We start from the raw sequence: 42322 nt of genomic DNA, 5'->3' as shown, positions 1-42322 counted from the left end.
AAAAATTCGTTTTCCCGGGTTTAGTAGATATTCATGTCCACTTCAGGGAACCGGGGCGTGAGGATGCCGAGACCATCAAATCTGGCTCTCTTGCAGCAGTCCGTGGAGGAATTACCTCTGTTTGCTGTATGCCTAACACAAATCCTCCTTTAGACAACGCAGCGCTGGTCAAATTTGTTTATGATCGTGGAAGGGATGCATATTGTTGGGTTTATCCGATTGCGACAATTAGCAAAAAACTCGAGGGGATCGAGCTTTCTGAGATGTATGATCTTGCTATGGCAGGCGCGGCAGGTTTCTCCGACGATGGAAAACCAGTGATGAACTCTCAGCTTTTACGCAACGCGCTTTCTTATTCAAAGATGTTCGAGCTTCCTCTACTTCTGCACGAAGAAGACCTCGACCTTTCGCGAGGAGGACACATGCACGAGGGAATAGCAAGCGGAATCGTGGGGATGCAAGCCATTCCTTCGGTTGCTGAAGCTGGCATGATCGCTCGAGATGTCCTCTTAGCCGAGTTCCTTGAGGCTAGAATCCATATTTGTCATGTAAGTTCAAAGGAAAGTGTCGAAATAATCAAAACTGCTAAGGCTAAGGGAGTCGCAGTTTCGGCAGAAGCTGCTGTGCATCATCTTATTTTAACCGATGAAGATGTTGTGAATTCGGATTTCGATAGCAATTTTAAGATGAACCCACCACTTCGCACTAAGGAAGACGTGGAGTCACTTCGCGAGGCGTTGATAGATGGCACTTTAGACTGCATTGTCACCGATCATGCGCCTCACCCACCTGAGGATAAAGACTGTGAGTTTGCAATTGCGCCATTCGGAATTATTGGTCTAGAAACCTCCGCAAGCCTGATTTACACCAAATTGGTTAATACCGGCGTTATCGATATCGTAAAAATGGTCGAGCTTATGAGCACAAATCCTGCGCGTCTTGTCGATATTTCCGCCGGAACCCTTTCTCAGGGCGCAAACGCCGATGTTTGCATTTTTGATCCCACAAAAAAATGGACGGTCGATTCTTCTAAATTTGCCAGCAAATCGAAGAACACTCCTTTCGAAGGGTGGGAGCTTACCGGCAAAGCGGTATGGACCATGGTTGCCGGCGAGATAATATTCAACGAGATGTAGTTATTGTTTTATCTTATTCCTACTTTTTATTTTTGGTTAATTCTGGGATTCAAGGCTTGCCAATTTAAATCCATGAGTTATCTTATACTATAATAATAGATACAATTGATCTAAGGCTTATGTATAAAAATCTCAATGCCAAAATACTGGAATTTCTTCTCGAAAATAAATATGTAGATAAAAAGGCCTATACTAAAGCTATCGGATCAGAAAAAATCAAATCCAACGGTTTCTACTTTTTTGGGAATCTAGTTTCAGAAAAACTGATCGACGAGAAAAAGTTATATGAGGCTTATTCCGCATATTTTAAGATACCTCTTGCCAATATCAATGAGTTGGAACCCTCAGTAGAGTTATCCAATATTATTCCACCAAAAGACGCACAAATTTTTAACCTAGTGCCGCTTAAAATGGCTAAAGACGAAAGCCTTCTTGTTGCTATCGCCAATCCATTCGATACCGCCGGTAAAGACACGGTCAATTTTATAGCTAATAGGCCAGCGACCTATAAACTTGCCACTCTTAGTGATGTCAAGAAGGCTATCGAGTTTCTTTACAACACCGATAATTATATTCAAGGTCTTGTGCAAAGAACCAGCAATAAACATAGTAATATCAAATATGAAAATTTTGATAGAGGGAAGATCATCGAATCGGTCGCCGAAGAAAAAACTCTTCAAGCGCCAATAGTTAAACTTTTAAATATTATAATCATAGATGCCTTTGCACACAGAGCATCGGACATACATATCGAACCACAAGATAACAAGGTTCTTATTAGATACCGCATCGATGGTGAACTCATCGCGAAAATGGATTTTCCCGAACTCATCGGCCCCCCTCTTATTAGCCGTATCAAGGTGCTTTCGGAATTGGACCTAGCAAATCATTTTTCACCTCAGGATGGCAAGATACATGTCAAAATCGACGGTAAACCCCTCGATTTACGGATTTCAGTATTACCTATGATATGGGGAGAGAAGGTCGTTATTCGCCTTTTAGATGGAAAAACGATGTTCTCATCTCTTGAAAACCTTGGATTTACTGGCGAAACACTAGAGCGTTTCCTAAATACGATAAGACGCCCGCAAGGAATAATACTCGTCACTGGCCCTACCGGCTCTGGCAAATCGACCACGCTTTATGGCGCAATCGAATATCTCAAAAGCGAAGACAAGAATATTAATATCACAACTATCGAAGACCCTGTCGAATATGAAATAGAAGGAGTGAATCAGGTTCAAGTAAACCCAAAACGCGGAATTACTTTCGCTTCAAGTTTGAGATCGGTTCTTAGGCAAGACCCAGACGTTATACTTGTTGGTGAAATTAGAGATCCAGAAACAGCCAAAATAGCCGTTCAGGCAGCACAAACCGGTCATCTTGTGTTTTCTACCTTGCACACAAACGATTCTGTCGGCGCGATCTCGCGCCTTAAAGAGCTTGGAACTGATGTATCTGTTATCAAAGAAGTTACACTATGTATTCTAGCACAAAGACTAATTAAAAAAATATGTCCATATTGCAAACGCGATGCGAAAAAAAGCGAGCTACCAGAGTATCTTGTGAAAACCGCAAGAAAATACAATCCAAATATCCGGTTCTCTATCGGCGAAGGTTGTTCTCACTGCGACTGGACTGGTTTTCTTGGTAGGACTGCTGCGATAGAACTACTTGTTTTAAATACTCGTGTAAAAGACACTATGGCTACAGGATCGGAAAATAAGGTTCGTGCCGAGGCAATCGATAGCGGAATGCAACCCATGAACCTCACAGCTCTCGAATTGATAGATAAAGGCATCACAGAATTGAAATCGACGGCACGATCCGTGTATCTGCTCAATGAAAAACACCAAGACAATAGCGAATCTAACGAAGTCAGTCATGGTATAACATCCACTAATAAAAAACAATCCGAAAAACAACTTGAAAGCCGCGATAACCTCGTCTCAGATGAAAACGACCAAGAGAATAAACCTATAAACAGGGATACCAGTGTTGACGATTTATTGCCATTTCTCGATGTGCTTCTCTGTGGCCTCGAAGAAAAAATTGTAAATAAAGTCGAAAAACACTTAATCAAAAAGCGCTTAAATACTATCGCCCTTTCAAACCCAAATAGCATAATCGAGTTTCTACATAAACAAAAACCAGCACTTATCGTTATCGATAAAACAGTTGATAGTAATGCTGTCGATTTTCTCGAGGAAATCCGTTCGCACCTTTGCTTTATAGACCTTCCATTGCTTTTAATTACCGACAAAACCCCACAAGAAACAGACGAGATTCCATTCTGCCTCGGCGCAGATGATTATTTAATCCCCCCCTACGATTTCGATGTCCTAATTCAACGAATAGATTCTCTTGCAAGAAAAAATATAAATCAAGCCTAAAGTGCATTTATACGAATCATCATACCCACTCTATCCAAAAGACGATAGCCCCCCATGAAAATCAAAATCTGGCTTTCACGCTAAATCACTTGGATTAATTCCCACACCAACCTTATCTCTATTTAATTAAACACCCAAATTTATCCTATTCCAAAACAAAAACCAATATGTGTGAACAACAAGCATATGGCTCAAATATTCAAAGGTTGAAATTCCATGCAGGTGCGCTGGCGCGGGAAGGGAAGAAAATGGGGCTATGGGATTTTTGCGCGCGAAAATAACTGGCTATACTCCTGAGTTTGAGAAATAGCAAAAATCGTGACAGCGCTGGGCGGGAAAGTGTTTCTCATCCACCGATAAGGCAAATCCTTGTGAAACCCAAAATCAATAAAGGAAAAGTTCATAGCTAATTTCTAATAAAAAACCTTGTTTGTTCTTGCAAAAAAAAAATGTTTTCGTAAAATAAATTTTGTAAGATTGAACTCTGAGTCATTAAATATACTGTATTGTTTGGTGCACTTAACTATTTAAAGAGGAAACATTGAGACAAAGGGAAAAAGATAGGATAAGAAATAAGGATTTATTCCTTAAATCCGCTGAGGTTCTTTTTGAAGAAAAAGGCTATTTCAACACATCCATGGAAGAAATCGCCGATAAGGCCGGATTTTCTAAAGGGACTATTTACAACTACTTCGATGGTAAAGACCACCTCCTTGTAGAATCAGTCGATGTTGTTTTTTCAAATCTGAATTCATCTATCGATGAGATTTTTCCCGCAAGTAAAAGCCTCTCTGAAGGAATTAAAAAATATATTCATCTATCTTTTGAAATTTTAGAAAATAAACGGAACTTCTATCTTGCAATGATGTCCGAGGCTTTTAAGCAAGAATGTCTCCCTAAAGAACAGATTCATCGCAAAGTTTTTGAAGGAATGGGTGTATTTTTGGAAAAATTAAAAATGCATATCGAACAATTCGAGGATGAACTCAATCCTAAAATCTCTTCAAATGATCTTGCCTTAATGATTATTTCAATAACAACCGGAAGCGTTGGCCAGTGGATTGCAGCAGGAGGAGAATTCAACCTACTAGATAAAGAAAAAGTAATTTTTGAACTTATTCTTAATGGGTCTTTGAAAAAAATGTGACATGGGATTCATAGTATTACGCTTGGGCTTCAAATAAATATAAAGGAAAATTCATGAAATTGATAATTCGAGTATCTCTCGTTTTGGTTGTAACTTTTAGCCTCGGAGCTATAACACTCCAAGAGGCAATTTCCCGTGGTCTCGAAGCAAATTCTCAAGTTCTTACGGCCGGTTATAAAAGAGATAGCGCAAAAGAGGACGCAAAAATTGCATTTACAGGCCTGCTTCCGCATGCATCGGCGGACGGTTCATATACTCGCCTCGATGAAGTCCCTGTTATGACCATGCCGCTTGAGTTCGGTGGGATGAGTATAGAAATGGGCAAACAGAATAACTATAACTTAACCCTCGGAGTTCAACAGCCAATTTTCACTGGTGGTAAGATAATTAATGGCTACCGCGCCGCACGAAATGGCGCAAAGATTCAACAAGAAAACCTTAGAAATCAAAAAAGTTCGACCGCTGTTAGCATTTCAGAGGCTTATTATGGGGTTGTTAAAGCTGATTTGTTTGGAAATACGATGCAACAAGCTCGCAAACGGATGAATGGGCATCTTAAAGTAATCGAAGGTATGTTTACACAAGGCCTTATCAGCCGAAACAACCTCCTTCAGACGCGGGTTGCAAGTTCTGAAATCGATTTGATGATCATCCAATCGAGAAATGCAGTTAAAGCCTCGAGACTCGTCTTGAACTTCCTTCTCGATTTTCCGGCTGACACAACTCTTGAACTCGATCCCGATACAGCACAAATCGAGGTTTCGTGGGCTTCCTTGGAATGGGGGCTCGATTATGGGCTTAAATACAGGCCTGATATAAAAATGCTCGAATATGGCCTCGATGCGGCAAAAGCCGGAAAACTAATCGCTTTGGGCGCTTTTTCACCTGATGTTGTCGGTGTTTTTAATTGGTCGTATAAGCGTCCAAATCAAGCTCTCGAAGAAGAATTCTACGATTCATGGAATGTGACTCTCGCAGCAAGCTGGTCTCTGATTTCCTTCGGAGAGAGGATTTTTGGTGTGCGCAAAGCAAATTCTCAGAGGCGTGAGGCAGAGGAAACGCTCGATATGGTGCATCGCGCGGCGGAGATGGAGATTAGAATTTTTTACAATAACCTCGAGGAAAAAACTCAATCCCTCGATGTATCCCGAATTAAGCTCGAACAGGCTAACGAAGGTTATCGTGTGGCGGAAGCCGAGTTCAGCACAGGCATGGCGGTTAACACCGATGTTCTCGATGCAAATAGTACACTTATTCAAGCTCAAGCGGAATATATCTCTGCTGTAGTAAATTTAAAACTCGCCGTCGTTCAATACGAAGCGGCAATTAGTTCGCTCTTAAAGGAGTAAAAATTATGAGGACGAGGATTATCTGGATAATATTCGTGATTTTTATCGCTTCTATTGCAGGATGCGGGAAAAGCGATGATATTAAAAATATCGCGCAGGAAAAAGCATCCGTTAAAATCAAGCCAGTGGAAATAACCACCTTGGAAAAAATGGTTAAGTTTTCGGGGCGTCTCGAAGGACGCAAAGATATAATGGTCTTTCCGCAAATCCCTGGAACAATTGAGAAGATTCACGTCGGCGTAGGTGATAAGGTTAAATTCAATCAACTATTAGTGAGAATGAATGGTGAAACGCTCGACCAAACTAAGGCGCAATATGATGCCGCCAAAACGACTTATTCGAGAACTAAAGCGCTGTATGAAGACAGTCTAATAGCCCCGCAAAGCTACGACCAAGCAGAAGCAGGTTATAAGGCAGCTAAGGCGGGTTACAAACAGGTTCTGGATAACACTGACCTTCGGGCCCCTTTCTCAGGGACAATTGTAGGAAAATATTACAACGAACACGATGTCTACGCCCCTGGCCTTAGAGGGATTCTTCGTCTCGCTAAAACCGATAAACTCAAACTTCCCATAGAGATTGCTGCCAAGGATTTCCCAAATCTTAAAAAAGGTATGACGGCACGTATTTTTTCGGATGTTTATCCGGATAAAATGTTCGAAGGCACATTGGGGAATATCTCTCCAGGAGCAGACCCATATACCGGTCTTTTCAGCGGTGAAATTACTCTCGATAATAAGAACAATAATCTTCCAGTCGGAGTGTTCGTTGAAGTGGGTGTTATTACATCGACTAAAGACAATGCAATGATTATACCCCGATCTTCGGTGGTCAACGATAGTATAGTATTTGTTGTGGACAAAGGGAAAGCAAGCAGACGGATTATTGAAATCGGAATTATTACAAGCGATATAATCGAGGTTATTTCTGGTCTCGAAATAACGGATACTGTTGTATCTAAAGGGGCGGTCGGTCTTAAAGATGGACTTGAAGTTTACGTCGTTCAGGAGGTTGAAGAGTGACAATACCCGATTTTTCAGTTAAGCGACGTGTAACCATTGCCATGTTCGCGCTTATCCTTGTTGTTATGGGGATTTGGTCTCTATGGACTCTCGGACTCGATCTTCTCCCGGATATAGAATTTCCGATGGTTACAGTCACAACAGTCTACGCTGGCGCCGCAGGAGAGGAAATAGAAAAAACTGTTACAGAACCTCTCGAAGGCTATGTCGGCACGGTTAGCAATCTTAAAAAAGTGCATTCTGTTTCTCGAGAGAATATCTCAATTCTTATGCTCGAATTCGAATGGGGCACGAATATCGATTTTGCCGCACAGGATGTTCGAGCTTCGCTCGACGAGGCAATAGGTCTTCTACCCGAAGACGTTCGAAGACCTTACGTATCGAAATTTGACATCGGACAAATGCCAATTATGTCAATCCATTTCGTCGGAATGGAGGATACAAAAGCTCTTCGAGAATTAATAGAAGACAAATTAGCCGCTCCCCTTAAACGACTCGAGGGAGTTGCTAGTGTTCTTGTTATGGGTGGAGATGAAAGAGAAGTTCATGTCTATCTCGATGCTTTGAAAATGCACGAGTTGCACATTTCACCTTCAGATATCAGTTCGGCATTGGCCGCACACAACATGAATATGCCGGCCGGAAATATCGATATAGGGCAAAAAGAATATTTGCTTCGCACAATAGGAGAATTTAAAAGCGTTGAAGAGGTAGAAGATATTGTCATTGGTGCGACACCGTTCGGACAACCGATTCATCTTCGTGAAATAGCCGAAGTCGAGGACGGTCTAGTCGAGAAAAATTCATACATACGCGGGAACGGCGAAGAAGGCGTCTTGATGATGATATTCAAGCAGTCGCGTTCGAATAGCGTTTCCGTCGGTGGAGATGTCAAAAGGGCTATCGAAGAGCTTATGGTCAACATACCGGATAATATTAGCTATGGATTCGGCATGGATATGCATGACTGGATTATTCGCACCTCGGTTGCTACAGGATCTACTGCAATTATCGGCGGTTTATTGGCGATATTGATGATTTGGATATTCCTGCGCAACTGGCGCCCGACTTTTGCGATTTCGATTGCTATTCCACTCTCTGTTATCGCAACGTTTATACCGCTTAAATTAGCTGGATACACACTTAACATAATGACTATTGGAGGAATGGCCTTGGGAGTAGGTATGCTCGTTGACAACGCGGTTGTTGTTATCGAGAATATATACAGAAATATCGAGATGGGTAAGATTAGGAGCGAAGCCGCTAAGGACGGTGCCAATCAGGTTGCTATGGCCATTACTGCAAGCACGCTCACGACAATTGTCGTATTTTTGCCGATGGTATTCTCATCGGGACTCGCGGGTCAGCTTACGCGCGGATTAGCTCTTACTGTTTCGTTTGCACTGATTTGTAGTCTTATCGTAGCACTTTCAATTGTTCCAATGATAGCCTCGATCCTTTTCAAGAAACAGGGCAAACATAATAAGCATAAAGAGGGTTTCTTCTCGAAGTTACGTTTGAAATATAGATCGGTTTTACGCTGGAGCGTCAATCACAAGGGTTTGATGACGCTGTTCCTATTGGCTGGGCTTGTGATTACGGCTTTGACTTTCAAATTCATTGGAACGGAGTTCTTCCCGAAATCCGATGACGATATGTTGATTGTCAGGATGAAACTTCCAGTTGGAACAAAACTATCAGTTACCGATGAAAAGATTCAGATTCTGGAAAATATCCTATTCGATATACCCGAAGTCAACCAAGCTATGACAATGGTCGGTTCGAATTCACAGATGACTTTTGGACCAGAGAACTCGAACGAATCAATGGTGATGATTGTTCTCGACGCAAATCGCAAAAAGACACAGGCTGAAATAACTAAGGAAATCAAATCTCGTTTTCCTGATTATGAAGGAATCAAGCTTCAATTCAGCCAGATAAACATGATGAGTTCCGGTAAAGGCGATATAGATATTAAGGTTTTCGGCGACGATCTGGATAAACTTAGGGATTACTCTCTTGAAATAGTCGAATTAACAAAGGATATCCCCGGTCTTGAAGATGTTCGATCAAGTGTGGAACAAGGTAAACCGGAAATCGAGATCAGAATTAACAAAGAAAAGGCATCGCGACTTGGTGTTCCGACTTACCTTCTTGCAAGTCAAATTACTACCCTTACACTAGGCAGTGTATCGACACGACTACGCGATAAGGCTGGTGAGGAGACGGATATCCGCGTTAGGCTTAGGGAAGATCAGCGGGATGAAATAGAAAAGATAAAAAATCTACCGATTTCCACACCGATGGGCATAGTCCCGCTTAAAGAGGTTGCGGATTTCGTCGAGTGTAAAGGCCCCTTACAAATCGAGCACGAGAGTCAGACAAGACTTGTTCATGTTTATGGTAACCGTCGGGGCAGGGATGTCGGCGGTATCGTAAAGGACATCAAGGCGCAAATCGCTCCGTTGGTTAAGAACTTTGAACCCGGATATGATTTCAATATTTCCGGTGAACAGGAGGATATGCAGGACGCCTTCAAGGACCTTGCGATTGCACTCCTTCTTGCCATTGTGCTTGTATATGCGATTATGGCCGCGCTTTTCGAATCGCTCATTCAGCCTTTAGTGATTATGATTACGCTTCCGCTTGCGGCAATTGGTGTTGTATGGATTTTCCTTCTTTCCGGTTCGGCACTTTCCGTTGTTTCTTTCGTAGGTGTTATTATTCTTGCGGGTATTGTGGTGAATAACGGGATCGTGCTTGTCGATCATATAAATAAGCTTAGGGTTTCCGGTCTCCGCATGAAGGATGCTATAATTCAAGGTGGATTTGACAGGATGAGACCGGTTCTTATCACGGCGTTGACAACGATATTCGGTATGATCCCGATGGCGTTTTCCTCCGGCGATGGCGCCGAGATGCGCGCGCCGATAGCGCTTACGGTTATCGGTGGGCTGATCACGGCTACGGTTTTTACATTGCTATACGTCCCAATTTTCTATTCTGTTGCGGATAAATTCTCTAGGAAAGCACAGAAAAATTTGGTTTCTGTAGTTCATGGTGAAGATGAAGCAACCAAAATAGCTATCGATACCGATAGCTGTGATATTTAATAGCAATAAACGGTAATACGTTTTTTACGAAAAAAGGCCGAGCTAAAGCTCGGCCTTTTTGTCAACGTGGTGGAGGCGCCGGGAATCGAACCCGGGTCCGATAAACGCTTTCCGTAACCATCTACGAGTGTAGCAGGGCTATTAAATTCGCCTTTAGTTCGCCGCCATGCAGGGCTTACCAAATGCTATTTCGCGATAATAGCTGTTACAGTCGGCGCGAAAGTCCTTCTATAACGCGCTCCTTTTTACGGCGTTCACTAGAAGGCGTTTGGAGCGTCACTCCCCCCGGAACGTGGCTGCTAATTAAGCTGCCAGTGCGTAATCATATTCCGCATTTATTGCGGTTCCGGATTATTTACGAGCTTCCGGAACTCGACTCGCAGGTTACAGCTCGCTGGATACCGTCGAATCCATTTCGCCCCCTCTTGAAAAGAGGTGTCAAAATATGGTCGGTCCATCGAGTATTCGATGTTTAATTTTCAAATAGCAAATATTTTTAGGCTAATATTATTATGCATATCATAACAATATTATCAACATTCTGTTTGTTAATCAATAAAAAATACCCCATAGAGGATTCGAACCTCCGACCCACTGATTAAGAGTCAGTTGCTCTGCCAACTGAGCTAATGGGGCATTTAAATAAAATTCTTCGGCTTAATCAACCGAGTATGCGTAAATTTATGCCTGAGGCGAATGAAATGCAAGTTCTTTATCAAATAAAAATACCATTAATTGCGTTAAAGTAAATGGTAGGCATGCTCGGTGCCTATTTTTTGTATAGTTCCTTGATTAATATTCGTTGCACAGCAAGTATATATTTCAATTATAAAGTTCTCCTCGAAAACTTACTTATGGGATTTTAACTTGAATCATATGTTTCAAGAAATTTCCCATTTCAACTTATAGAACTTGCGAAAGCATGTATTTCTCACTATTTTGTTTCAAACATCATCGATGGAGAAAAAAATGGAACCAGTAATTCTTGAAAACGAACCCTCAGTCGCCCATCTTTTATCCATTCTTCGGGATCGCACAACAACAACCTCTGAGTATGTTGCTCGAACCGATACATTGGCGAGTTTGGTCGTAGCCACCGCGCTACGCTCCGCACCATTTAAGGAAATAGAAATAGAGACCCCCCTCGAAACAGCTAAAGTTCGTCGCATTTCCGAAAAGGAAGTAATAGCCGTGCCGATTTTAAGGGCCGGTCTCGGTATGGAAAGAGCTTTTCTCAGGCTTCTTCCCGGCGCTTCAATATATCATATTGGCATGCGCAGAGATGAAACGACTTTCAGACCCCATTACTATTATGATTCCTTTCCAGTGGACCTTTCTGATAAAACTGTTTTTATGCTCGATCCTATGCTTGCGACCGGCGGAAGTGCAGTATCCGCTGCCAAAAAGCTTATAGAGCTTAAACCTAATAAGGTCGTTTATTGCGGTATAATTGGTGCACCCGATGGCATGAATAAGCTCAGAACCACGTTCCCTCAAATTGATATCTATCTTGCCGCACTCGATAAGCGACTCGATGAAAATGCGTATATTCGTCCAGGGTTGGGCGATGCAGGCGACCGCTATTATGGCACTCTATAACCAGAGCGCAGATCAAATCACCAAACTTCAAATATAAGTTTTTTTGGGGGGCGTCGAATTTATTTGCCGAAAGGAAAGAAATCTTTCCATCGGTAAATAAATCGGCTGGAAGCCGAAATTCAATATAGATATAAAACTCAGTTTTCTGCCAGCTTCCAGCCTGCCTTCGAGGCATAAAGCCTCGAAGAACGACGCCCTCCAAAAAGTGCCATCGAGCCTCTAATTGCTTTCTTAATACAAATGAATAAACCAATAAGGATATTCATTATAACTTTTTACTTGATTATCGGCGGTGTAGCTCTATCTTATTGTCAAAATGACAAATGATTATAACATAACTCTATTAATATTTCAGATACTCGGTGGTGTCACCCTTTTCCTCTATGGAATTCGCAAAGTGACTAAATCGCTGGAGGATTTTGCCGGCGCTAGCCTCAAGCTTGTTGTTACACGTATGACTAATAGAAGGTTACGCGGATTCTTGCTTGGTTTAATGGTCGCGCTATCGCTTCAATCCTCAGCTGCTGTTATGCTTATGATTGTGGCGTTGTCTAACAACGGCCTTCTGTTGTTGATGAATGCTGTGGGCATAATTCTGGGTGCTGGAGTCGGCTCGACACTCACTGTTCAGCTACTAGCTTTCAAGATTCATCCATGGGCACCGGCCATGCTGCTTTTTGGTTTCATTTTAATGAAGATCACTCGCTCCGATAGGATGCGCGATATAGGTGGTGCGATATTTTCTTTCGGTCTGGTCTTCCTAGGAATGCACCTCATCACCGAGGGCACAACTCCATTGGTTAAAGAGGCCTTTTTCTCCGAAGCCATAGGCTTTTTCTCGCGAACCCCGTTTTTCGCCGCTGTTCTCGCTGCAGGTATAACACTTCTTTTTCAATCAAGCGCTGCAACACTCGGACTTCTTCTAACGCTTGGGTTCAGTGGAATTATAGATGTAGAGACTGCCTTGCCATTTATAGTAGGTGCTAATATCGGAAGTTGTGGAATCGCATTTATCGGTGCAGCAAGCGGCGGTTCAAAAGGCAAGCGTGTCGCATGGACGGAGCTGATAATCCGATCATGCGCAGGTATTATAGTCTTTGTGCTTTCGAAATATTACATCGAACTTGCTAATTATCTCAGCGACAACCCGGCGAGAGCTATCGCCCATCTTCATACGATGTTTGCCCTCAGCGCCGCAATAGTGTTCTTGCCATTCAATAAACCTCTCTCAAAAATTGTCGAGAAAATAGTGCCGGCTTCTGACGATGATGATAGTTTTAAACCCATCTATTTAGAACCGAATGCCATGAATAACCCCTCACTGGCGCTCGGGAGCGCTGCAAGAGAGATACTAAGACAAGGGGATATCGTTCTCTCCATGCTCGAGGATATTATGATTGCGCTCGAAGAGTATGACCGCGAGCTTTTAATTGAAATAGTCGAACGCGATGACCGGGTGGACATAGAACAGGAAGCCATCACGGATTACCTCACACGGCTAACCGAATCAGAACTTTCAGCTAAGGAATCTCGCACCGAACTCGAGCTTCTAACTATCACGCTGGAGCTCGAGCATATAGCAGATGTTGTCAGTAAAAACCTCTCACAGCATGTCGTTAAAAGATTGGATATGGGTTATTATTTTTCCAAAGAAGGCCTTGTTGAAATCAGAGAATTCCATAACGAAGTTAAGGCGCTTTTGAAAGAATCCCTGGATCTTATTGCCTTAAGGGACACTTCAATTGCTAAAGACATCATCGAAAAAACAAAAGAGATAATTAAAAAGCAAAGACAGCTCAACAGAAACCATATCGAACGACTTCATGCGGGAGTTAAATATTCATCCGAGACAAGCACAATCCACCTCGACTTGATCTCCGACTTAAGCCGAATAGCAATCCATGTTTCATATATTGCTTACGCTATTTTAGGCAAGGTATGATGAGAACTGAGGAGAGAAAAAAGGCTATTAAAATCGCCATGCGTGCAGCGCTAGTATTCGTAGCAGTTGTCTTAGGTGCCTATGCCATTAGCCGGTTTTATCTCGCCGATTTCTCTGAGACACTATTGGAAGCAACACTTTCAGACGCTCTCACCGACACCAGAGAGTTAAGCGGATTCATATCTGATAGGCTCGAAGAGGGTTTTATTTCACCCAACGACAGAGCTCGAATTAGGGAAATTAAAGAAAAATATGGCTTTGTTTATATAGTTGCAGCCGACTCCGATGGAGGAGTTGTTTTCAATATGGGAATCGCGGAAGCTCTCAATCTTGGAAAAGAACAGAATATTGGGATATTGCCACTCGTTTTAACCGGCCCGGGAGTAAGAATACCAGTTTACGATATAGCCGTTACTATGCCGGGAAGTAGGATGTTGCATGCGGGGATACCCCAAGAGGGCCTCACTCCTGAGCTTGCCAAGGTTACTGACATGGCAGGGAATCTACTTCGAGTGCTTTTCGCTCTTGCGCTTGGAGGAATATCCGCTGCGATTGCCTACGGTGGTTTCATGGTTAGAAGAGTCAAGAGACTTCGGCAGGAAATAGAAAGACAAAGCAGATTAGCCTATTTGGGGGAGATCGCCGGAAGCCTCGCGCACGAAATCCGTAATCCCTTGAATACTATTAATATGAATATTCAGCTTCTCGATGAGAAGCTTTCAAATGGCGATGATAAAACTAAAACTAAACTCACTCGAATACGCTCCGAGATTATTCGCTTGGATGGCATTCTTACGAGTTTCCTGCGTTTCGCAAGACCACCAAAGCTCAATCTCGTGAAGATTAACATTGTCGAGGTGCTTACTAGATTAGTCGAGTTCTTCGGGCCCGAACTTGAAAACTCTGGTCTGAGGCTTCGCCTCGATTTATTAGAGGAAATTCCCGAAATCCGTGGTGATGCCGAACAATTACGCCAACTTTTCTTGAATCTAATACTCAACGCGCGTGATGCTTCCGATAAGGGCGACGAAATCACTATCACTATTAGTAAAACTCCGCGACGAGTTCATATAACTGTATTGGATCAGGGATGTGGTATAGAGAAAAACCGTATCGAACGTATTTTTAAACCATATACAACCACAAAGGAAAACGGCACAGGCGTAGGCCTGGCTATCGTGCGAAGGGTTGCGATGGACCATGGCGGAAGCGTTCGTGTTGAAAGCAAAGCCGGCGAAGGAACGAGCTTCACTGTTTCGCTCCCACGCTAATACAAAAGTGATATATAATGATGAAAAATAAAAAAGATCACCTTCTTTTAGTCGATGACGAAATTGGACAACTTGAAGCATTGAAAGAGGTCCTCGAAGCCGACAATAGAATAATACACACCGCTCAAACCGGCGAACAAGCCAAGAAGCTTTTCGAGAAGCTTAATATTGATCTTCTTATTGCAGATTTAATGCTTCCGGGAGAGATCGGCGGAATCGAGCTTTTGGAAATAGCTCGGAGTGAGGATTCCTCCGCTGAAGTGATACTTGTAACCGGCCACGGCACTGTCGATACGGCTATCGAGGCCATGAAAAAGGGCGCCTACGATTATCTCACGAAACCGGTAGATATAAAGCGTCTTAAAGCGGTTACCAATAAGGCGTTGGAGGTTTCGCACATGTTAAGCCGCCAAAAAGAGCTTGAAAGTGCGCTTCTAGGTGAGGTTGGTTTTATGGGAATAATCGGGGAATCTCCCGCAATAACTAAGGTCTTCGAGCGGATAAAGGCCGCTGCGCCGATAAACTCGACTGTCCTAATCACTGGCGAAAGCGGCACTGGGAAGGAGCTCGTGGCAGACGCAATACATAGAGTCTCTAAACGCGCCGAGGGACCGCTGGTAAAGGTTAATTGCTCCGCTATACCGGAATCGCTTATGGAAAGCGAACTTTTTGGCCACGAAAAGGGCGCATTTACCGGAGCAATCGACAGTAGAGCCGGTAAATTCGAACAATCCTCCGGTGGTACTATCGTGCTCGACGAAATAGGAGACGTTCCCCTCAAACTCCAACCAAAGCTGCTTCGCGTTCTCGAAAACTCGACAGTCGAGAGGCTCGGGGGAAGAGGAACAAAACAACTCAATCTTCGAGTAATCTCCTCTACAAATCGCGATTTAGATGAGGTAGTTCGGCAGGGCCAATTCCGTCAAGACTTGCTTTATCGCCTTCGCGTCGTGACTATCGACCTACCACCTCTTCGCAAAAGGAAAGAGGATATTCCACGCCTTATAGACTATTTCCTTAATAAGCTCTCAATTCAACTGGAACGCGAGCTTACCGGATTATCCGAAGAAGCAATGGATATATTCATGGAATACGATTGGCCGGGTAATATCCGCGAGCTTAAACATGCGCTCGAACAGATGGCTATCTTCAGTCCAGAACCAATGCTTTCAAATGTTCCAGAGACCATACATGTCAAAAAATCATTCGCTAATAACAACCTGGGCGGCATCCCAATCCGCGATCTAGAAAAACAAGCCATTCTGGAAACCCTCAAAGAATGTGACGGAGACAAAAAACACGCTGCCGAGATACTAGGCATAGGCCTAAGAACCCTTTACCGTAAACTCGAGGAATACGGCGAGGTTTAAATCAAGCGATCATGAGCGCGCAAATCGACGAAAAATCTCCAAAATTACCCTGTCATTGCGACCCAAAGAGAATAAATCTCCTTCGTATCGGACGAGATTCCTCGCTGTACTCAAAATGACAGAGATTCGTAAAAACCCTCTTCGCCGTCGGTTTCAACCGACGGGAATGAAGGATGGCGCGCATTAAAGCCTTCGAAAAAATAATTGACCGGTCGCTGGCGCGGGCAGGGACGATGGCGCAGAATTTGCCCCTCTGCAAATTCCGTGACAGAGTGGTGGAAGGGGGAGGATTTTTGCGGTCGAAAATCATGTAAAATTATTCCTTATCGACCGTAGCAAAAATCGTGACAGCGACCGAGGAGGGTAAGAAGATCAATAAATCGAAATATTTAATGGCGATTGGCATCTACCCTAAATCACAGTGAAATACCAAAAAAATAATCCTCTATTCCGGCAAGAGCAAGTGATGCCTCTTATCAAAATAAAGGCGACGGACAAACAAAACTGACATGAGTGAGGATAAGGCGGTGGTGGTCAGAAGAATATACATAATCACAAGCTGATAATGAACAGCTTCACTCGGTTCAACTCCACTAACTATCTGGCCTGTCATCATCCCAGGAATATGAACTAACCCAACCACCATAGTGGTGCTAATAATATGCATCATGCCGGTCTTCACCGAGGCACGCACCGCCGGAAGACAAGCATTGTGGACATCAGAGCCGAGTGAAAGTGCCGCCTCTATCTCACCAGAACGATTTTTCATCTCAGAGAATAAACGATTAACAGAAAGCGCCGCCGAAGACATAGCGTTGCCAATAATCATACCACCTATAGGAATTAAATATTGAGGCCCCCAAAAAGGCGTTGGTTTGATAATAAAGCATACTCCAAGAACTATAGATATCGCACTTGAAGCAAAAATAGATACGAAAAACCTACCGGTGAGACCGGATAAGCCTTTGCCCTGTCTGCGCATAGCGTTATATGCCGCAATACCCACCATTAATAGAAGCCATGATGTAACAAGATACCAACGGTTGAGGACAAACACCCAATCCAAAATGTAACCGACAACCATCAATTGAAGAAAAGAGCGTAAAACGCCTACAAAAAGATCCTTTTCGAGCTTCAGTTTGAGAATAATACTAACAACTGCAGCGATAGATACCATGGCAGCAGCAGCAATTAGCGAGTATGTCGAGAGATGAAGCATGTCATTCATGGCAATCATCGCCGCTTTTTAGCATGCCAATTTGCTCGATAAACTCGGGTGGAGGATTAATAAAAAAATCCTTAGCCTCAGAGACTTCAATTAATGTTCCGTTTGCAATAAAAGCCACATCGAGAGCAAAACCCCGGACAAGAGCAAGATCATGAAGAATCATAACCACCGTAAGATCCAATTCGATAGCAAGTCTTTTAACTAAATTAGCGATCTTCTTTGCAGTTTTAATGTCGAGTGCCGATGTAGGTTCATCCATCATAAGGATATTCGGACCTGTGGAAAGCGCCCGTGCAATGGCGACTCGCTGTATCTGACCGATAGAAAGCGAATCGGACTTCGAGGATATTATGCTCGAAGCAAGTCCTACTAAATCGAGAAGATGCTCTACCTTATCATCAGTAATATTCTCGCCGGCAAGCGCTGGCCCATAACGAATATTATCGGCGACCGAGCCCTCGAATAGTGAAGGCGCTTGTTGAACAAAGCCAATATTTTTTCGATACTCCGTAGGCTCTATCTCAATTAAATTTTTCCCATTAAAAAAAATTTCACCTTCATTATATGGCTCGAGGTCGGCCATCATGCGAAGAAGTGTTGTTTTGCCTGAACCGGATGGACCTATTATCGCCAACCGGTCACCCGAGGGAACCTTAAGATTAACATCGCGAAGTATCCACTCATATTCATCCTTCAGAGAGCGCCGTTTCTTACGCCCTAAACCTCTGAGCTCGACAATTATTTCACGCTCGTTCATAAATTAAAACAGAAGCGTAAAAAATCTGTCCGGACGAATTTCCTTCGGGTGGAACCAACTCTTGAATATTATCAGTATATTATCGAAGATAGTCGGTGTCTTACCCGGGGCTGGTGGCTGAACTTCCACCGAATAATAAATCATCGATGGGCGACCCTTGACATTGTCGAGAGGAACCGGTCCCCAAAAACGCGAATCGTAACTTTGGTCACGATTATCCCCTATACACATAAGATAACCCTCAGGGATAGTAACCTTCTGGAAGTTATCGGAGATCGAAAAATAAATAAGCTGCTGCATATTATAGGTAAGTGCTTTATTGATTATCGGAATGACCTCTTCACTGGAAAAATCAGTGTCAAGATAGGCTTCAAAGCCTTCGATTAAAGCGATCCTGAGATATTCGTCCCACCTGTTGCTCTTAGGAGTGATGTTGGTTATTGCTGTTCTAAGGCTATCATATTCAATTTCCATTCCTGCGCTATTTGCCTCGTAAGTAGCCACAAAAGCATAAAGCGATTTCACAATGCCAGGTTTCTGGGAGACAAGCTTCATCACCTGACCAAAAAGGTCTCGCGATTCCCATGCTTTCTGCCAGTCGGAGTCGGAAATGCCGAGGATATTTGGAACGGGTGGTAAAGTATTCTCGAAATGGGCGTGACTATCCGGAACTTCAAGGCCGTCGATAATGGGCTTACGGTCTTTTATTTCGAAGGTCTGGCCACCAACCGCCAGACAGCGTTTCACATAATCCACTTTAGGTTCGACCGGGTATTTAAACACCACAACATCGCCACCTTGAGGGTCGCCAAAGCGATATGAAAGCTTCTCAGCAAGGAGATATTCTCCCGGAAGTATAGTAGGTATCATACTTCCGGTGGGCACGGCGTGAGCCTCGACAACAAATGCCCTTAAAAGAAGAACCACCACCACTGTCTCCACAATGGCCCTTAGCCCTCCTAGAAATATTTTCGTGTTTTTTTTCTTGTCCTTAATTTCGCTTTTTCGTTTTATAAATTTCATAATTATAGAATGTATATTCACACAAGGTTTTTCACAAGTTAATTCTTTTAAGTGCTTTGCACTTGACATGCCATAAACTAAAAGTAATTTGTAAAATAAAAGGAGCTATAATGAAAAAATTTATTCTGATGATTTTAGTGGTTTTGCTAGCATCTGTTGCATTTAGCGCAGATAAAGGTCATATATCGCTGACCGCTAAAGTCGAAATTTACGATCCACCAGGTTCTGCAAAAATTGCGCCCATGTTCACGATTAAAGGAAAATATCGCTTTAACGCCTTCCTCGCTGCTACTGGTAGCGGTTCTTGGACTCAATACAACTACAACGATGCAGAAATAACCTATATCCCTATCGCTGTAGATGGTGAGGTGCATCCTTTTGGCATCGGAGTATTTGACCCTTATACCGGTGTCGGTCTAGGTGTTAATTTTCGCCAATATGATTATACAGCAGAACAGGATGACAAAACCGAACTCACAATCGGGGCGGAATTGCTTGGTGGAGTGACATACAAACCCAAAAACCAATTCGGTTTCGAGTTCGATTTTAAATATCGCGTAGAGGATATCGCAAATGCGAACGAAACCGGTTCATGGTCGCTTGGAGGCGGTGTCACTGGAAGTTGGGAAAAAGACCTTTAAACTGGGTAATATCCAAAAATATGAAAACCAAAAGAGGGAATTTCTGTTTCAGAATCCATCGGAAGAGACATTCGGTAGTCGATTTGATGTAACATTCTGATTATTGATTTAATGTCTGATGTCTGCTTTGCTAAAAAGAATATTTCCCCTAATAATATTCGTAATAACGCTTTACGCTTATAAAGCCGATTTTTACCTCTTTTCCGCTGCAGGTTGCGTGGATACGATTCGTGTTAAGTATGAAAATTTTGACTGGGAAGATTACCCAGATTTTGATTTTGCCTTTATAGAACCCGATTCGAAATCCGATTCCTCTTTCTTTCTGATAAAGGGTGTTCCGAAGGGCCAGAAACCCGACTCTTTCCTGTGTTCTTATAGAGCTGATTGGAAAGAAATAATCTCTGGAAACTCTCGGAAAATAATGCTGGGTAAAGAAGATTCTATCGGTATGAATCTTATAACCGCTGATCTGCTTTTTATGGAAGTCCCCGAAGATTCTTTACCTTTCAGGTTTTTTAAACCGGACTTACGTGTGATGGGCGAGCAATGCGAGGTCGATTATATAGACTCGATCAACCGCTCGCCGATATTAGTTTTCAGTGATAAGCACTATCCCACGATCACATGGCTTAGTTACAATGAGGACCCCGAAGAAGTTCGCCTCGAACCGTTGAAATTCGGTTATTTTCGAGCATCATATCGCTATCATTATATCAGGCGTATAAGGGCGATTAGGGCGAAGCCTTGTTGCCGCAAATTGGCGACTTCTAAGACTTGGTGCAAAGTTCCCTTGCTTTTGGACGACGAGTTCAACCAATTCAAGGTGAAAAAATTCGGTTTTTGGAGCAAAAAAATATCATTATACTCTGGAGAAAAAGAATCGCTTCAACTTAAAAAATGGCTTTATTTCAATCCATCGATAGTCTGGGTTGTCGATGATCAGGATGCTTACGGACCTTATCCCTCAGATGTGGTGCTCGGTGTTGATATATCGGGTGCTATTCCGGGGCTTCAAAAAAAAGCAATTTCAGCGGGATTCGATTACGAGATTGTCCTTTCACCATTCCCAACCGCGCTAAAAACCGGAATTACATGGTTTTATGGAGATTTGTGGTCCTCCGAATTATATTACATCTTTGTTCTTGATTCCAATCCATTTCGCCCCACAGCCCATGGATGGATAACTGAACATGAGCTCAGCGGAAAGGTCTTCCTTGGCCGAAATGTATGGAAATACTTCCCTTTTATAATCAAAGCTGGTTTTGGGCAAGGAAAAACATCTGAACCTTCCATTTATAAGATGCGCTTCCTTGAAAACCCGGAGGCAAAATATGCCGAGGGATACGGTCTATATCTTTCGGGAGGTTTTGAATTCTGGTTTTTGAAATCTGCACTTTTAAGACCTACAATCGAGGTTGGAGTAGCATGGGGTAATGGCAAGACTATTTCCAAAAACGGTTTAATTATTTCCAAATCAGATTCCACCGATGACAGAACCTATCCATTTGTGAGATTGAATTTCAAGCATTAAAACAAACAGGGATTGGATTTCACGTATTGGATATTATTATTGAATAGGTGGTTCTTTTACCCCCTTTTCTTGTTAATTCACCTTCATCATTTTTATAAAAGCGCGAACACAGTGAGAAAGTGCCATCAATGTCGATACTTGAATGAATATTTGGTCAGCGTCATCCATTTAGTCACAGGCTTGTGGGCTTTCAATTGCGCTTTAGATTTTATGTATTATAAGCGAGCGAGCCTCATGTCCGCCACTATTCAATAATCGAATTTTATCGCATTTGTGCCTGAGAGGATATTACAAATAGAAAGAATAGCGATAAACAGTTTGATTTTAGGGTCTCGATTGGTTAAATTTAGTAACTTGTATAAATTAAATATGGAGGTTATTTATGTCAGAAAAAGTGTTATTATCGGGGAATGAGGCGGTAGCCCGTGGCGCATACGAGGCCGGAATTAAGGTTGCGACCGCATATCCCGGAACGCCATCGACAGAAATTCTCGAAAATGTGGTTAAATATAAGGATGATATTTATTGCGAATGGGCGCCGAATGAAAAAGTCGCAGTCGAGGTAGGCGTAGGAGCTTCGTATGGAGGTGCAAGGACTATAACCACCATGAAACATGTCGGAGTGAATGTTGCGGCCGATCCTCTGTTCAGCTTCGCATATACCGGTGTCAATGGCGGCTTTATACTTGTCTCGGCCGATGACCCCGGAATGCACTCCTCGCAAAACGAACAGGATAACCGCCGTTATGCCGAATTCATGAAGATAGCCCTTCTGGAGCCTTCGGATAGCCAAGAGGCGAAGGAAATGGTCGCAATCGGTATGGATATGTCTGAGCGGTTTAATACGCCTGTTCTTCTCAGGATGAGCACTCGTCTATGCCACAGTCTCGGCTTGGTCGATCTTAAGGACAGGGTCGAGGTGCCAGTGAAGGATTACAAGCCGGATTTCAAACAGAGGGTTGTTATTCCTGCACACGCGAGAGTTCTCCATGTTGCGCTTGAAAAACGCCTCGCAGAACTCAAGAAATATGCTGAAACAACACCCATTAACTTCGTTGTTGAAGGCGATTATAAATTTGATGGTAAAAAAATAGGTATCATTTCAAGTGGTATTTCTTATCAATACGCTCGTGAAGCTTTTCCGACAGCACGCTTCCTGAAAATGGGCATGTGTTATCCCTTCCCGATTGAACTTTGCAGAGATTTTGCATCCGAGGTTGATGAATTATGGGTTATCGAGGAAAACGAACCTTTTATCGAAGAGAAGCTTAAAGCGGCAGGTATAACCTCTATAGGTAAAGAACGCATTCCAATTACGAATGAGCTTTCGCAAAGAATAGTCCGTGAAAGTATGATCAACCAGAAACAACCCGACAGAATCGATGTTTCCAATCTGCCTCCGCGCCCACCTGTTCTGTGTCCCGGCTGTCCCCATCGCGGTATTTTTTATGTTGCCCATAAGCTCAAGTTCACCGGAACAACCGACATCGGTTGTTATACACTGGGTATGATGCCCCCGTTAGAAATGGGAGAAACCTGCATTTGCATGGGAGCCTCGATTGGAATAGCCCAGGGTCTGGAAAAATCACGAGGTAAAGAATTTGGCAAGAACACTCTAGCATTTATTGGCGATTCGACTTTCATTCATAGCGGTATGACAGGCCTTGCCGAGATAGTTTACAATAAGAGCAACATCACGGTGGTCATACTCGACAATTCGATAACGGCTATGACCGGCCATCAGCAACACCCAGGGACAGGTATCACACTCATGGGAGAGGAATCCCCCAAACTCAATTATCGCAAGTTAGCTGAAGCTATAGGCATCGAGCATATTTTCGATACAGACGCTTTTGATATCGAGAACATAACCGAAATTTTAAAGAAGGTAAAAACCCTCGATGGACCAAAGGTTATTATCAACCGCGGAAGGTGCATTCTTCTGGACATTAAACGCATGAAGATAGTGCCTTTCAAAGTCGATCCTGATAAGTGTATTGCTTGTGGCCAGTGTTTCAAACTCGGGTGTCCTGCAATAAATACCGGCGAGGTCAACGAAAAGGGGAAAAAGCGCGCGGAAATAAATCCGCTTTTCTGTGTTGGCGAGGCATGTGGCTTGTGTTATCAAGTTTGCCCGACAGGTGCGATCGAGCTCAGCGATTAGAAAAAGGCGGGGTATCCCGCCTTTTTCGTTTTCCTAATAATTCCCGTGGGTTGACAAACGGAATGATAAGGAATATACTATTAAAATTAAGCTAAATATCAAGTAAGGAAAAAATGAAGAGATTTATTGTTTTTGCAATCTTTGTAGCTACTGTTTTAATGGCTATCATATCTTGTGCGACAATACCATCCGCTGAACAGATCGAGGCTCAAGAAGTTGCCCGCGCCGAGGCCGAAAAACAACGCAGCGATTCTCTTGAACAGGAGATTAAAATAGCCTTATCTCTTGGTTTGGAATACTATAAAAATAGCCAATATGTTGATGCAATACCACATTTTAAGAGAATAATTAATGACCTCAATCCCGAGGAAAACCGTGCATGGAAATACCTTGCAGACAGCTATTTCCGTATGGATCAACCGGATAGCGCTTTTGCTGTTTATAAAGAGGGAATCTCCAAGTTCCCGGAGATAGGCTATCTCCACCGCGGGATTGCCACATTATTCCAGAGAAAAGCCTCCGAGAATCATGAATATCTCGACAGTGCCATCACAGAATACGCTATGGCCTATAAATTAGACTCCACAGAGTCCTATTCAGCAACTCAGATCGGTCTTATTCTTCTTTCTCGTGGTATGCTCGATTCGTCGGTTGTCTGGTTTAATTATTCAGTTAAGGCAGACGCGGACCAAATCGACACATGGCTAAAACTGGCAGATCTCTATCTTGTGCGTGGTAATTGGGTGGGAGTACGCGAGGCCTATCAAAATCTCACAAGAATCGATCCCTCCAACACTGAGTATATTCTTAACTTAGGGAGGGCGCAGGCAAATACCGGCGAGTATGAAAACGCTGTAGCGACGCTTGATGCATATATCGAAGCGAACCCCGAGGACTCTAAAGGTTATCAATATATGGGTCTTGTTCACACAGCTAAGGGCAAATATGATCTCGCTCAACAGGCTTTTAGAGAAGCCGAAAAACTAGCTCCGAACAATATTAAGCTCCTTTTGGACATAGCAGATACGTATGTCGATATGAACAGTTATTCCTCGGCGAATCAATATCTCAGAAAAGCTAGAAGCTGTGATCCTAAATCATGTCAGGCAATAATTATCGAGGGGAATATTTGTGTTGGCAAGGCTCGCGCCGATGTTCCACCCGAAGGACTTGGCATAAAAGAGAAACTTCGTTTCGAATGCTGCTATGAAATATATAAAAACGCTATTTGCGCTGATTGTGAGCGTGTTGCCGATATCGCACGCATGAAACTACGCTATCTCGAACAGTTCATGCCGACACCCCAAGAGAAGAAGGAGTTCTTCTTTATTCATCCCGAACTCGATGGCAAGATTTGCGATTAGGGTTCATTAAACGGCGGGTTTCACATATGCACTTGTATAAAACACTGTTCTTAACGCTTTTAATTACTGTTCTGCTTTCCGGTTGTTGGACAAGCAAATCGGAGAAACAGTATCTTCTTGCTAGATCCAATTATGAGGCCAGTCTTGCATACAACAGAGAGGGAAAAACTTCTCAAGCGAAAGAAGAGGTCCTTCTTGCTCTCGATAAATACCCCGAGTTTACCGAGGCACACATTCAGTATCAACTCATTCGTGCTCGAGAAGTCGAACCGAAAGTGCTTCTCGAGGAATATGACAGACTCCTTAAACAGAATCAGGGGGAGGCGAAGTTCCATTTTCTTTATGGCAGACTGCTTGCGGAGCTTGAAAAGCAAGAAGCCGTTTATGAAAGGGCACTTCAGCTCGATGACCAAAGTTCATGGGCATATTTTGGTCTCGGATGGGTGGCCTTTAAGCGTAGCGACTATGAAAAATCAGTGGATTATTTTACAAAGGCCATCGAAATCGATCCCGAAAACGCTCTATTCCATAACGACCTTGGTGGTGTATATTATTTTATGGGAATGTTCGAAGAAGCTATCGCTGAATTATCTCTCGCGCGGGAGGTAAATCCTCTGTATCCTTCGGCCTACGCCAATCTAGCTACTGCATATTATCAGCGTGGAGATTTCGATATGGCAGTCAATATGCTCGACGAATATTTGAGGCTTTCGCCATCCGCAGTCGATGCCCCCGAAATTGAGCGGAAGCTGGTTCAGCTCAGGGGAAAATAGATTCTTATGTCCAAAAAAGAGAGCCGATTTCCCGGTAGCACTCTCGGGCTTCTCACCCGTTGGACGGCTATCGCTATTGCTGTTGTGTTTATCGGTTTCAATCTAATTAATCTGTTGCAATATCGAAAAATAGAACCTGCCCTCTCCGGGGGTATGGCGCAAAGACAGATTTTTGAGACTCAGGTTATGGCCTCGGCCATCCGACCGGCGCGTATTCGATCATATAATGTTGATTCCACTGGTCTTTACGCTTCGCTTTTAGTTGAGCAGATCGGAAATTTTTATACGCAGGGTCTTTTCAATTCTATAAGCATACTCGACACACTCGGTAATGTAGTTTTATCGTCTCAATCCGCTTATAAAAAGGGCGATTTCTATCCATTTGTTGAGAGCGATAGGCTTTCTTTTAATAGCGCGCTTTCAGGTATGGCCTCGACCACAGAGTTATATAAGGGTGAGGGCCGGCTTATTAGGGGCTCCTATGCACCTATCGAGGATGAAATTGGCAGAATAAACTGGGTATTAAGTGTTGAGGCCGGCGCCGAATACTATAAGCTTCTGGCAGATCTTCGCCGAAATCTATTATTATTTGGCATTTTTTCCATGTTTGTGGTTGTTGCTGGAATTATAATACTCCTTTCAACTTCTCATATGATGAGGAAGATGGAGCGGAGGTTAATTGATGCTTCGAAACTGGCTTCCATGGGCCAAATGGCTGCGGGAGTGGCTCACGATATAAGAAATCCGCTGGCAATAATCAAAGCATCGACAGAGAGGCTTTCCAAATCATCGACATATGCTCAAAAAGAAATGATCGATTACATTAATGAAGAGATCGCGAGGATAGATAGGACGATAAGCGAATATCTTTCGCTGGCTCGCCCATCGGCTGGAGTTATTTCTCCGGTTGAACTCGGCAGTTTAGTAGAAGAGATTGTTTCAAAATTTGAACCGAGAGCGAGATTAAATTCGGTTGCTTTCAATATGAAACTTAAAGATAAGGTGATGATATTAATTCCTGTCGATGGTGTGAGAAGAGCTGTTTTGAATATAATCAACAATGCAATCGAGGCTATGCCCGATGGCGGAACGATTACAATAAACCTCTTCGTTGAGGAGAACATTGCTAAACTAGTTATATCTGACGAAGGCCGAGGCATCGATTCTCAAATAGCCTCGAAGATATTCGATCCACTTTTCACCACTAAAACTACAGGCACAGGAATAGGTCTCACTATCGCTAAGAAATTTATTAATTCTGCAGGTGGTAAACTCGAGCTTATTGGAAGTAACGAAAACGGTAGCACCTTTGAGATAACATTTCCCTTTCAAAAATAATTTAGCTATTATAAGCCGATATTGGATTAACATATATTTTGCTCAGAGTAACACTGCTCGGGGCGTCGTATCTTTTTATTTTTCGGTTGATTAGAAGAAATGGGGTGTTTACGATAAAAGGCTTGAACTTGGCGCAAAACTTGCCAGTATATCGAATAAGATTAATTATTGATTGGATATTTAAATGAAAAACTCAGTTATATTGATTTTTCTATGTTTAGCTGGAATCCTTTATTCGGACTCGACCGGGATTACACCAGATACCTTGGGTAAAAGGCCGGGGAAAACTAATATTCTTGCTGATTTAGCATCGCCTACAAATATGACGACCGCGAATTCTGTTTTTTCGGATTTTGCACCCTATGTTTCGGCTTCTGGGAAGGAACTATATTACTCGAGTAACCGTCAGGATGAACAAGAGGATTTTTATCTTTCAGAATTTCGCGATAATAGGTGGCACACTCCCGTCTCACTTGGTTCACCTATTAACACTACGGCCAATGAAGGTAGTATGGCCATTTCCGCAGATGGCAACACAATAATCTTTACTGCTTGTGGTAGAAAGGATAGTTACGGGAGTTGTGACCTATATATTTCCGAGCGCGTGGTTGATGGTTGGAGTGAACCTCGCAACCTTGGCAACAATGTCAACAGTAAGGGTTGGGATGGTCATCCTTCTATTTCTGCCGATGGAAATTGTCTGTATTATTCTAGTAACCGCTACGGTGGTTTTGGCAATAGAGATATTTGGTTTTCCGCCAAAAAGGAAAGGGGTTGGGATAAAGCGAAGAACATAGGTTATCCCATCAATAATGCCCGTGATCAAGCCAGCCCTTTCATTCATCCCGATGGCAAAACCATATACTTTTCGAGTGCCGGCCACGGTGGTTTGGGGCTTTTGGACGTTTTTAAGTCAGAGGTTGATTCAAGCGGTAAATGGTCTGAACCTTTGAATCTTGGGCCGCCAGTCAACACTCCAGGTTCGGATTACTTTTTCAGTGTGCCCGCCAAAGGCGACCTTATCTATTTTTCGAGTGACAGGCAAGGTGGCTATGGCGGCTTTGATATTTACAGGCTTCCGCTTTCCGATGCCTTGCGCCCGAAGGTAGTTGCTACACTATCCGGTTCAGTGAGAGATAAAGACACCAAAATGCCCCTTTTTGCGGAAATAACCGTTGAGCGTATTGCCACCGGCGAGGTCCTTGCAACTCCAAAGACAAACCCCGAAACTGGAGAGTTCTTCATTGTTCTTCCGGCTGGGGAAACCTATGGTATTAGTGTTACAGCAGATGGTTACGCCTTCTCCAGCGAACGCTACGATATTCCAGTCGAAGAGGGCTATCAAGAACTAAAGATGGATTTCATGCTTTCTAGGCTTGTGGTCGGTGAAAGTTTCGAAATTCGCAACATTTTCTTCGATTTCAATTCAGACTCTCTAAGGCCAGAATCCGAACCGGAGCTCAAGCGAGCTGTTAAACTCCTCCTAGATAATCCAAAGCTCCGCATCGAGATACAGGGATATGCCGACGCAATCGGAAGCGACGAATATAACCTCTTACTTTCAGAAAGAAGGGCTTTTATTGTCCTTAAATACTTGGTTGATCATGGGATTGAAACCAAGCGACTTCGTGCCGAAGGATACGGCGAATCGATGCCGGTTGCGGATAACGTATCCGAGGAAGGTCGCCAGCTTAATAGACGAACTGAGTTCCACATTATAGGAGACTAAATTGACCGATCGAGCCGAAAGGAATATTATTTACGCCCTTTCGGCGATTACACTTTTATCCGCTTTTGGGACGCGATTCGCATTTTGGGGTGATGAGGCGGGGACTGTTGAAATAATCACCGAAAAATGGAGCGGCTTTTTGGGATGGTTTGTCTCCGGCGAGCCACACCCACCGCTGTATTTTGCGCTCTTGAAGCTATGGGGCGGAATATTTGGTTTTTCTGAATTTAGCTTGAGAGCTCCATCCATTCTGTTTTTTCCTATTGTAGTTATTTTAACCTGGAAACTTGCAGGCCAGCTTGGACTCGGCCGTGTAGGTAGAATCATTTCATCTCTGATAGTGGCCCTACATCCATCGATGTGGATATTTGCGCGAATGGCCAGATATTATCTTTTCACTGAGGCTCTTTTTCTTGCTTCAACCATTTTTCTTCTACGTGCTATAGATAGAGACGGAAAGCTATGGATCATCTATGGAGTTTTCATTGCTCTTGCATTATGGTCGAATTTCACAGTGTATTTGCTTATTCCGATTCATCTCTCGATTATTTTTTTAAAGAATAAAACCAGGATAAAAAACTGGATAATCGTGACTGTCGGCGCCATTGCCCTTTCCCTACCATCGATTTATTTTTTCGCTAGATCGGCGATTAGTTATGCTGAAGATTCGGTTCCATCGCTAAAAAGCGTTGTGATAGGCGTCGGTTTCACAATTTATGATTTTCTTATTGGCGAGGTAAGATATCCTTGGCAAATCTTGACCGCGCTGGCCTTGCTCTCTGCAATTTTTCTTTTTGCTATAGCCCTTAAGAGAAAAACGGCTTTAACCATACTCGTAGCTGGAGCACCACTTCTCTTGGGCGCATTGGTTCTTGCTGTGCTATTTCAAAAACTACCATTCACATATTATCCAGCGCGTGTATTGTTCCTGCTTCCTTGCGTTGCAATAGCCATGGGAATTGGGGCAGAATCTCTAAAGCCTAGGGCTGCTTTTATTACAATACTATTGTTATTCAGTGGTTATATTTGGGGTATCTTTGGGGTGCTATCCGGTAAAGACTACATAAACACAGTCTATGTTTTGCCCTGGCGCGATGTTACATCGAGATTGAAAGAAAGAGAGGTCGAATCTGCGATCTCGCGCGATTGGGGTGCTGTTCATTATTTGAGGCAAGAGATGACAGGTATCCTACTTCGAGATGGACTCGATACCGAGCTTCCCGATGGAAAAGCCGCGCACGTATGGCGTTCAGGAGCTTTCAAACTACTCGAGCTCGATTCGATGGTTCAAGAACGGCTACTATCTGAACGCGGCGCACCTATCGATAGTTTTTCCATTGTTCCCGAAAACGAAAAAATAAAATACTTGAAGAAAATAATTTTGGGATTAGATTCCCCTGATAATATAATAAGTGTTTATATATTCGATGAGAAGGAGAATCCATGTGCCTCGCATATCCCGGGAAAATAGTTTCTATCGACGGCGAAAATGGAGAGGTCGATTTTGGCGGGTTTACAAAAAAGGTGAATCTTATGCTTATGTCCGAGTCTAAAATAGGTGATTTCGTCCTCGTTCATGCTGGGTTTGCAATAGGCACCACGACCGAAGGGGACGCCATCGATACTCTCGACGCTCTACATAAGGTCGATAATGCCTTGAATATCGGCAATCCTAAATAGGTGACCAATAAGTGAATTCTTATGTAAAAAAAGATGAACTTTATATGCGAATAGCCATCGGGCTCGGGGCACGTGGTAAAGGTTCTACCTTTCCAAATCCGCCTGTTGGAGCGATTTTGGTCAAGGACAGTCGGATTATCGGCAAAGGATGGCATAGATATAGAGGCGAGCCGCATGCCGAGATAAATGCTATCGAGGATGCACGCTCTAATAAGAATAATACTGAAGGTGCAACTCTTTATGTAACGCTTGAACCATGTTGTCATTATGGAACAACTCCTCCATGCACAGAGGCAATCTTGAAGGCCGGTATTACCCGTGTTGTCGTTTCTTGCAGAGACGATTTCGACGAACGGGTGTGCGGTATGGGGATTGCCATACTTCGTGAAGAGGGTATTTCGGTCGATGAGGGTGTTCTTGCAGATGAGGGTATGGAGCTTATCGATCATTATCGCGTTCAACGGACCGAAAGACGAGCTTTTCTCACCTTGAAATGGGCTCAAAGTATCGATGGCATGATAGCTACGGCAACAGGTCATTCTCAATGGATATCGGGTGCTAAGGCTTTGAAATTTGGGCATATTCTGCGGACGCATCATGGATCGGTGGCGGTGGGCGCGAATACAGTTACAATGGACAATCCACATCTAAATATTAGATCGGTGGAATCTCATCATAAACCCGCAAGGATAATACTTGTTGGTGGAAGAGAGTTAGCGAGTTCGTTAAATGTCTTTTCCAATGATAGCACTAGGGTATTAGTTATTAGGGATGGAGAATATGTTGGCGATGAGATTCTTCCAGAATTTGTAGAAACACTCTTTGTCCCTCGTGGAAAGTTTTTTTGGAAGAATCTGCTGACTAGCTTGTATGAAAGAGGTGTCGGTTCAGTTTTGCTTGAAGGCGGCGGAAAAGTAATCACGTCAGCACTTAAGGCAAAGGCAGCCGATAAGATATTTATTGCTATTGCTCCGATCTTCATCGGAGCTGGTATCAGTGCAATCGGAGATATTGGAACAAAAGACCTAAATGAAGCTTTGAAACTCGGAAAAGTGAAATACAGAAATCTCGATGATGATATTATAATTTCTGGGTACTCCAAGCGGGATTGATTAATTATTATACACTTAGTTGTAATTCTCGTGAACACAGCCACTAAAAACTGACATTCCAGTTTAATCCATTAATTCACAGAAGGATATAGCTTAAAGAATTAATCTTCATCGATAACCGAATTTTCGTCAAAAGATAGTTCGCCTATGTCTTCAAGTTGTTTAATGATCTCTCTTGCATGCTTGGCTTGTTCTGTAGGCACGACTACCCTCCAACCAACACCATCGGGTTTGATCAAACCAGCATCGCAAAGGTAAGCGGTGCTGAGGAAACTTGTTCCAATAAGATGAGCCTCAATGCCCTCATTTTGAAGTATCTCTTTTATCATTTCACCAAGCGAGCGTAAGGTAACATCGAGTATAACCGTTTCAGGTTCCATATTATTCATTATCCTCCGATTGTTTTGGGATATCCTGTGAAAAAGGGATAGCGGGAGAAGTTGAAATATAAGGTTCGTGGGGCATATCACATGGAGAGGGAATCGAAGGATTAGAACTCCATATAATTTCCTTTAAGGTGTCTGAATTTGAAGGTATTGTTTTCATTGTTTTAATCAATGTAAATTTATTTACATATTGATACAATGTCAATATGCAATTAACAGATTGCATTTGCGTTAGAGTTTGCGATGGATATAATATTTACATGTCGAATGAAAGAGGACATCTTTGGAGGAGAATAAAGCCCTATGTTATGGGTTTTATATTGTTATGGTGGGGCACAATGGTTTTTTTCCTTGTAAAACGTAACATTGTTCCCAGGGTCTCCGATTTGCCGGATTTTAATGTAGTCGAGATGGGAGAATTAATTTCCGAAGATTACTATTCTGTAACTTTCAAGGGCAAGAAAATTGGTTATAATAGTGTTATTAAGCGGAAGCTTCCCAGCGGACTTCTTTATCAGGAGACAAGTTATTATAACCTCACTATCGGGGGGATTTCTCAAGAGATCACAACCGAGGGGCTAATAACTGTAGATGATAGTTTGCGCGCGAAGGTTTTGACATTTCATTTTAGTGGTGGTGGTTACGAAACTAATATTAATGCAATTGTTCGGGAAGACCAACTTCTCGTTGAGATCAACACGCCTTCTGGAAGCCGCAACATTAAACTACCTTTTGATGGTGAAATATATACATCGTCAGTGATACCGGAATTAATAAAGAGACGTGGATTTGAGAGCGGGAGATTTGAGTTGCCTAGCTTCGATCCTATAACCGCCAATTCAAGATCATATAAAGTCGATGTAATAGGCAGGGACCGTTTAAGGCGTTTTGGCGACCGGGATGTCTGGGAGGTTCGCTTATTCTATGGCCCTTTAACCACAGGTTTATGGATTGACTCGACAGGGGTGCTTCTTATGGAGAAGACTGCGGAGGGCTTCATGTCGGTCAGGGAGAACAAAGAAAAGGCGCTCAAGTTCGACCTTCGTCAATCGGCCGATATCGATTTTCTTTCTGAGTTTGCGGTATCTCTTGGAGGTTCGGTCATTGAAAGACCGCGCGATGCTGTGCGTCTGGTTATAAAAATAAAAAATCTTCAAACCGAACTTTTTAACCTAAATGATTTTAACCAGAGATGGGATCCTGACAGCCAGACACTTGTCATCGATTCACGCGGATTCGATGATTCACTTTCCTTTGTTGTGTTAAGTGAAGATACATTGGCCTCGCTGGATATCCAATGTAATGATCGAAGGATAATTTCAGCAGCAGAGAAAATAACGAGGGATTCGAAAACGGATTTTGATAAAGTCAAGGCGATCAACACATATCTTTTTAAAAAGATTGATAAGAACCTCACTGCTTCTATCCCAAACGCCGTGGAAGTTTTACAAAAAATGCGTGGAGATTGCAACGAACACACTATTTTATTTGTCGCTTTAGCAAGAGCGATAGGTATTCCAGCTCGTATGAATGTCGGGCTTCTCTATCTCGATGGATATTTTTATTATCATGCATGGCCGCAGGCTTATATCGACAGCGCATGGCACACATTCGATCCAACCCTTGGACAGAGCCCCACCGATGCTGCTCATATTAAGCTTACTTCTGGGAATCTCGACCAGATGCTTGCCCTTCTCAGGTTTGGTGATGCACGCCTTTCTTTTATCGATGTCGAATATGAAGGAGAAGAAATTGAACAACGATAATCCCATGATCAAAATCATTGGTGTTTCTAAAAAGTATATTAAAACACTGGCGGTTGATAAGCTCGATCTAACCATAAATAGAGGCGAGTTTTTCGGTTTTCTTGGCCCTAATGGTGCCGGCAAAACGACTACTATCAAGATGATCACCGGTCTTTCAAAGCCCACTGATGGTAGTGTTTTTATTAAAGAAATTAACATCCAGGAGAGACCCGAAGAAGCAAAAAAGAATATGGGTTATGTCCCCGACTCTCCATATATCTATGATAAACTTACCGGCCATGAGTTTCTCAATCTTGTTGGGGGTTTATACGATATGCCTAAAGAGCTTGTTGAAAGCCGTATCGAGTGGCTTTTTGATCTATTCGGTATCGAGGGATGGGGAGATGATTACGCGGGGGAATATTCCCATGGTATGAGGCAAAAAATAGTTATGGCATCAGCGCTTCTTCACGACCCTGAACTTATTGTTATCGATGAGCCTATGGTTGGTCTCGATCCGCAATCACAAAGGCTGGTGAAAGATATTTTACTGAAACTCGTCGAGCGCGGAACCACAATATTCATGAGCACTCATACTTTGAGTGTTGCAGCAGAATTATGCTCGCGGATCGGCCTTATTTCAAATGGAAAGTTGATTGAAACCATTTCAGGAATCTCAGTGGAGGACCTAGAGGCTCGCATTTTAGAAATGACCGGTGGAGAAAGGGCAGTATTTTTCCCAGAGGACAGATAGAGGATTATTTAATTGTTAAATCTCACAAATAATATTTTGATTATTTATCCAAATATTTTAGTTTGTTTATTAGGCTCGATTTTTTTTGTAGCGTTTATCCTTATATCACAGATTAAACATATCATTTTTCCTACCCTACTTGTGATATTCTTCCCCTCGAAGGATGGTCATCGCGCGGTAAACTTGTTCGGAGAGAACAGTTAAAGCTATATCATGCTGGAATGTCATTTTTGATAAAGACAATATCAGGTCTGCGCGGGATTTAAGTGAAACCGAGAGGCCATAAGCACCACCAATAAGAAACACTACATTGCGAGCGTCTAATTCTATATTGGATAATTTTTTAGCGAATTCAATTGAATCTAATTTACGGCCTTCTTCAGAAAGTGCGACAATGAAATCTTTCGCCTCGACTTTTTCAAGCAGTCTTTTTGATTCGAGTTCAATCGTGGCTTCAGGAGGAAGGTGTTTCCCCTGTTTAACGGACACAATTTTAAATTGTGCGTAATAGCCAATTCTTTTTGAGTAATGCGCAATAAGGCTAGCCACCTGCTCATCCGGTTTGCCAACTATGATGATTTTGAGCTTCACTCTCCTATGATTTTAATCGAGCGGCTCGAACCGATTCGCGTAGCCCCTGCGCGGACCATAGAAAGAGCTTTCTCAAAATCGCCAATACCACCGGAGGCTTTAATGCCAATCTCATCTCCTATGGTTTGGGACATAAGCGAAATAGCCTCAACTGTGGCACCACCACTGGCAAAGCCTGTGCTAGTTTTAATATACGAAGCGCCCGCAGACAAAGAAACGGTGCTGGCTTGAACGATTTCTTCTTCGGTGAGGAGCGATGTTTCGAGTATAACTTTAACGAGTATATTTTCGGCTGTCTCGACAACCTGCGCGATGTCCTGGAATACCTCGCGCCAGTTGTGCGCTTTCACCTGCCCGATATTGATTACCATATCGATTTCATTTGCTCCAGACTCGATACATATACGAGTTTCCTCGGCCTTAACTATCGACATATTAGAACCAAGAGGAAAACCTATTACTGTGCAAACTAGTGTAGATGAATTTTCTAGATTCTCAGCAGCTAATGGCACCCAGTAGGGATTGACGCATACGCTGGCAAAACCGTATTTAGCAGCCTCTTCGCAAAGCCTAATTATATCTTGCTTTGTAGCCACAGGTTTTAATAGCGTATGGTCTATAAGTGGTGCGAGATCACGGGGATTTTTAACGAATCTACAATGGTCACGTCTTGCCATTTCGGATTCCACCCACGATGGTGAAAGCGGCTTTTGTAATTTTTTATATTCAATCTCGGTTTTAGTGAATTCCACTAATTCGTAGAGTCTTTTTTCATCCATTGCGTTCCTCGCTTCAGTCGCAGTTATTTGTTGTATCCCATATACCTCTATCTGCGTTCATAGCCTCGGTTTCAGCCTGTTCAAACTGCAATTCATAATCACTTCGCACCGGAAAGCTATCCCAGTCCTCGCTCCAGCCAGCTCTGCATATCTCGATATTAAGACAAGTGCTACCAGGCAGAATATGAACGAAGGCGAGAGTTCGGCCATAAATATCTAGTGAATCACCAACAGGGATATTATACACTAGATAACATCGTTTCCCCAGCGCAGAAGTCTCGGTATATTCTGTCGCTTCAACAGCACAAGGTTCTGGCGTGCTACCATAGTTCATCTCAGGAGTGTCGATACCCACAAGACGAATAGTCTCGGCATTGTCTAGCTCGATGGTATCTCCATCTTTGACGTCGACGATAAGGTAGGTTGTGGAATCATCATTACCACCATTGCTTGATGGAGGATCAGAACCTGCTGCTCGGTCACATTGTATAGAGGTTAAAGCAGACGCCAATATTAATATGAAATAAATTTTCCTAATCATGATGTATTAAGTATAAACGTCCAGTCGATAAAAAAAAGGAAAATATTTAATAAAACACCCCCCAAGTGGCGTTTGCCTATGCTATGTAAAAAAAGAGGCCGTCCTAAGACGACCTCTTTTTGCTCATGGGCAGGATTTTTCGGTCCATGTACTGAAAAAATCAGGCATATAATATCTAATTTCTTTGAGCTTTCAGCATTCGATATCGCGGAATCTCTCGCACAGTATTACTCCGTGCGCCCCGAAGGGCCCGTTTCTCTGTGTGCCGGGTTGCACCCTATCGATGGTCCGGCTCGATTGTTTTGCCTCCGAGAGAGCTAATTTTCATAGCTATTCGGGACCAAACAGCCTCACCAGAAGAATTTCAGGATCAAGGCCTATTTCCATTGCTTCGATTCGGTTTACCCGTTTCGAACCTCTAGGGTGGATTTGACCGTAACCATAGGGATGTTTTCCGTTAAATCTCCGCGTTACCAATCGTAGCTTTCGCCCGATTCCTTCCATAGGAAGGGCGGATATCTAGCGAACTACATCCTATAACCGCGCTGGAGTTAAAATCTTGCGTTGCCTTTAAAGGCAAACCCATAAGGGCTTCTAACCCATTACGCACCGTTGTTATAAATCTGCATCATGCCACATGTCGCGCTAAACGCGCTCAATGGCCTCACAAGACTGGCTCTACGCGTTGCCTCGAAAGAATTGCTCCTTTCTCTCTTCAATTAAGAAGGGTGTTTTGCCACTCTAGTGCCAACCCTACCTCTATAAACTACCCGAAGGCATTTATATAAAGAGCAGGATCGTTCAGGAATTGCCTTACGGTTTTCCCTGAAGATGCAAACCGAATTTTCATGGTTGTTAAACCACTCCCAGAAGGATTTAGAAAATTCACATCGGTTGCCGTTCGATAGTGCCGTATCACCTTTGCATTGCGGGTTTTTCTCCCGTTCACCCCGAAGGGCAGTGAATTCGTTTCCTATCAACTAGAGAGACCTTCTTCTCTCACGACCGGCCGAATTCTTCGGCCATCTAATCGGTCGACGATGGCTTTCCTGTTCATCCTTTCGAACGAACACCCCGAAGGGTCAAGCCGCCGATAAAGTGCAGTTTGCTCAATAGCACTGGGTTCCTTAGTCCGTTTTCAATGTGCCGGTGGGCAACTCCCACGAGCAACCTTTTGGGTCGAGTTTCTTGGAATGAGAGTCCTTCTCCGGAAGAACCGAAAAAGTCCTTTTTTCACTCCTCGTAACCTCGTTTTCAAAGATGCCTTATTCATCTTCCCGAAGGCAATACTAATATATTGGCGAAAAATATTTTCTCAAGAATTTTTCAGAAATACTTTTTTAAGCGAATTGGCAGATAGCCATATCATAATGATATAAAAGGAGATACAAGAAATTATTTTGTATTGTGAAAAACATCACAAACACGCTTATGGCCTAATAGAAACAATACGACCTGAAAAGGGATTCAGCGCAATGTTGATAAGCTAATAATATCATGATTGTCAATGAATTAGACTGTGCAAAAAAGCGTTTTTATAACACCAATAATAACTTGACGAATAATTATATAGTGTTATAAAATTGGCAAAAAATGGGCATTTAGTGGTTTTTTTCTCAATTGAAGTCTCTTAAGGTTCTCTCTCGAATCTCTCGATCAAGCTCCAAAATACCATCGATATTGAGTTCTAAAGATTTATTGTGTTTGGTCAAGGCGCGGTTAACAATGCGTGCGATTTCTGAAAAGCGAATTTTGCCCTCCAAAAATAATTTAACAGCAGCTTCGTTAGCAGCATTTAGAACACATGGAGAAGAACCACCAGCCTCAAGCGCATCATAGGCAAGAAGCAGCGAAGGAAATTTTAAATAGTCCGGCTCTTCGAAGGTTAATTTGCGCAATTCGGCAAGGTTTAATATCGGAATAGGGGATTTAGTTCGTTCGGGATATGTGAGGGCATATTGAATCGGCAACCTCATATCTGGGTAGCTAGCTTGAGCTATTTGTGAACCATCAACATATTCGACAATACTGTGAATTATACTTTGCGGATGGATAAGCACATCAATTTGCGATGGAGGAATATCGAAAAGCCATCTTGCTTCGATTACCTCGAGACCCTTGTTCATCATAGTCGCTGAATCTATTGTTATTTTTGGACCCATTTTCCAATTCGGATGTTTCAAGGCTTCCTCGACAGTAACTGAATCGAGGTCAACCTCTTTCCCGTGAAATGGCCCTCCTGAAGCTGTAATAATGAGCCGCCGAATCTCTTTACCTGCTCCAGCCAATGAGGCCTGAAGCAAAGCCGAATGCTCGCTGTCAATAGGGATTAGCTCGGCGCCCTTCTCACGAACTAAAGGCATGAGTATTTGTCCTGCAATAACGAGAGATTCCTTATTGGCAGTGCAAAGGCGAACCCCCGAGCGTATAGCGGCCATAGACGGCATCAATCCTGCGGATCCCACAATAGCATTTACGACAATATCCGCTGACTCCCTTCTTGCAAGTTCTTCGACACCTTTCGGTCCGGCGAGTATCTCCGGCCGATAGTTGCCTAATAGGTTCTCATACTCTTTAACTGCGGTTTCATCGGCTATTGCTACAACTTTGGGTTGGAAAATTTTAGATTGGGCGGCAAGGATTTCTGCCTCATTCAAAGTTGCAAGGCCATATATTTCGAAACGCTCAGGAAGTCGAGATACGATATCCAAAGTTTGAGTTCCTATTGACCCGGCCGAACCTAGTATTGTTATTTTTTTCATAATTAACCTCTCTTTCTAACAAAATACCAAAATCACTCCTAACTCGCAAGTTCTATCCCAAGTTATATTTATCGAGCCGGAGATTCCAAGGCTCAAGGCCTCGGACCACGGACTGAGGTGGGAACCATGCGAGTGATTTGTATTTTGGAGAAAAAAACTATGATTGAAATTGATTTTTTATATGTCTCAGTAAAGAAACCAATAAATTGGCCTTTACAAATGGTTAGTAATGCCTATATATTTTATATTATGTTTTCTCGCATCATAACAGCTGCACTTTATGGAATTGATGCATACCGTGTCGATGTCGAAACGGATGTTTCAGCTAAATTACCATCGTTTAATGTAGTAGGTTTACCAGATAGCGCTGTTAGGGAAAGCCGCGAAAGGGTTACGAGTGCTATCAAGAACGCTGGTTTTCCATTCCCCCAAGGTAAAATAACGCTTAACCTCGCTCCTGCCGATATTAAGAAGGAAGGTAGCTCTTTCGATTTGCCAATAGCACTGGGATTACTTCGCGCAATAGGTGTGGTTACCGGTGATTATATTAATGGCTTTTTTGTTGTAGGAGAGCTGGGTCTCGATGGTTCTGTGGCGCCAATAAAAGGGATGTTACCTATCACCATTTTGGCTAAGAAGGAAAAAGCCGATGGCATAATCGTTCCAATTAGAAATGCTAGAGAGGCGGCAATAGCACAGGGGCCGCCTGTATATCCTGTTTCTTCACTCAAAGAAGCCGTCGATTTTATCTGCGGAAATCTTGACATCGCACCATTCAAGTCCAGTGTTCAGGATATTTTTAAGACTGCAGGCGCATATACCGCAGACTTCAGCGATGTTCGTGGACAGAATCATGTTAAAAGAGCACTCGAGGTTGCAGCTGCGGGTGGACACAATGTGCTTATGATTGGACCTCCAGGCTCTGGTAAAACCATGTTAGCAAGAAGATTCCCTTCTATACTACCCCCGCTTTCCATCGAAGAGGCTCTCGATGCTACGAAGATACATTCTGTTGCCGGAACTCTTCCCGGAGAAACCGCACTCGTTGCGACACGGCCATTTAGGGCGCCTCACCACACTATATCGGATGCGGGCCTTATTGGAGGAGGAGCATACCCACGCCCCGGAGAAGTTTCACTTGCACACCATGGAGTTTTATTTTTGGATGAGCTTCCTGAGTTCAAAAAAAATGTTCTCGAGGTAATGCGTCAGCCCATGGAAGATGGTTATGTTACAATCGGAAGAGCGGCGATAACATTGACCTTCCCCTCTCAATTCACTCTTGTATCAGCGATGAATCCATGCCCTTGTGGGTATTTTGGCGACCCTTATCACGAATGCACTTGCACGCCTTCACAAATACAGAATTATGTTGGGAGAATATCTGGGCCACTTCTAGACAGAATAGATATTCATATTGAGGTTCCTGCCGTTAAATACAACGAACTTTCCGGCCCGAGTTCGGGCGATCATTCTGACACAATTCGAGAGAGAGTATCGCAAAGCAGGCTTCACCAGCAAAAGAGATTTACGGATGTTCCGGGGGTTTTTTGTAACGCTCACATGAACACAAAACTCATTAGAGCCTTCTGTCAACTCGATGAACCTTCAGAAGCGCTACTAAAAATGGCGATCACTAAACTTGGTCTTTCTGCTCGTGCATATGATAGGATTCTCAAGCTATCTCGGACTATCGCCGATTTAGAAGATTCCCCTGAAATTGCGCCACATCATGTTTCAGAAGCTATTCAATATAGAAGCCTCGACCGGAAATATTGGCACGGCTCATAATTATCCTTTACACTAATCCGGTAGTCAAGAACTGCATTATGGCTTTTTGAATATGAAGTCTGTTTTCTGCTTGATCGAAAACTACACTTTGCGGTCCGTCTATAACCTCATCGGTAATCTCTTTGCCTCTTTCGGCAGGCAAGCAGTGAAGAACAATAGCATGCGGTGAAGCATGTTTGAGTAATTCCGCGTTAATCTGGAAATTGCCGAGTTGTGAAGCTTTCTCAGTGGCCTTTTCTTTTTCACCCATGCTTGCCCAAACATCTGTATATATAACGTCGGCACCGTTAACCGCTTCTAATGGATCATGTGTAAGTGTTATTTTGCTCAATCCTGCAGTTTGTGCGCCAGCCAGAATGTTGGTATCTGGATGGGTATTTGTGGAGGTTCCAATCCGAAGATCGATCTTGATTTTTTTTGATAAATTCAACCAACTGTTTACAATATTATTCCCATCACCAACATATGCTATTTTAATTCCGTCGATAGAGCCATGATGTTCCATTATAGTAAGGGCATCACCCATAATTTGGCAAGGATGAAGTAGATTAGTGAGTGCATTGATAACAGGCATATCGGCATATTTTGCTAATTCTTGGACTTCGGGTTGGTCGAAAGTGCGAATAACTATAAGTGAAACATAACGCGATAATACTTTTGCGATATCATGGACCGATTCTCTTTTTCCCATCCCGATTTCCGCATCGGAAATAACTATTGGGTGGCCACCAAATTGATATATGCCAACATCGAAACTTACTCTTGTTCTGAGGCTTGGTTTGCGGAATATCAGTGCAACTGATTTTCCTTCGAGTGGCTTTCTATTATCACCCCAAGTTGTCATATGCTTTAGAACTTTTGCACCGGCAAGGATGTCTTTAACTTCTTTGGCGTTTAGATCGTCGATTGAGATAAAATCGCGTTTCATTCTAACCTCACGAAATAGGATTTATTATTTTTAAGAATTTTAAGTCTAATACAATTTATTATAAAATCAAGTTAAATCGTGAATAAGCAGAGGCTACGGGATTATAATGTCATTTTTCTCACCCTCCTCCGTCGCTGTCACGATTTTTGCTACGGTCGATAAGGAATAATTTTACATGATTTTCGACCGCAAAAATCCCATCCCTTCCACCACTCTGTCACGAAATTTGCAGAGGGGCAAATTGCGCGCCATCGACCCACCCGCGCCATCGAGCGGTCATTTATTTTCAATGCACGTCATCCTCCCAACAACGCCCATTTTAGCGGGAGGGTCTAAGCCCCTCCCCTACGGAATTACACATTA

At 43.0% G+C, this 42322-nt stretch carries 34 protein-coding genes, 1 tRNA gene and 1 other RNA gene; 23 read left to right on the top strand and 13 right to left on the bottom strand.

Annotation, left to right across the window (positions count from 1 at the left end):
- From KAH81_07660 to KAH81_07635, 6 genes are all read left to right on the top strand, one after another.
- The coding region (locus KAH81_07660) for a dihydroorotase (GenBank protein MCK5833529.1) at positions 1-1136 on the top strand (1136 nt) is incomplete at its 5' end.
- A gap of 119 nt (positions 1137-1255) precedes the next feature.
- On the top strand, positions 1256-3529 hold the full coding sequence (tadA, locus tag KAH81_07655; protein MCK5833528.1) for a Flp pilus assembly complex ATPase component TadA: 2274 nt from the start codon (positions 1256-1258) through the stop codon (positions 3527-3529).
- A 541-nt stretch (positions 3530-4070) separates the two neighbouring features.
- Positions 4071-4676 (top strand): TetR/AcrR family transcriptional regulator, encoded by a 606-nt coding sequence (locus tag KAH81_07650; GenBank protein ID MCK5833527.1) that lies wholly within the window; start codon positions 4071-4073, stop codon positions 4674-4676.
- Between the two features lie 53 nt (positions 4677-4729).
- A complete protein-coding gene (locus KAH81_07645) occupies positions 4730-6025 on the top strand; it encodes a TolC family protein (GenBank protein MCK5833526.1) in 1296 nt (431 codons plus the stop codon).
- Positions 6026-6030: 5 nt separating this feature from the next.
- Positions 6031-7047, top strand: coding sequence for an efflux RND transporter periplasmic adaptor subunit (locus tag KAH81_07640; GenBank protein ID MCK5833525.1), 1017 nt, complete (start codon positions 6031-6033; stop codon positions 7045-7047).
- Positions 7044-10160 carry an efflux RND transporter permease subunit gene (locus KAH81_07635; protein ID MCK5833524.1) on the top strand — a complete coding sequence of 1039 codons (3117 nt, stop codon included), beginning with the start codon at positions 7044-7046 and terminating at the stop codon, positions 10158-10160. The genes KAH81_07640 and KAH81_07635 overlap by 4 nt, the downstream gene beginning before the upstream one ends.
- A 67-nt stretch (positions 10161-10227) precedes the next feature.
- Here the strand turns inward: KAH81_07635 and ssrA are convergent.
- Together ssrA and KAH81_07625 are read right to left on the bottom strand one after the other, a co-directional pair.
- Positions 10228-10583, bottom strand: a transfer-messenger RNA (tmRNA) gene (gene ssrA / locus KAH81_07630).
- Positions 10584-10723: 140 nt separating this feature from the next.
- Positions 10724-10796 (bottom strand) — tRNA-Lys (locus tag KAH81_07625).
- 333 nt (positions 10797-11129) lie between these two features.
- Here KAH81_07625 and upp point away from each other — a divergent pair.
- From upp to KAH81_07605, 4 genes are all read left to right on the top strand, one after another.
- Entirely contained in the window at positions 11130-11759 is a 630-nt protein-coding gene (upp, locus tag KAH81_07620) for a uracil phosphoribosyltransferase (GenBank protein MCK5833523.1), read from the top strand.
- Positions 11760-12075: 316 nt separating this feature from the next.
- Complete coding sequence (locus KAH81_07615; protein MCK5833522.1) at positions 12076-13701, top strand: Na/Pi cotransporter family protein; 1626 nt, start codon at positions 12076-12078, stop codon at positions 13699-13701.
- Complete coding sequence (locus KAH81_07610) at positions 13698-14972, top strand: GHKL domain-containing protein (protein ID MCK5833521.1); 1275 nt, start codon at positions 13698-13700, stop codon at positions 14970-14972. The genes KAH81_07615 and KAH81_07610 overlap by 4 nt, the downstream gene beginning before the upstream one ends.
- Before the next feature lie 20 nt (positions 14973-14992).
- Entirely contained in the window at positions 14993-16342 is a 1350-nt protein-coding gene (locus tag KAH81_07605; protein MCK5833520.1) for a sigma-54-dependent Fis family transcriptional regulator, read from the top strand.
- Between the two features lie 445 nt (positions 16343-16787).
- Here KAH81_07605 and fetB read toward each other — a convergent pair whose 3' ends face one another.
- From fetB to lepB, 3 genes are read right to left on the bottom strand one after another with little or no spacing between them, the layout of a single operon-like run.
- Positions 16788-17570 (bottom strand): iron export ABC transporter permease subunit FetB, encoded by a 783-nt coding sequence (fetB, locus tag KAH81_07600; GenBank protein ID MCK5833519.1) that lies wholly within the window; start codon positions 17568-17570, stop codon positions 16788-16790.
- Complete coding sequence (locus KAH81_07595; protein MCK5833518.1) at positions 17563-18327, bottom strand: ATP-binding cassette domain-containing protein; 765 nt, start codon at positions 18325-18327, stop codon at positions 17563-17565. Before KAH81_07595 ends, fetB begins: the two co-directional genes overlap by 8 nt.
- A 3-nt stretch (positions 18328-18330) precedes the next feature.
- The gene (gene lepB / locus KAH81_07590) at positions 18331-19269 is read right to left on the bottom strand and encodes a signal peptidase I (protein ID MCK5833517.1); all 939 of its coding nucleotides are present in this window, start codon (positions 19267-19269) and stop codon (positions 18331-18333) included.
- A gap of 191 nt (positions 19270-19460) precedes the next feature.
- Here lepB and KAH81_07585 point away from each other — a divergent pair, with 191 nt between their 5' ends.
- The 10 genes from KAH81_07585 to ribD all read left to right on the top strand — a co-directional run bounded on the left by KAH81_07585 (position 19461) and on the right by ribD (position 31682).
- A complete protein-coding gene (locus KAH81_07585) occupies positions 19461-19991 on the top strand; it encodes an outer membrane beta-barrel protein (protein ID MCK5833516.1) in 531 nt (176 codons plus the stop codon).
- 118 nt (positions 19992-20109) lie between these two features.
- Positions 20110-21522, top strand: coding sequence for a hypothetical protein (locus KAH81_07580; GenBank protein ID MCK5833515.1), 1413 nt, complete (start codon positions 20110-20112; stop codon positions 21520-21522).
- A 382-nt stretch (positions 21523-21904) separates the two neighbouring features.
- Positions 21905-23686 (top strand): indolepyruvate ferredoxin oxidoreductase subunit alpha, encoded by a 1782-nt coding sequence (gene iorA / locus KAH81_07575; protein MCK5833514.1) that lies wholly within the window; start codon positions 21905-21907, stop codon positions 23684-23686.
- 113 nt (positions 23687-23799) lie between these two features.
- On the top strand, positions 23800-25050 hold the full coding sequence (locus KAH81_07570) for a tetratricopeptide repeat protein (GenBank protein MCK5833513.1): 1251 nt from the start codon (positions 23800-23802) through the stop codon (positions 25048-25050).
- 26 nt (positions 25051-25076) lie between these two features.
- Positions 25077-25823, top strand: coding sequence for a tetratricopeptide repeat protein (locus KAH81_07565; protein MCK5833512.1), 747 nt, complete (start codon positions 25077-25079; stop codon positions 25821-25823).
- Between the two features lie 6 nt (positions 25824-25829).
- Complete coding sequence (locus KAH81_07560; GenBank protein MCK5833511.1) at positions 25830-27161, top strand: hypothetical protein; 1332 nt, start codon at positions 25830-25832, stop codon at positions 27159-27161.
- 184 nt (positions 27162-27345) lie between these two features.
- The gene (locus KAH81_07555; GenBank protein MCK5833510.1) at positions 27346-28890 is read left to right on the top strand and encodes a PD40 domain-containing protein; all 1545 of its coding nucleotides are present in this window, start codon (positions 27346-27348) and stop codon (positions 28888-28890) included.
- Between the two features lies 1 nt (position 28891).
- Entirely contained in the window at positions 28892-30361 is a 1470-nt protein-coding gene (locus tag KAH81_07550) for a glycosyltransferase family 39 protein (protein MCK5833509.1), read from the top strand.
- On the top strand, positions 30334-30570 hold the full coding sequence (locus KAH81_07545; protein ID MCK5833508.1) for a HypC/HybG/HupF family hydrogenase formation chaperone: 237 nt from the start codon (positions 30334-30336) through the stop codon (positions 30568-30570). Before KAH81_07550 ends, KAH81_07545 begins: the two co-directional genes overlap by 28 nt.
- Positions 30571-30581: 11 nt before the next feature.
- Complete coding sequence (gene ribD / locus KAH81_07540) at positions 30582-31682, top strand: bifunctional diaminohydroxyphosphoribosylaminopyrimidine deaminase/5-amino-6-(5-phosphoribosylamino)uracil reductase RibD (GenBank protein MCK5833507.1); 1101 nt, start codon at positions 30582-30584, stop codon at positions 31680-31682.
- A gap of 101 nt (positions 31683-31783) precedes the next feature.
- On the opposite strand, the gene KAH81_07535 is transcribed toward ribD, so the two are convergent.
- Positions 31784-32071 carry a DUF2007 domain-containing protein gene (locus KAH81_07535; GenBank protein MCK5833506.1) on the bottom strand — a complete coding sequence of 96 codons (288 nt, stop codon included), beginning with the start codon at positions 32069-32071 and terminating at the stop codon, positions 31784-31786.
- On the bottom strand, positions 32064-32228 hold the full coding sequence (locus KAH81_07530) for a hypothetical protein (GenBank protein MCK5833505.1): 165 nt from the start codon (positions 32226-32228) through the stop codon (positions 32064-32066). Before KAH81_07530 ends, KAH81_07535 begins: the two co-directional genes overlap by 8 nt.
- 46 nt (positions 32229-32274) lie before the next feature.
- On the opposite strand from KAH81_07530, the gene KAH81_07525 reads away from it, so the two are divergent.
- Entirely contained in the window at positions 32275-33834 is a 1560-nt protein-coding gene (locus tag KAH81_07525) for a transglutaminase domain-containing protein (GenBank protein ID MCK5833504.1), read from the top strand.
- The gene (locus KAH81_07520) at positions 33821-34567 is read left to right on the top strand and encodes an ABC transporter ATP-binding protein (GenBank protein MCK5833503.1); all 747 of its coding nucleotides are present in this window, start codon (positions 33821-33823) and stop codon (positions 34565-34567) included. Before KAH81_07525 ends, KAH81_07520 begins: the two co-directional genes overlap by 14 nt.
- A 135-nt stretch (positions 34568-34702) precedes the next feature.
- Here KAH81_07520 and KAH81_07515 read toward each other — a convergent pair whose 3' ends face one another.
- From KAH81_07515 to KAH81_07495, 5 genes are all read right to left on the bottom strand, one after another.
- Complete coding sequence (locus KAH81_07515) at positions 34703-35158, bottom strand: 23S rRNA (pseudouridine(1915)-N(3))-methyltransferase RlmH (GenBank protein MCK5833502.1); 456 nt, start codon at positions 35156-35158, stop codon at positions 34703-34705.
- On the bottom strand, positions 35155-35835 hold the full coding sequence (gene deoC / locus KAH81_07510; GenBank protein ID MCK5833501.1) for a deoxyribose-phosphate aldolase: 681 nt from the start codon (positions 35833-35835) through the stop codon (positions 35155-35157). The genes KAH81_07515 and deoC overlap by 4 nt, the downstream gene beginning before the upstream one ends.
- Positions 35836-35950: 115 nt before the next feature.
- The gene (locus KAH81_07505; GenBank protein ID MCK5833500.1) at positions 35951-36478 is read right to left on the bottom strand and encodes a thermonuclease family protein; all 528 of its coding nucleotides are present in this window, start codon (positions 36476-36478) and stop codon (positions 35951-35953) included.
- Positions 36479-36935: 457 nt separating this feature from the next.
- Entirely contained in the window at positions 36936-37088 is a 153-nt protein-coding gene (locus tag KAH81_07500; GenBank protein ID MCK5833499.1) for a hypothetical protein, read from the bottom strand.
- 1006 nt (positions 37089-38094) lie between these two features.
- Complete coding sequence (locus KAH81_07495; protein MCK5833498.1) at positions 38095-39240, bottom strand: 1-deoxy-D-xylulose-5-phosphate reductoisomerase; 1146 nt, start codon at positions 39238-39240, stop codon at positions 38095-38097.
- Positions 39241-39489: 249 nt separating this feature from the next.
- Here KAH81_07495 and KAH81_07490 point away from each other — a divergent pair, with 249 nt between their 5' ends.
- Positions 39490-41031 carry a YifB family Mg chelatase-like AAA ATPase gene (locus KAH81_07490; GenBank protein MCK5833497.1) on the top strand — a complete coding sequence of 514 codons (1542 nt, stop codon included), beginning with the start codon at positions 39490-39492 and terminating at the stop codon, positions 41029-41031.
- A 7-nt stretch (positions 41032-41038) separates the two neighbouring features.
- Here KAH81_07490 and argF read toward each other — a convergent pair whose 3' ends face one another.
- Positions 41039-41959, bottom strand: coding sequence for an ornithine carbamoyltransferase (gene argF / locus KAH81_07485; protein ID MCK5833496.1), 921 nt, complete (start codon positions 41957-41959; stop codon positions 41039-41041).
- Positions 41960-42322 lie beyond the last annotated feature (363 nt).

The sequence above is a fragment of the bacterium genome, assembly GCA_023145965.1.
Lineage (GTDB): Bacteria > UBP14 > UBA6098 > UBA6098 > UBA6098 > UBA6098.
The sequence above is the reverse complement of the archived record's forward strand: the minus strand, read 5'-3'. Positions and strand labels throughout refer to the sequence as shown.

Coding starts and splice junctions, on each gene's coding strand:
- KAH81_07640 (MCK5833525.1), top strand. CDS start 6,031: ATGAGGACGAGGATTATCTGGATAATATTCGTGATTTTTATCGCTTCT.
- KAH81_07535 (MCK5833506.1), bottom strand. CDS start 32,071: ATGAATAATATGGAACCTGAAACGGTTATACTCGATGTTACCTTACGC.
- KAH81_07545 (MCK5833508.1), top strand. CDS start 30,334: ATGTGCCTCGCATATCCCGGGAAAATAGTTTCTATCGACGGCGAAAAT.
- fetB (MCK5833519.1), bottom strand. CDS start 17,570: ATGAATGACATGCTTCATCTCTCGACATACTCGCTAATTGCTGCTGCT.
- iorA (MCK5833514.1), top strand. CDS start 21,905: ATGTCAGAAAAAGTGTTATTATCGGGGAATGAGGCGGTAGCCCGTGGC.
- tadA (MCK5833528.1), top strand. CDS start 1,256: ATGTATAAAAATCTCAATGCCAAAATACTGGAATTTCTTCTCGAAAAT.
- KAH81_07505 (MCK5833500.1), bottom strand. CDS start 36,478: ATGATTAGGAAAATTTATTTCATATTAATATTGGCGTCTGCTTTAACC.
- KAH81_07585 (MCK5833516.1), top strand. CDS start 19,461: ATGAAAAAATTTATTCTGATGATTTTAGTGGTTTTGCTAGCATCTGTT.
- KAH81_07605 (MCK5833520.1), top strand. CDS start 14,993: ATGAAAAATAAAAAAGATCACCTTCTTTTAGTCGATGACGAAATTGGA.
- upp (MCK5833523.1), top strand. CDS start 11,130: ATGGAACCAGTAATTCTTGAAAACGAACCCTCAGTCGCCCATCTTTTA.
- KAH81_07645 (MCK5833526.1), top strand. CDS start 4,730: ATGAAATTGATAATTCGAGTATCTCTCGTTTTGGTTGTAACTTTTAGC.
- deoC (MCK5833501.1), bottom strand. CDS start 35,835: ATGGCAAGACGTGACCATTGTAGATTCGTTAAAAATCCCCGTGATCTC.
- KAH81_07555 (MCK5833510.1), top strand. CDS start 27,346: ATGAAAAACTCAGTTATATTGATTTTTCTATGTTTAGCTGGAATCCTT.
- KAH81_07525 (MCK5833504.1), top strand. CDS start 32,275: ATGCAATTAACAGATTGCATTTGCGTTAGAGTTTGCGATGGATATAAT.
- KAH81_07560 (MCK5833511.1), top strand. CDS start 25,830: ATGTCCAAAAAAGAGAGCCGATTTCCCGGTAGCACTCTCGGGCTTCTC.
- KAH81_07570 (MCK5833513.1), top strand. CDS start 23,800: ATGAAGAGATTTATTGTTTTTGCAATCTTTGTAGCTACTGTTTTAATG.
- KAH81_07610 (MCK5833521.1), top strand. CDS start 13,698: ATGATGAGAACTGAGGAGAGAAAAAAGGCTATTAAAATCGCCATGCGT.
- KAH81_07595 (MCK5833518.1), bottom strand. CDS start 18,327: ATGAACGAGCGTGAAATAATTGTCGAGCTCAGAGGTTTAGGGCGTAAG.
- KAH81_07490 (MCK5833497.1), top strand. CDS start 39,490: ATGTTTTCTCGCATCATAACAGCTGCACTTTATGGAATTGATGCATAC.
- KAH81_07495 (MCK5833498.1), bottom strand. CDS start 39,240: ATGAAAAAAATAACAATACTAGGTTCGGCCGGGTCAATAGGAACTCAA.
- KAH81_07530 (MCK5833505.1), bottom strand. CDS start 32,228: ATGAAAACAATACCTTCAAATTCAGACACCTTAAAGGAAATTATATGG.
- KAH81_07615 (MCK5833522.1), top strand. CDS start 12,076: ATGACAAATGATTATAACATAACTCTATTAATATTTCAGATACTCGGT.
- argF (MCK5833496.1), bottom strand. CDS start 41,959: ATGAAACGCGATTTTATCTCAATCGACGATCTAAACGCCAAAGAAGTT.
- KAH81_07565 (MCK5833512.1), top strand. CDS start 25,077: ATGCACTTGTATAAAACACTGTTCTTAACGCTTTTAATTACTGTTCTG.
- KAH81_07580 (MCK5833515.1), top strand. CDS start 20,110: ATGTCTGCTTTGCTAAAAAGAATATTTCCCCTAATAATATTCGTAATA.